The sequence below is a fragment of the Enterobacter sp. JBIWA003 genome (assembly GCF_019968825.1).
Taxonomy (GTDB): domain Bacteria; phylum Pseudomonadota; class Gammaproteobacteria; order Enterobacterales; family Enterobacteriaceae; genus Enterobacter; species Enterobacter quasiroggenkampii.
In genome coordinates this window covers 1889287-1946957 of the sequence record NZ_CP074170.1, presented here as the reverse complement: position 1 = coordinate 1946957, position 57671 = coordinate 1889287, and the positions used below count along the sequence as shown (strand labels likewise).

The window sequence follows — 57671 nt, the reverse complement described above, 5'->3', positions numbered from 1 at the left end:
GTTCCAACTCCTAACGTATCCGTTGTTGACCTGACCGTTCGTCTGGAAAAAGCTGCTTCTTATGAAGAAATTAAGAAAGCAATCAAAGCTGCTTCCGAAGGCGCAATGAAAGGCGTTCTGGGCTACACCGAAGACGACGTTGTTTCTACCGATTTCAACGGCGAAGTGTGCACTTCCGTGTTCGATGCTAAAGCAGGTATCGCACTGAACGACAACTTCGTTAAACTGGTATCCTGGTACGACAACGAAACCGGCTACTCTAACAAAGTACTGGACCTGATCGCTCACATCTCCAAATAAGTTGAGATGAGTGTTTGATCCAAAAAGGCGACTTCGGTCGCCTTTTTTATTTATAAGACAGAGGATTGCTTAATGATTAATAAAATTTTTGCACTTCCGGTAGTCGAACAACTTACCCCTGTGCTCTCCCGCCGCCAGATTGACGGTGCTGACGTTATCGTCGTTGACCATCCACGCGTTAAGGCCTCCGTGGCGCTGAACGGCGCCCACCTGCTCTCCTGGAAACCCGAAGGTGAAGCAGAGGGATTGTGGCTGAGCGATGCGACCTCTTTCAAAAAAGGGGCGGCGATTCGCGGCGGCGTACCGATCTGCTGGCCGTGGTTCGGCCCGTCCGCACAGCCAGGTTTGCCTTCTCACGGTTTTGCCCGTAACCAGCAGTGGACCCTGAAAGCGCATAACGAAGACGACAACGGCGCCGTGCTGACCTTTGAGCTGCAGGCTAATGACGAAACCCGCGCGCTCTGGCCGCACGATTTCACCCTGTACGCCCGCTTTAAGCTGGGTAAAACCTGTGAAATCGAACTGGAAGCCCATGGCGAGTTCGAAACCACCTCCGCCCTGCACACCTATTTCAACGTGGGTGACATCAGCGCAGTGAAGGTGAGCGGCCTTGGCGATACCTTTATCGACAAAGTCGATAACGCCAAAGAAGGGAAGCTGAGTGACGGCGTTCAGGCGTTTCCTGACCGTACCGACCGCGTCTATCTGCATCCGGAAGCATGCAGCATGATCCACGACGGTGCCCTGAACCGCGGCATCGAGGTGGTACATCACCACCATAGCAACGTGGTGGGCTGGAACCCGGGTCCGGCGCTGTCTGTCAGCATGGCCGACGTGCCTGACGACGGTTATAAAACGTTCGTCTGCGTGGAAACCGCCTGCGTGACCACCCCGCAGAAAGCGAGTGAAGAAAAGCCATCTCGTTTAGGGCAGACGATCCGCATTGTTAAGCGATAATCTCGCTGCACCACACTAAAGCAAACGGGGCGCATGCGCCCCGTTTTAATGCATCAATTGCACACTATGAGTGCACAATCAGAACTTGTAGGTCACACCGACAGAGAAGATGCCTGCCCAGGACTTGTCGACCATCGGGCTATCCTTCACTTCATCGCTCAGACGCTCATAACGGCCAGTACCGTACACGCTCCAGTCGCCGAGGAAGTTATAGCTCGCGGTCAGCTCCAGGTACGGATCCCAGCCGTCATCTGCGCTGTAACTCTTCAGACCGCTACGACGGGACTCGTTTTTAGAGACGCCATAATAGTAGTCGTTGTAGTTCTCGCTGTTGTACTGCACACCAATCCCCGGGGTCAAAGTCAAAGCACCGTTGGTATAGCGGTACAACCACGCCAGGTCCCAGATAAAACCGTTGCTGTTATCCAGCGTATCGCCTGCCAGGGCCGTACGCAGGAAGCCATACTGGGTGTTATGCACATAAGAGAGGCCAGCCATCATTGAGCTTTTACGCTTGTCGAGCTGGCGAAGCGCGTGGCTGTCGCTATCACCCGGCTTGAAGTGCGTCGGATCATAGTAAGCCATGATGGAGAGCTTATCGGCCGTATCGTTCCACAGATAGTAGCCGCCACCGAGCCCACGGAACCAGACGTTATCCCCTTCATAGGTGATAACGGGAACAGGGTAAACATCACGGTCATACTGTTTGTACGGGCTGTTAATGACGCCAACACCCGCGCCAACCGTCCACTGACTTTCCGCCTGTGCGGTGCTTACTGCGGTCGCGGCAAGGATGCCTAATGCCAGAAGTTTGAGTTTGGTCACAATCCATTCTTTCCTGTAGTCAAATAATCAGCGGGTGAAGTGTAACCGCCATTCCCATACATCCCAAAATTTTTTGCCTGCTAATCAGTCCGATTAACCCATTATTTTTAACTTATCAGATGACAACCGGCTTTCATTTACATGACCGCTGAATGAAAAATGTGCTTTTGCCTTATTACCAGAGTGGAAATTTTTGGATGAGTTATTGATATGTCATTGAAAGTAGATTTTATGGGCATGCAAGTTTTGCAAATGCCATCTACGCTTTAATTTAAGAAGAGTTTTCCTGAACACCCTGCGGTTCTTAGCGTCTGACCTGGCACACAGGTTGCTGCTCTGGCAGTGAGGTGCGAGAGATTCTCTTCCGGGAGCCTCCACTACTCATACGAACGGCTCTTATCCTGTGCTAAAAAACGAAAGGACGGCATGCCATGAATATATTCGATCACTATCGCCAGCGCTATGAAGCTGCCAAGGACGAAGAGTTCACACTGCAGGAGTTTCTTACCATCTGTCGGCAAGATCGCAGTGCCTATGCCAATGCGGCAGAACGGCTATTAATGGCTATTGGTGAGCCAAACATGGTTGACACTGCCCTGGAACCCCGGCTTTCCCGTCTCTTTTCGAATCGGGTGGTCGCCCGATACCCGGCGTTTGAAGAGTTCTATGGTATGGAAGATGCCATCGAACAGATTGTCTCCTACCTGAAGCATGCCGCTCAGGGTCTGGAAGAGAAGAAACAGATCCTCTATTTACTCGGCCCCGTGGGCGGCGGTAAATCCTCGCTGGCGGAACGCCTGAAGTCGCTGATGCAGCGCGTGCCTATCTATGTGCTGAGCGCCAACGGCGAGCGCAGCCCGGTGAATGACCATCCGCTGTGCTTGTTCAATCCGCAGGAAGATGCGCAGATTCTGGATAAAGAGTACGGCATCCCGCGTCGCTACCTCGGCACCATCATGTCCCCGTGGGCGGCCAAACGCCTGCACGAATTTGGTGGCGACATCACCAAATTCCGCGTGGTGAAAGTCTGGCCGTCGATCCTGGAACAGATCGCCATCGCCAAAACGGAACCCGGTGATGAGAACAACCAGGATATTTCGGCGCTGGTTGGTAAGGTCGACATCCGCAAGCTGGAAAACTTCGCGCAAAACGACCCGGATGCCTACGGCTACTCGGGCGCGCTGTGCCGGGCTAACCAGGGGATTATGGAATTCGTCGAGATGTTTAAAGCGCCCATCAAGGTGTTGCATCCGCTGCTGACGGCGACTCAGGAAGGAAACTACAACGGGACGGAAGGTATCTCTGCCCTGCCGTTTAACGGGATCATTCTTGCCCACTCGAACGAATCTGAATGGGTGACCTTCCGTAATAACAAAAACAATGAGGCCTTCCTTGACCGCGTGTACATCGTCAAGGTGCCTTACTGCCTGCGGATCTCCGAAGAGATCAAAATTTACGAGAAACTGCTTAACCACAGTGAGCTGGTGCATGCGCCGTGCGCACCGGGCACCCTGGAAACGCTGTCACGCTTCTCCATCCTTTCGCGCCTGAAAGAGCCGGAAAACTCCAGTATCTACTCGAAAATGCGCGTGTATGACGGTGAGAGCCTGAAGGATACCGATCCGAAAGCGAAATCGTATCAGGAATACCGCGACTACGCCGGGGTTGATGAAGGGATGAACGGTCTGTCCACGCGCTTCGCGTTTAAGATCCTCTCCCGCGTCTTTAACTTCGACCATGCGGAAGTGGCGGCCAACCCGGTTCATCTGTTCTATGTGCTGGAGCAGCAAATTGAACGCGAACAGTTCCCGCAGGAGCAGGCTGAACGCTACCTTGAGTTCCTGAAAGGTTACCTGATCCCGAAATACGCCGAGTTCATTGGCAAAGAGATCCAGACGGCCTACCTGGAATCCTATTCAGAGTACGGGCAGAACATTTTCGACCGTTATGTCACTTACGCTGACTTCTGGATTCAGGATCAGGAGTACCGCGACCCGGATACCGGCCAGCTGTTTGACCGTGAATCCCTGAACGCGGAGCTGGAAAAAATCGAGAAGCCTGCCGGGATCAGCAACCCGAAAGACTTCCGTAATGAGATTGTGAACTTCGTCCTGCGCGCCAGAGCGCATAACAACGGGCGCAATCCAAACTGGACCAGCTACGAGAAACTGCGCACGGTCATTGAGAAGAAAATGTTCTCCAATACCGAAGAGCTGCTGCCGGTGATCTCGTTTAACGCCAAAACCTCAACCGATGAACAGAAAAAACACGACGATTTTGTCGACCGTATGATGGAAAAAGGCTACACCCGCAAACAGGTCCGCCTGCTCTGCGAATGGTACCTGCGCGTGCGTAAATCGTCTTAAAACAAGTGCCCGGCGGCGGTTAGCGCCTGCCGGGCCTACAAAATGCAAGTTGGCAAATGCAGTACGGGGGGTATATGACCTGGTTTATTGACCGGCGTCTTAACGGCAAAAACAAGAGCACGGTAAACCGCCAGCGCTTCTTGCGTCGTTATAAAGCGCAAATTAAACAGTCTATCTCCGAGGCCATCAACAAACGCTCGGTGACCGACGTCGACAGCGGCGAGTCTGTCTCCATCCCCACCGATGACATCAGCGAACCGATGTTTCATCAGGGGCGAGGCGGCCTGCGCCATCGCGTACACCCAGGTAATGACCACTTCGTTCAGAACGACAGAATTGAGCGCCCTCAGGGCGGCGGCGGTGGTTCAGGAAGCGGTCAGGGACAGGCCAGCCAGGACGGTGAAGGCCAGGACGAATTTGTCTTCCAGATTTCGAAAGATGAATATCTCGACCTGCTGTTCGAAGACCTGGCGCTGCCGAATCTGAAAAAGAATCAGCATCGTCAACTTAATGAATATAAAACCCACCGCGCGGGCTATACCGCCAACGGCGTGCCCGCCAACATCAGCGTCGTGCGTTCGTTGCAGAATTCGCTGGCGCGACGTACGGCCATGACGGCAGGCAAACGTCGCGAACTGCGCGAGCTGGAGAGTAGCCTGAAGGTGGTGGAAAACACGGAACCGGCGCAACTGCTGGAAGAGGAGCGCCTGCGTAAAGAGATTGCAGAGCTGAGGGCGAAGATCGAACGGGTACCGTTTATCGACACCTTCGACCTGCGCTACAAGAACTACGAAAAACGCCCTGAGCCCTCCAGCCAGGCGGTGATGTTCTGTCTCATGGACGTGTCCGGCTCGATGGATCAGGCCACCAAAGATATGGCGAAGCGTTTTTATATCCTGCTCTATTTGTTCCTGAGCAGAACCTATAAGAACGTGGAGGTGGTCTATATCCGCCACCACACCCAGGCAAAAGAGGTGGATGAACATGAGTTCTTCTACTCGCAGGAGACCGGGGGCACCATCGTCTCGAGCGCGCTGAAGCTGATGGATGAAGTGGTCAAAGAGCGCTACGACCCGGCGCAGTGGAATATTTATGCCGCGCAGGCGTCGGATGGCGATAACTGGGCCGACGACTCGCCGCTGTGTCACGAGATCCTGGCGAAGAAAATTCTGCCGGTCGTGCGTTACTACAGCTATATCGAAATCACCCGTCGCGCGCACCAGACCCTGTGGCGGGAGTATGAGCATCTGCAGGCGATGTTCGATAATTTCGCCATGCAGCATATCCGTGACCAGGATGACATTTATCCGGTGTTCAGGGAGCTGTTCCACAAGCAGTCTGCTACCAGCAACGCATAAACCAACAGCCAGCGAACCCGCTGGCTGTTTTCTTTCGACCCTGTTCATCCCGTGCTAATGTAGAAGGCTGCATACTGGATTATCACCGGGAAAATCGTTATGACTGACGACGTTATAGGAACAGGAACCCACCAGCAGCTCATTACCTTACTTACCGAGCAGGGCGCGCGTTTTCGCGTCATGGAGCACGAGGCGGTCGGGAAATGTGAAGCGGTAAGTGAAATTCGCGGAACCGATCTGCGGCAAGGCGCCAAGGCCCTGGTCTGCAAGGTGAAGGGAAACGGCGTAAAAAAACACGTTCTGGCGATTCTGGCCGCCGACCTGCAGGCTGACCTGAGCCAGCTTGCCAGCCATTTTGGCGGGCTAAAGGCCTCCCTCGCCAGCCCGGCCGAAGTCGATGCCCTGACCGCTTGCGTTTTCGGCGCTATCCCGCCCTTTAGCTTTCATCCTGACCTGGCACTGGTTGCCGACCCGCTGCTGTTCGAGCGCTTTGACGAAATCGCGTTTAACGCCGGCCTGCTGGAGAAATCCGTGATTATGGATACCCAGGATTATCTGCGCATCGCCCGTCCTGAGCTCGTCACCTTCCATAAAGCGTAACTGCGATGGCTGACGCCCTGTCAGCCTTTTCGTTCCAGAAACAGCACGGAGGCAACGAGAATAACGGCAATAGCGAAAAACGATGAGGAGATAATCAGCGTTTCCACAAACATGTGATCGTTCATGATGGCGACCCCTTTTGCGATATCTGCTTTCGTTTTAATCCGCGTAAATGACAAGGTTATGACAACGACAAAATCTTTTTAACCCTGTTCTCTGCCGCGTTTGCGCGTACAGTAAACAGAACAATTTTTCTGGCAAGGATTCCCTATGTTTGACCCTACTCTGCTCATTCTTCTGGCACTCGCCGCGCTCGGCTTTATCAGCCATAACACTACCGTCGCCATCTCGATTCTGGTGCTGATTATTGTGCGCGTGACCCCGTTAAATACCTTTTTCCCGTGGATAGAAAAACAAGGCCTCACCATCGGGATTATCATCTTAACCATTGGGGTGATGGCGCCGATTGCCAGCGGTACCCTTCCCGCCTCAACGCTGCTGCACTCGTTTGTAAACTGGAAATCGCTGGTGGCGATCGCGGTGGGGATTTTTGTGTCGTGGCTGGGCGGTCGCGGCGTCACGCTGATGAGCAGCCAGCCCTCGCTGGTGGCGGGTCTGCTGGTGGGCACCGTGCTGGGCGTGGCGCTCTTTCGCGGCGTGCCGGTCGGCCCGCTGATTGCGGCTGGCCTTGTCTCGCTGTTTATTGGGAAGTCGTAGTCAGGCTGGCCATATAACGCGCCGGCGTCTGGCCCAGCCCCTTCCTGAACATGGTGATAAACGCGGTGGTCGAGTCATAGCCCAGTGACTGGGCCACCTGCTGTACCGATTTCCCGCCGATCAGGTGCTGTAATGCCACAATCAGCTGCAGCTGGTGGCGCCAGCGGCGAAAGCTTAAGCCGGTCTCTTTCACCACCAGCCGCGCCAGATTGCGCTCGCTCATGGCGAAGTGGCTCGCCCACTGCGTTAGCGTCTGCCAGGCGGCGGGCTCTTCCGCCATATTCTCGCTCATCAGCCTGATTTTGGGATGGGGCGACACGGGGAGCTGCAGATGCTCCTGACGCTGGAGCGGTAGCTCGTCAAACAGCACGTCCACCAGGCGCGACGTGGTCGCAAGAGAGAGCTGCTCACGCGATTTTTCCGCCAGCGATAAAATCAGCTCCCGCACCAGAGGGGAGATTTTCAGGGTACAGCAGCGCTCGGGCAGGCTGACGGCCCCCGGCTCAATAAACAAAAAGCAGAGCTGCGCGCCCGGCGTGGCCCTGTTGCTGTGCGGCATCTGGCCGGGGATCCAGACGGCATACTGAGGCGGCACCATCAGCATCGCATTTTCCACTTCGCAGGTAATTGCGCCGCCGAGAGCCAGAATCAGCTGCCCCTTACGGTGATGATGCCGGGGAATATACTGTTCCTCCGCCACCACCTGAATGCGAAATGCGACTGCCGCATCGTGCTGGCTATCTGGATCGTAGCCTTCCAGTCCCAGACCAATCATCAGTTTGTCCGATATTAGCGATAAACTATCATTTTAGCCTGATTTCAACCGCTGAGAAAATCGGTATTGTGTGCGCTGGCTTGAACGTATGAGAACATAATGACTACTGCTATTCGCACCTCAGGAAAACACGGCGCGCTGTTGATTGCAGGCATCCTGATGATTGCCACTACGCTTCGCGTCACCTTCACCGGCGCAGCGCCGCTGCTTGATACCATTCGTCTTGATTATGGCTTAAGCACGGCGCAAACCGGTCTGCTGACCACCCTGCCCCTGCTGGCTTTCGCCCTCGTCTCGCCGCTCGCCGCAGGCGTTGCCCGGCGTATCGGCATGGAGCGCAGCCTGTTTATCGCCCTGCTGCTGATTTGCGCCGGGATTGCCGTTCGCTCACTGCCCTCCGCCGCTTTGCTTTTCACCGGAACGGCGATCGTCGGCTGCGGTATTGCGCTCGGGAACGTGCTGTTACCCGGATTAATTAAGCGTGATTTTCCAGGCCAGGTGGCGAAGCTCACCGGCGCCTATTCCCTGACGATGGGCGTCTCGGCGGCGTTTGGCTCAGCGATGATCGTTCCCCTTGCACAGGGGAGTGCGGGCTGGCATGGCGCGCTGCTGATGCTGATGGCGTTTCCGCTGGTCGCATTGCTGCTCTGGCTGCCGCAGTGGCGACAGAAACACGTCGCAACGGTAACGGGCGCAGGCGCGCTGCATAACCGCGCGATCTGGCGCTCGGCCCTCGCCTGGCAGGTCACGCTCTTTTTGGGGATTAACTCGCTGATTTACTACGTCATCATCGGCTGGCTGCCGGCGATACTGCTGAGCCACGGCTACAGCGAAGCGCAGGCTGGCTCGGTGCACGGTCTGTTGCAGCTGGCCACGGCCGTGCCGGGACTTGCCGTTCCGCTGATCCTCCACCGTCTGAAAGACCAGCGGGCGATCGCAGGCGCGGTGGCGCTGATGTGCGCGATAAGCGCGGCGGGATTATGGTTTATGCCGGGCATGGCGGTGATGTGGACGCTGGTGTTTGGCTTTGGCACAGGGGCAACGATGATCCTCGGCCTGACGTTTATTGGTCTGCGCGCCAGCACTGCACACCAGGCGGCGGCGTTGTCCGGCATGGCGCAGTCGATTGGCTATCTGCTCGCCGCCTGCGGCCCTCCGCTAATGGGGAAAATACACGATAGCGCGGGAGACTGGCGGATCCCGCTTCTGGGCTGCGCGCTGGCCGCCGTGATAATGGCCCTCTGCGGCATCTTAGCCGGGCGAGACCGGGAGATCGCGCCCCGTTAAACAGTGTGGCAGACCCTCGGGTCTGCCTTTTTTATCCGCGCGCCGCGCGCAGCATCGCCTGTACCAGCACGACCGGACGTCCTTCCAGCGCAGCACGCTCGTGCTGGAATAAGGTGATCACGAAGAACGGGTGCGTGACCAGTTCCGCGGCACGGATTTCACCCTGATCGTCCCAGCCCGTCACATGCATATCTCCGTTTTCCAGCGCCTGTGCAAACGCTGGAGACACGCCATAGTTACAGTGATACCCCTCTTCAATTTCCGGCTTGCCGTACGCTTTGGCGATCAGCGTATTCCTGCGCAGTTCAATCGCATCGGTTTTTTCCACCAGCGAGCAGGTCAGCGGCGCTATCACCATGGTGCCTTCGGTATCCGTCTCAGCGTGTGCCGCATCAGCCCAGCCCAGCACGTTTCGGGCATACTCAATCAGCGCATGCTGGAACCCGCCGCAGGTGCCCAAGAACGGGATGCTGTTTTCACGGGCGTAGCGCGCGGCGATAAAAGCGGCCTCGGTGTTTTTGTAGGGGCTGGCAGGAACCAGCCAGATGGCATCGTAGCCCACCAGATCTTCAGAGCTTGTCAGCTCCGTCGTGGCCAGCCAGTCGTAATCGGCGGTGAGGTCAAGCACTGCGGCGGCGTCGTCAATGGCCAGCGGGATCGCCTGATGCGCAATAACATTGGGATTGTAATCGCCAACCAGCGCAATGCGCAGCGTCGTTTTAACCGGGAGGTGTTCCATGAAAGGTTCCTTATGCCAGAGTATTATTAGATAACATAAGGAACCTCAGACTACCGATCTTTTGCAATTATCACAATACCTTAAATTGGGAGGGTGAAATCATGATTCAGTGCAAACGGGTCTACGAACAGGCAGGCTCTGATGACGGCTATCGGATACTGGTGGACAGGCTGTGGCCGCGCGGCGTTAAGAAAACGGACCTCGTGTATGACGAATGGTGTAAAGCGCTCGCGCCCTCAACGGAACTACGCAAGGCCTTTCATAGCGAAACGATTGATTTCACCGCCTTCAGCCAGGCCTATCGGGAAGAGCTGGCGCAGCAGGCTGACGAGGGCGCGCGTCTGGCGACGCTGGCGCGCAGGCAGACCATCACCCTGCTCTTTGCTGCCAAAAACACGGAGCAAAATCACGCCCTGGTCTTAGCCGACTGGCTGCGCCATCTGTGATCAGCCGATCGTTAGTTCATCCAGAATTTGCGGCGCTTCATCCGGGGTGAGCGGCATCAGATGTTCGGCGCGGACAAACGCAAAGCCGTGCTGATTATCGAAGGCGTAGACATCACCCGTCACCAGCCAAAGCGCGCGATCTGCGGTGGTCGGTAATTGCGTCATCACGCCGTTGACCGGGTTAACGAAACGCAGGCCTGGCTGGCAAAGGCCAAACAGCTCAACAGATTTACCAATATTGCGACGGCCTGACGCCGTGCGGGCACCCACGATCATCGCCATGCTGCCCGGTTTTAGCTGAAACATACTTCTCTCGCGGAAACGAACGCCAGAAACTGGCTAAGATTAATCCTAAAGAGAAGTGTATCGCAGGCGGTATCCGTCTGTCACCTGGTGGGTTGCGGATGATCGCGACGATAGAGCGTCCATTCATCGATCACTTCCCCGCCCGGTAATTTGCACTCGGTGCGAACGCCCTGCGGGCTTTGAACCGGGATCTGTTCCCCACCTTTCTCCAGGCAGTAGACGGAGGCCGGGTTCGCCATACCGATAACGTGCGGCGGTTTCGGCGCATCGGGTGGCGTGGTTTTTGCGGTGCAGGCGGCCAGGGGAAGCGCCAGCGTCAGAAGCAGAAATCTCATCTCATTGATCCTTTTGACGTCATTACACCCTAAGGGTAACGGGTCATCGCCGCGTTCTCCATGATTTCTCCATTTTAACTGCACTTTTCAGCACTATAGTGTGGCATGTTCTCGATATGACCAGAGAACATCATTCCGTAATCAAGATGTCTTTGCCCCGGTCTCAACAACGGGGCTTTTTTTCTCGCCTGCTCCCCGCTTCCTGCATATATTAAATTTTCTGTATTCATGTTTTACTATGCCTGAAGCCTAAAAACTCAGCATAACATGCAGATGCAGACGTCTTCTGCCTGGGAGTCATTCTACGTCATGTCGGACCTTATCCTCGCTCGCGTTTCAGAAACCCTTGCCACCGAGCAATCCCTTGAAAGCCTCGTTCGCCAGCTGCTGGAGATGCTGGAAATTGTCACCGACATGGAGTCGACTTACCTGACGAAGGTGGATATCGAGGCGCGGCTGCAGCACATCCTCTACGCCCGCAACAGCAAACAGATGACGATCCCGGAGGGGCTGAGCGTCCCATGGGATGAGACGCTGTGCAAACGCGCGCTGGATAGTGACACGATGTTCAGCAATGACGTGCCCGAACGTTGGCCCGAGTGTGAAGCTGCAAAAGCGCTTGGCATTACCACCTACATGAGTATTCCTGTCCATCTTGCGGATGGTTCACTTTACGGAACGCTCTGCGCCACCAGCACGGCCAGAAAGCCGCTGAGCGAGCGCGCTGAACAGGTGCTGAAGCTCTTCGCCGGGCTGATTGCCCAGTCCATTCAGAAAGAGTCGCTGGTGACCCAGCTTCGCGAAGCCAATGCGGCCCTCATCGCGCACTCTTATACGGATGCCCTTACCGGTTTACCCAACCGTCGCGCCATTTTTGAAGATCTGACTACCCTCTTTTCTCTGGCCCGGCACCTGAAGCGTAACGCCATCATCGCGTTTATCGATCTGGATGATTTCAAGCTGATTAACGATCGTTACGGCCACGAGGCTGGCGACCAGTTCCTGATAGAAGTGGGCAAGCGTTTGACCGAAGAGAAACAGCAGGACGATATTATTGGTCGTCTGGGCGGGGATGAATTTCTGGTCGCGTCGCTGAGCCAACCCCACCAGGACGGGGATAACGCGCAGCTTACGCTGCTCAAAACGCGCCTCAGCGCCTGCATCGCCGGCGAATACTGGCTCGGCAGCGTTCATATTATTTATCCGGGCGCCAGCTTCGGTGTGATCGAAGTGGACCCTGCCGCAACCGATCCTGACAGCGCGTTACGCGCTGCGGATGTAGCGATGTATCAGGATAAGAAAGGAAAAAGCAAAACACGCTTTCTCACTATGGATTAACCCCGTACACTCTACGGCGTTACAGAAACCGAAACAGGTGATGGTATGAGAATAGGGATCCTCTTCCCGGTCGTTATATTTATAACGGCGGTGGTTTTTTTAGCGTGGTTTTTTGTTGGCGGCTACGCGGCGCCGGGGGCATAAATGCGGAAGACAACCGTCATTATGCTGATCGTTGCCATTGCAGCGTTTGCCGGCACGCAGCTTGGCTGGTGGTAAACCCAATACGTAAAAAGGCCGCCATCTGGCAGCCTTTTTCAACGCTTTCAGAACTTAGCTTTTGATCTTTCTGTAGATAAACAGCACAACCAGCGCACCGATCACCGCGACGGCGAAACTGCCGAAGTTAAAGCCATCGACCTTGCCAAACCCGAACAGCGTACTGATCCAGCCGCCGACTACCGCGCCGACAATACCCAGTATTACGGTGACGATAAACCCACCGCCATCTTTGCCCGGCATGATCCACTTCGCCAGAATACCCGCAATAAGCCCAAAGATAATCCAGGATAAAATTCCCATAACTTTCCTCTCTGTATGGTTTTTGTCATTAAATCAACGACACAAAAAAGAATAGCACAGGATTCCAGAAAGGAAATTTGTGATAAGCATCACAGTGAGAGAGTGCGTCATTCTTCATCAACAAAAAGAACGGGCCACATGAACTGTGGGGTTGCATCTTTTATTGAGAAAGATTATCTTTCTCAACACTGAATAGTTGAGAGAAACACTCAGGTATTCAGTACGACATTGCTCACATTGCTTCCAGTATTTTTTGCCCACTCCTGAGTGGGCTTTTTTTTTAGCTCATCCCCCAACAAACGCGTACCGGTTACGTCCCGCGCGTTTCGCCTGATAGAGGGCCTGGTCTGCGGCAATAATGATATTTTGCTGGCTGCCCGCGATGTCGACGGCACGGGCGGTAGAAATTCCGACGCTTACCGTCACCCGGCCGAAGGGGCTAAAGGCATGGGCGATTTGCAGCGAGAACACATTGCGAATAATCGTCTGGGCCAGACGAAGCGCCTCCTGAATATCCGTATCCGGCAATATCAGCGCAAACTCCTCTCCGCCGTATCGCGCCACAAGCTGATTATCACGGGTAAGGCTCTCCCTGAGGCTGTTTCCAAGCATAGCCAGACACCGATCCCCTTCCGGATGGCCGTAGTTATCGTTGTATTTTTTGAAGTAGTCCACGTCCACGATCAGTATCGAAATCGGGGCGTCATGCGCGGCACACAGAGCGATGTCCGAGAGGATTTTTTCATCAAAGACGCGGCGATTGTACAGCCCGGTCAACGCATCTTCTGAGGCAATAATCTTCAGCGCTTTGTTATCCCGTGTTTTACGGGACAGGTCGGAATAGAGGAAGTATGACGCGACGATGAGTATCGCCGTGAACACGAAAATGAGTACCGCCAGCTGAATCGCCTGCTTGCGCCAGGGGGCAAGAGCTTCATCAATGCTAACCGCCACGGTAGTGACCAGTCCGTAGCGTCTGTTTTTCTCATAGGCATAAATGCGCTCGATTTTATCAAACCGTGAGATGGAGCTGGCTATCCCCGTATTTTGTACCTTGAGATATTTCCTGAAGAGCGGTGAATCAGAAACAATCGTGCCGATATAGGTATTTTTAAAGGGATACCGGACCAGCAGCACGCCTGATTGCGTCGTTAAGCCGATGACGCCCGAGTGACCGATATTAATCTGCCCGTAGAGCGCCAGAAAATTTTCGATACCCAGCGTCACCACCACCACACCGTTAAATGCCCCGGTCTGGGTTTCAAGGCGCCGGCTGATGGTGATAACCCATTTGCCATTGGTTCTGCTTACCACCGGCTCCCCAATAAAAATCGCCTGATTTTTATTTTCTTTGTGATAGATAAAAAACTCTCTGTCCGAGCCTTTGCGTGGCCCCGTAAAACTTTCATGCAGCGCGGTAAAGATATCGCCCTGAGCATTGTAAACAACCACATTATTAATCTGGGTAAGAAGGTTATCCTGATTATTGATCATGTGCTGAATATTGGTCGCCTGCTGCGGGGTCATGCCATAAATTTCGATTATGTCGGAAACGGTAGTAATTAACATTTCACTCTGGCGCATGATCCCTTCAGTATAGACATCAAGGGTATGGCTCAGGTTAGCGACGCTGGTATTAATTTGCTGGATTGACTGCTGTCTGGACGTGGCAATTTGGACAGCAAGCGCCAGCGAGATGATCAATGAGACAATGATGACGGTAATGGTTGTTGTGTAAAAAGTATTTTTCACATGCACGAGCTTTTCCACCTTATCACGCCTGATATCCCTGGCTGACAACTCTTGTCACTGTAACAAAGCTCAGGATAAGAGGAAAATGAATTGCACTTAAGCATACAACAGAAGCTCGTCTTTATTTTGTTTTTCACCGCCTGGTAACCGGCGCTATTCCTGACGCTCAGCAACGCCCGCGTTTTACACCGTCACGGTCTCCCTGGGCTTAGATAAAATGACTTTAATAAAATCGATATAGGAGACGGGCTTACCAAAATAATAACCCTGCAGCAGGGTAATCTCATTACGGTTGAGATACTCCAGCTGCTCTTTCGTTTCTACGCCTTCGGCCACGATCCGCAATGAAAGTTTTTTCGCCAGGTCAATAACGCAGTCCAGCAGGATCGTTGAATCCTTCTCCTCTGATACCCGGTTAACAAAGCTTTTATCAATTTTAATATAATCTATGGCAAGCGCATTGAGACATGACAGCCCGGAATACCCTGTACCAAAATCATCCAGTGCTATGACAAAACCGGCGTTATGCAGCGCGTTGAGGTTTTCCACCAGATGAGGATTATCGATCAACGGTTCACGTTCGGTCACCTCAAGCACCAGCTTCACGGCTTTACCCTGAAACCCCTTGCCGAAGATTCGGCAGTCACCGATGAAAGAAGGGGCATTGATGTGTCTGGCGCTGATGTTCACCCCGATATGGAACCCGTCCGGCAGCTTAGGCAGGAGCGGCTTAAGCTGTGTGACCACTTTCGCCATCAAGCCTTTGGTCAGTGGAATAATCAACCCGCTACGTTCAGCTATCGGGATAAAGACGTCCGGCGGGATAAAGCCTGACTTAGGATGCTTCCACCTTGCCAGGACTTCAACACCGTATAACCCGCCGGTATCGCCGTTCACGATCGGCTGGTAATAAGGCACGATCTCTCCCTGCAAAATGGCCTTACGCAAATCGTCTTCGAAGGTAGTGCTTTTCCCCTTGTAGCGGCGGATCAAAATGCCCACCGCCATGGATAGCGCGAGAATCAGCAGAATCAGGCTCCATCCCTGTTGCAGTAGCCGCGTCAGGCTAAAAAAGGCAGGCGGTTGCCAGGCCAGACTGAAGGGGAAGTGCGAAGAGGTCGTCAGTGACCCCGCCCACGAGGCCGCTTTCCAGCCGGTCACCTCACCGTTGCGCGTAAACATCCTGTCGCCGACAACCAACCCCAGGTTAACGCTGTTTGATGCGTTCGCGATGACGTCCTGCAAATGCGCATCACTGACGCTGACGATGACGCGCCCTCCCGCAATGGGCATCTGGAAGACAAGCACCGGGATGCCGTTCACCAGTCGGTTACCGGGTAGCAGCATTAATTTTTGTTCAGGTAACGTCTCCGGATGCACAATCAAAACGCCATTCCCGGGAAGGGAAGTACAGATGATTTTTCCCTGCTGCTGGATCATGATGGCGCGCAGATGCGGTTTTAACGCGGCTTCTGTCCCCAGCGCCAGCTGTCCGCTGCTGCTACAGCCCTGCTCCGCAACGCGCTTCGCCGTGCTGGCCGCACTGACGGCTTCCGACAGAATGTTTTCTATTTTCTGAGTGCTTACCGTGGCGGTATGAACATTATTCATTTTCGCCATCTGCCATAACTGCCAGTTAATAATCAGTATGCCGATCAGAAAAAGAAACAAGGCACTGAGAACAGGGATCATCACGTTACGCACGATGTTTTCCTTAATAGAATAAACAAGCATGGAGGATCGGAAAGAAGAACCCGTGGTTTACCCGGCGTTGCTTATCACAATGAAAATAGCTTAGCTGAGAATTATCTTAAAAAACTGATGCTTTCGTATGAGTTCACCCGCCCAAATTTGCTCACCCGACGTGACTATCAGGCTTGTGCCTTGCCCTGGCTGTGTTAAGCTTTGTGAAATCAGGGAGCGGACAGGATAACTGGAAAATGAAAAAGCGCATTGCCGTTGCGATCGTTTCAACGCTTCTGGTCATCCTGTCTCTTTATGCGGTCAACGTGGTTATCATCGGTCAGCAAAAAACCAAACAGCTTGAAATATCCCAAACCCTTTTACATTATTCAGAAGATCTGTCCCAAAGCGTGGCGCTGGGCCTCAAAAGCATAACGACGCAGGGATGTGATAAAGCCAGCCTTGATAGCTACAGGCAAATAAAGCTTAATAACCTCTATTTCAGCGATATCGGTTTTATCGAAAAGGGAAAAATTGTCTGTACCGCTTTTTGGGGTAAACTCGCGACGCCCGTTCCACTTCCTGCGGAACTGCATAAAACGCCGAGAGGTTTTCTCCTGGCGCAGTTTTCCAGAAAAGACTTTTTCACCGGCAATGCGGCTATTTATAATAATATTATTATCTTCACCTCCCGCTATGCTTACGATAAATTTACCCCGGTAACCGCAAGCTATTCTCTGAGCGCCACCACGAAGGACTTTGGCCGGATCTTTTTTTCAGCCGCCCCTGAGCTGAAGCCGCGGAGCTGGCTGCATGCGACATTGTTCACCCTGACCATTACACAGTGCAGCGCCTTGTGGGATCTATGCGTGATAGTAAAACACCACGATGCGGGACTGGCCTCGCTCCCCCCGTTTATCTTTACGTTTCTCGCGGTCATACTCTTTTTTATCTGGGTCGCGATAACGTTATTTATCTTCCGTCTCTATGAAGACCGTTATTCGCTGGAACGCACGCTGATCAAAGCCGTAATAACGAATACCTTCAGCGTTAATTATCAGCCCATTATTCGTATTCGCGATCAAAAAATCGTGGGTGTCGAAGTTCTGTCGCGATGGCGCGATCAAAAGCACGGAGACGTCTCGCCGGAGCTGTTCATCCCATTAATTAAAAAAATCGGTCTGTATAAAAAATATTACAGCAATATTATCGCGAAGTCCCTTTCAGAAATTGCCCCGCTGGCGATTAAGCATCAGCTGATCGTTTCAATCAACGTTGGGCGAAAAGAAATTGAAGATGGACAGTTTATTAACATTTTGCGTCGCGAGTGCTTAGCCAATCGCCTCCCCCTTTCCCTGATGAAGGTCGAGCTTTCCGAGAAAGCCGTTTCCGCGGCGGGTATCCTCGAGGAGTTCTGTCAGGAACTGAAGTCGCTTGGCGTTAAAATTTCAATCGATGATTTTGGCGTGCAAAATTCAAATCTGGCTCGGCTGTCGCAGCTTGAATATGATGAAATTAAAATTGATAAGTCGCTGGTGGATGGCGTCAGCGAGCATTATAAGCAAAATATCTTTGTTATCTTCAGCGATGCCCTTGCGAAGTTAAATAAAACCCTTGTTTTCGAGGGCGTGGAAAATGAAATTCAGTATCGCTTCATTGCGGACAGATATCCCGATGCCTTGATCCAGGGATGGTATTTTTCAAAAGCACTCACCCGGAGCGAACTGGCGAAGCGACTCACCGGCGTCGCCCCGTAATCAGAAGCCTGCCATGCACGTTTTTTTACGCTCAGGCGTTTCCATTTTTTCCGCCAAAACATATAGTCGTCATATTCAGACGGTAGATTACCCTGAAGCACACTCTTATTTTGGTTAAAAACGTGAAATTATCCTTACTTTTTCCAGTGGTACTGTTCTTTCTGATCGTTATTTTCGCGCTGTTTATTGATAAACCCGCTTCGCCTATTCTGCGGAAAAAATGCATGTGGTCCGATAGCGTGATGCTGAGCTGTATCGCAAAGCATCAGCATAACGGTTTCTAAGGCAGGCTATTCATTTCCCCACTGATTGAGGAAGTTCGCAACATCATCAATGCGACCCGCACGGATCCCGGCTTCAGTGGCCATCTCCTGCTGGGCTTCCTCGCTGATCTCCTCATTATTCGCTAAGCGGGTGAGCAGCAGCTGGAAATAGTGTGCCAGCGCGTCGCGCTCTGACTCCGCAACTGGCTCTGCGGCTTCCGTCGCGTACTCGTCGGCAATGTCATAATATTTCAGTGGGATGTCGTTGTGCATAACAGTCTCGTCTCAGGTCAATAAAGGTAACGTCACGAGTATATCGGAGGCGTTATCTCAACCAAAGCATTGCTTCAGAGGAGTAACGCAAGCAGCGCTGCGAGCGCGGGTATGGCCTGCACATACAAAATTTTACGGCTGGCGGTGGCTGCGCCAAAAAGTCCGGCGATCAGTACACAGGTCAGGAAGAAGATGGCTACCTGAATCCCCTTTTCGCCGAGCCAGAGGCTCCAGAGCAGACCGGCTGCCAGAAAACCGTTATACAGCCCCTGATTCGCGGCCAGCACGCGGGTGTCGCGCGCAAAATCAGGACGCAGATTAAAGGCCTTGTGCCCTGTTTTGGTATTCCACAGGAACATTTCCAGCACAAGAATGTAGAGATGGATGAGTGCAACGACAGCGATAAGGACAGTGGCTAACATCGAGTTGTCTCCCGCAGGCAGGGGCAAAAAAAACGGGAACCCTCAGGCCCCCGCTCTTGTTTAACCCAGAATCTGGATTACATGTTCGCGATAATCGCGTCGCCAAACTCTGAACATTTCAGCAGCTTAGCGCCTTCCATCAGACGTTCGAAATCGTAAGTTACGGTTTTCGCGTTGATCGCGCCTTCCATACCTTTAACGATCAGGTCTGCGGCTTCGAACCATTCCATATGACGCAGCATCATCTCTGCGGACAGGATGATAGAGCCTGGGTTCACTTTGTCCTGACCTGCGTATTTAGGTGCAGTACCGTGGGTCGCTTCGAACAGGGCGCACTCGTCACCGATGTTCGCGCCAGGGGCGATACCGATACCGCCAACCTGCGCTGCCAGGGCGTCAGAGATGTAGTCACCGTTCAGGTTCATACAGGCAATCACGTCGTATTCTGCAGGACGCAGCAGGATCTGCTGCAGGAACGCATCGGCGATCACATCTTTAATGATGATCTCTTTGCCGGTGTTCGGGTTTTTGATCTTCTGCCATGGGCCGCCGTCGATCAGCTCACCGCCGAACTCTTCTTTCGCCAACTGGTAGCCCCAGTCTTTGAACGCGCCTTCGGTGAACTTCATGATGTTGCCTTTGTGAACCAGGGTCACAGAGTCGCGGTCGTTGGTGATCGCATATTCGATGGCCGCGCGCACCAGACGCTTGGTTCCTTCTTCGGAGCACGGCTTAATGCCGATACCGCAATGCTCAGGGAAGCGAATTTTCTTCACGCCCATCTCTTCGCGCAGGAATTTAATCACTTTTTCTGCGTCAGCAGAGTCCGCTTTCCATTCGATACCCGCGTAGATGTCTTCTGAGTTTTCGCGGAAGATAACCATGTCGGTCAGTTCCGGGTGCTTCACCGGGCTTGGGGTGCCCTGATAGTAACGAACCGGACGCAGACAGACGTACAGGTCCAGCTCCTGACGCAGAGCTACGTTCAGAGAACGGATACCGCCGCCGACTGGCGTCGTCAGTGGGCCTTTAATAGCAACACGGTAGTCGCGGATCAGGTCCAGCGTTTCTGCTGGCAGCCAGACGTCCTGGCCATAAACTTGCGTCGATTTCTCACCGGTGTAAATTTCCATCCAGGAAATTTTACGCTCGCCTTTGTAGGCTTTCTCAACAGCGGCATCAACCACTTTCAGCATTGCCGGGGTAACGTCTACACCGATACCGTCGCCTTCGATGAACGGAATAATCGGATTGTGAGGAACGTTAATCTTGCCGTTTTGCAGGGTGATCTTTTTACCTTCCGCCGGAACAACTACTTTGCTTTCCATTAACCTCTCCTTCGAGCGCTTCTGGTTGTTACTGATCTTATGTTAATAAATTGTAATGAGCCCTTCGATAGTACCTGATTGTCCGACGCCATGAAAGGTCTTCGTTATTAGGCTATAATGCGGCAATTGATAACGCCTGAAAATACCATGAAGAAAACTTCTTTTACAAAACACCGGGTTGAGCGATTCAGCTCCCGACAAGCCGCCAGACGACCGCAAGAAACCCAGCCAAAGCGGGTGATTCTGTTCAATAAACCTTACGATGTTTTGCCGCAGTTCACCGACGAAGCCGGACGCAGCACGCTAAAGGACTACATCCCTGTTCAGGGAGTCTACGCGGCCGGGCGTCTGGACCGGGACAGCGAAGGCCTGCTGGTCTTAACCAACGACGGCGCGCTGCAGGCGAAGCTCACGCAGCCGGGAAAACGCACCGGCAAAATTTACTTCGTCCAGGTCGAAGGCGAGCCGGACGAAGAAACGCTGGATAAATTGCGCAAAGGCGTCACGCTAAACGACGGTCCCACCCTGCCGGCAGGTATTGAACGCGTGAATGAACCGGAGTGGCTGTGGCCGCGCAATCCGCCGATCCGCGAACGCAAATCCATTCCGACCAGCTGGCTCAAAATCACCCTTTATGAAGGCCGCAACCGTCAGGTTCGACGGATGACCGCGCACGTCGGCTTCCCTACCCTGCGTCTGATTCGCTACGCTATGGGTAACTACACCCTGGAAACGCTGGCAAACGGTGAATGGCGAGACGTTACCTTTTAAGGAGTCACTATGTTTAAACCTCATGTCACGGTTGCCTGCGTGGTCCACGCCCGGGGTAAATTCCTGGTTGTCGAAGAGAGCATTAACGGCAAAGCACTGTGGAACCAGCCAGCCGGACACCTTGAAGCCAATGAGACCCTTCTTCAGGCCGCAAAACGCGAGCTATGGGAAGAGACCGGCATTCACGCTGACCCCCAGCACTTCATCCGTATGCACCAGTGGATTGCACCCGATAGCACCCCTTTCCTGCGTTTTTTATTTGCCGTTGAGCTTAGCGAAACGTGCGCCACTGAGCCGCAGGATGACGATATCGACCGCTGTCTGTGGGTCACCGCCGACGAGATCCTGAACGCGCGAAACCTGCGCTCGCCGCTGGTTGCGGAAAGCATTCGCTGCTGGCAGTCAGGCGCACGCCTGCCGCTGGATGTCATCGGCGCTTTTAACTGGCCGTTTACAGAGGGTGCCAATGGTGGGGGGGCGTGATAGAATACGCCGCCTTGAAGTTCAATGTCGTGAGTATTCCATGTCAGATAATAGCCAAAAAAAAGTGATCGTCGGCATGTCCGGCGGTGTCGATTCCTCCGTTTCCGCCTACCTGTTACAGCAACAGGGCTATAAGGTGGAGGGCCTGTTCATGAAGAACTGGGAGGAAGATGATGGCGAGGAATACTGCACTGCCGCTGCGGATCTCGCCGATGCGCAGGCCGTATGCGATAAGCTCGGCATTGAACTGCACACCGTTAACTTTGCCGCAGAATACTGGGACAACGTGTTTGAACTGTTCCTCGAAGAGTACAAAGCGGGCCGCACGCCGAACCCGGATATTCTGTGCAATAAAGAGATCAAATTTAAAGCCTTCCTGGAATTCGCCGCGGAAGATCTGGGCGCAGACTACATTGCGACCGGTCACTACGTGCGTCGCGCAGACGTGAATGGCAAAAGCCAGCTGCTGCGCGGTCTGGACGGCAATAAAGATCAAAGCTATTTCCTCTATACGCTGAGCCACGAGCAAATCGCCCAGAGCCTGTTCCCTGTCGGCGAGCTGGAAAAGCCGCAGGTGCGTAAAATCGCCGAAGAGCTGGACCTGATCACCGCGAAGAAAAAAGACTCTACCGGTATCTGCTTCATCGGCGAGCGCAAATTCCGCGATTTCCTCGGACGTTACCTGCCCGCACAGCCGGGAAAAATTGTCACCGTCGACGGGGAAGAGATTGGCCAGCATCAGGGGCTGATGTACCACACCTTAGGCCAGCGTAAAGGCCTGGGTATCGGCGGGACGAAAGAAGGTAGCGAAGATCCGTGGTACGTGGTCGACAAAGATGTCGAAAACAATATTCTGGTTGTTGCTCAGGGTCACGACCATCCGCGTCTGATGTCCGTTGGCCTGATCGCGCAACAGCTGCACTGGGTCGATCGTGAGCCGCTAAAAGGCACGCTGCGCTGCACGGTGAAAACACGCTACCGTCAGACCGATATTCCTTGCACCGTTACCGCGCTCGATGACGATCGCATTGACGTGCGCTTCGACGAGCCGGTCGCCGCCGTCACCCCGGGCCAGTCTGCTGTCTTCTACAGCGGCGAAATCTGCCTGGGCGGCGGGATCATTGAACAGCGCCTGCCGCTGCCCGCTGTTTAACAGCGATTGCACACATAAAGGAGACCGTGTGGCGAAGAACTACTATGACATCACCCTGGCGCTGGCGGGAATTTGCCAGTCAGCCCGTCTGGTGCAACAGCTGGCGCATCAGGGTCATTGCGACGCTGACGCCCTGCACGTTTCACTCAACAGCGTTATCGACCTCAACCCCGGTTCAACCCTGGGCGTGTTCGGTGGCAGTGAAACCAATCTTCGTCTCGGTCTTGAAACCCTGCTTGGCGTGCTTAACGCCAGCAGCCGTCAGGGGTTAAACGCAGAGCTGACCCGCTACACGTTGAGCCTGATGGTGCTGGAGCGTAAGCTGAGCGCAGCAAAAGGCGCGCTTAATACCCTGGGCGATCGCATTGCCGGGCTACAGCGTCAGCTCGATCATTTTGACCTGCAGTCCGACACACTGCTGAGCGCCATGGCCGGCATTTATGTTGACGTCATCAGCCCGCTGGGACCGCGTATACAGGTCACCGGCTCCCCTGCCGTGCTGCAAAGTCCGCAGGTACAGGCAAAAGTGCGCGCGTCCCTGCTGGCTGGGATCCGCGCTGCCGTGCTGTGGCACCAGGTTGGCGGTGGCCGCCTGCAGCTAATGTTTTCTCGTAATCGCCTGACCACTCAGGCAAAACAAATTCTTGCTCATTGTTAACCTCCCGGAGTTGCGAATTATGGAATTATCCTCACTGACCGCCGTATCCCCTGTCGATGGACGCTACGGCGATAAAGTCAGCGCGCTGCGCGGGATCTTCAGCGAATATGGTTTGCTGAAGTTCCGTGTTCAGGTTGAAGTACGCTGGCTGCAAAAGCTGGCCGCCCAGGCAGCAATCAAGGAAGTTCCTGCTTTTGATGAAAAGGCAAACGATTACCTTGATAAAATCGTTGCCGACTTCAATGAAGAAGATGCCGCGCGCATTAAAACCATTGAGCGCACCACCAACCACGACGTGAAGGCGGTCGAGTACTTCCTGAAGGAGAAAGTGGAAAGCGTTCCTGCGCTGCACGCCGTGTCTGAGTTCATCCACTTCGCCTGTACGTCTGAAGACATCAACAACCTGTCGCACGCCCTGATGCTTTCTACCGCGCGCAAAGAGGTGGTGCTGCCTTACTGGCGTAAAATCATCGACGCGGTGAAAGCGCTGTCCGTGGAATACCGCGACATTCCGCTGCTCTCCCGTACCCACGGCCAGCCAGCCACCCCATCCACGATGGGTAAAGAGATGGCGAACGTCGCGTACCGTATGGAGCGCCAGTATCGTCAGCTGGAACAGGTTGAAATTCTGGGCAAAATCAACGGCGCGGTCGGTAACTATAACGCCCACATCGCCGCGTATCCGGAAGTGGACTGGCACCAGTTCAGCGAAGAGTTCGTGACCTCTCTGGGCATTCAGTGGAACCCGTACACTACCCAGATTGAGCCGCACGACTATATCGCCGAACTGTTTGACTGCATCGCGCGCTTCAACACCATCCTGATCGACTTCGATCGTGACGTGTGGGGCTACATCGCCCTGAACCACTTCAAACAGAAAACCATCGCGGGTGAAATTGGCTCTTCCACCATGCCGCACAAAGTGAACCCGATCGACTTCGAAAACTCCGAAGGCAACCTGGGTCTGGCGAATGCCGTGCTGCAGCATATGGCAAGCAAACTGCCGGTATCCCGCTGGCAGCGCGACCTGACCGACTCCACCGTGCTGCGTAACCTGGGCGTGGGCATCGGCTACGCGCTGATTGCGTACCAGTCCACACTGAAAGGCGTGAGCAAGCTGGAAGTGAACCGCGATCGTCTGCTGGACGAACTGGATCACAACTGGGAAGTGCTGGCGGAGCCAATTCAGACCGTGATGCGTCGTTATGGCATCGAAAAACCGTACGAAAAACTGAAAGAGCTGACTCGCGGCAAACGCGTTGATGCCGAGGGTATGAAGCAGTTTATCGACGGCCTGGCGCTGCCGGAAGAAGAGAAAACCCGCCTGAAGGCGATGACTCCGGCGAATTACATTGGCCGCGCCATCACCATGGTTGACGAGCTGAAGTAATCTCCTCTCCCCCTTTCCGCCCGGAAAGGGGGTTGCTTTTCCCCGGTTTACTCAATGTTTATCCCCACAGCAACATAATCAGCGTTAAACTATTCATACTATTTATTCTGGGAGAAAAGATGATGCGCGTACTGGTTGTTGAGGATAACGCATTGCTACGTCATCACCTGAAGGTTCAGCTTCAGGAGATGGGACATCAGGTGGACGATGCTGAAGATGCAAAAGAAGCCGATTATTATCTCAATGAACACCTGCCGGATATCGCCATTGTCGATTTAGGGTTGCCTGATGAAGACGGTCTGTCGTTGATTCGTCGCTGGCGCAGCCACGATGTTTCTCTGCCGGTTCTGGTGCTGACCGCCCGTGAAGGCTGGCAGGATAAGGTCGAAGTGCTGAGCGCGGGTGCAGATGATTACGTCACCAAGCCATTCCATATTGAAGAGGTGGCGGCCCGCATGCAGGCGCTGCTTCGTCGCAACAGCGGGCTGGCGTCTCAGGTTATCTCCATCCCGCCTTTCCAGGTCGATCTCTCCCGCCGGGAATTATCCATCAATGATGAAGTGATCAAGCTCACCGCCTTCGAATACACCATCATGGAGACGCTGATCCGCAACAACGGTAAGGTCGTGAGCAAAGACTCCTTGATGCTCCAGCTCTATCCTGATGCTGAACTGCGTGAGAGCCATACCATTGACGTGCTGATGGGACGTTTACGTAAGAAAATTCAGGCGCAATATCCACAGGATGTGATTACCACCGTCCGTGGCCAGGGCTACCTGTTCGAATTACGCTAAATGAGACGGATCTTGCGCCATATTTTGCCCCTCTCGCTGCGGGTGCGCTTTTTACTGGCAACGGCAGCCGTCGTGCTGGTGCTGTCGCTCTCCTACGGCATGGTCGCCCTGGTGGGCTACAGCGTCAGCTTTGATAAAACCACCTTTCGCCTGCTGCGTGGCGAAAGCAATCTGTTTTATACCCTGGCGAAGTGGGAAGACAATAAAATCACCGTCGAAATGCCGGAAAACCTCAATCAGCAGAGTCCCACGCTGGCCCTGATTTATGACGAAAAGGGGAAGCTACTGTGGGCACAGCGGGACATTCCGTGGCTGGTCAAAAGCATTCGTCCGGACTGGCTTAAAACCAACGGGTTTCATGAAATTGAAGCCGATCTCAACACCACCAGCTCGCTGATCCGTGAAGATCGCTCCCTGCAGCAAAAGCTGAACGAGATCCGCGCCGACGATGCCGAAACGGAGATGACGCACTCCGTCGCAATTAACCTCTATCCGGCGACGCTAAACATGCCGCAGTTGACCATCGTGGTGATCGACACCATTCCGGTCGAGCTAAAGCGTTCTTATATGGTCTGGAGCTGGTTCATCTACGTTCTGGCGGCAAATCTGCTGCTGGTGATCCCGCTGCTGTGGGTGGCGGCATGGTGGAGCTTGCGCCCCATTGAATCACTGGCGAAAGAGGTTCGCGAGCTGGAAGAACATCATCGCGAAAAGCTTAATCCGGAAACCACCCGCGAGCTCACCAGCCTGGTGCGAAACCTTAACCGCCTGTTGAAAAGTGAACGCGAACGCTATGATAAATACCGTACGACGCTTACCGACCTGACCCACAGCCTGAAAACCCCGCTCGCGGTCATGCAAAGCACCCTGCGTTCCATGCGCAGTTCGAAGCTGAGCGTTGACGATGCCGAGCCGGTGATGCTGGAGCAGATCAGCCGTATTTCCCAGCAAATTGGCTATTACCTCCACCGCGCCAGCATGCGTTCCGGCAGCGCCCTGCTGAGCCGCGAGCTGCATCCGGTCGCCCCGCTTCTGGATAACCTCACGTCTGCCCTCAACAAGGTGTATCAGCGTAAAGGGGTGAACATCAGCCTTGATATCTCGCCAGAGATAAGCTTTGTGGGTGAAAAAAATGACTTCATGGAAGTGATGGGTAACCTGCTGGATAACGCCTGCAAATACTGTCTGGAGTTCGTGGAAGTGTCGGCGCGGCAGACGGATAACGAACTGCATATCATCGTTGAGGATGATGGCCCGGGGATCCCGCGCAATAAACGTGATGTGGTGTTCGATCGCGGTCAACGCGCCGATACGCTACGTCCTGGCCAGGGCGTTGGATTAGCCGTCGCGCGTGAGATTGTCGATCAGTACGACGGGAAAATCGAAACCAGTGAAAGTTTGCTGGGCGGCGCGCGAATGGAGGTCATTTTTGGTCGCCAACAGCCCACATCGAACGATAGTTAACCCGTTATGTGAAAATTGCGAGGATCTCGCAGCCGGGGGGCTGAGCTTCCGTTATAATCCGAGTCAGTAAGAGCCTGCGGAATAAAAAAATATGGATTATCACTTAACGCTTAACTGGCCCGAGTTTATTGAACGTTACTGGCAAAAACGCCCGGTCGTTCTGAAACGCGGGTTCAGCAATTTTGTCGACCCCATCTCGCCTGACGAGCTGGCCGGTCTGGCCATGGAAAACGAAGTCGACAGCCGTCTGGTCAGCCACCAGGACGGGAAATGGCAGGTTAGCCACGGTCCTTTCGAAAGCTACGATCACCTTGGTGAAAACAACTGGTCGCTGCTGGTGCAGGCGGTCAACCACTGGCACGAGCCAACGGCCGCCTTAATGCGTCCGTTCCGCGCCCTGCCCGACTGGCGCATGGACGATCTGATGATCTCCTTCTCCGTTCCTGGCGGTGGCGTCGGTCCGCATCTGGACCAGTACGACGTGTTTATTATTCAGGGTACGGGCCGCCGCCGCTGGCGCGTGGGCGAAAAAGTCCCCATGAAGCAGCACTGCCCGCATCCGGACCTGCTTCAGGTTGACCCGTTTGACGGGATTATCGACGAAGAGCTGGAGCCGGGTGACATTCTCTACATTCCACCGGGATTCCCGCACGAAGGTTACTCCCTGGAGAATTCCCTCAACTACTCCGTCGGGTTCCGCGCGCCAAGCGGCCGCGAGATGATCAGCGGATTTGCCGACTATGTTCTGCAGCGCGAGCTGGGCAGCTATCGTTACAGCGACCCTGATGTGCCTGCACGCGAGCATCCGGCCGATATCCTGCCCGCAGAGCTGGATAAGCTGCGCGGCATGATGCTGGATCTGATTAACGAGCCGGAGCACTTCAAACAGTGGTTTGGCGAGTTTATCAGCCAGTCCCGCCACGAGCTGGACGTTGCACCACCGGAGCCGCCTTATCAAGCTGACGAGATTTATGATGCACTTCAGCAGGGCGACAAGCTGACGCGCCTGGGCGGACTACGCGTGCTGCGTATTGGTGAGGACGTGTTCGTCAACGGCGAGAAGCTGGACTCTCCACACCGTCCGGCGCTGGAAGCGATTGCCAGCCATCTGGTGCTGACTGCCGATACCTTTGGCGATGCGCTGGAAGACCCATCCTTCCTCGCGATGCTGGCCGCACTGGTCAACAGCGGGTACTGGTTCTTTGAGGACTGAGTCGTGATATTTGCCGGGTGGCGGCTTCGCCTTACCCGGCCTACATTCGGATCGTAGGCCCGGTAAGCGTAGCGCCACCGGGCGTTTTTATCGCCGCTCACCCGCCGCAAAATCCTCGATCTCGCCGGCCCAATCCACCGGATACAATCCCTCCTGCACGTCCCGATGAAACGTTGAAAACGGCCAGTCGCTGACTTTACCCACAAAGCCGTGCTTCAGCGGATTGACGTAAATGTAATCCACATGCCGCCGGTAGTCCTCTTCGTTGCGGATAGTGTGTTCCCAGAATCGTGGTTGCCAGATATGACGCATGTCGACGTTGCGGCTGAACGTCTTTTTGATATCCCGCCAGCGAGCAGAAAAATCACTGTCTCCTTCCGGTAGGGTCCAGATACAGTGCATGTGTTCAGGCAGAATAACCCACGCGTTGATGGTGAAGGGCTTCGCACGCTTAACCGTTGAGACGGCGGAACGCAGGCTATCGATATGACGGGTAAGCAAATCGCTCTGACGATTTTGCAGGTTGACGGTGAAGAACCAGGTTCCACCGGGGACGTAATGGCGGCGATAGTTTGACATGGGCACTCCTTGCCTCAATGCCGGGTGGCGGCTTCGCCTTACCCAGCCTACATTCGGATCGTAGGCCCGGTAAGCGAAGCGCCACCGGGCGTTTTTTTAGCGTTTAGCGGTCAACTCCGCGATCCGCACAATCACCTGCACCGCCTTTTCCATTCCTTCAAGCGTCACAAACTCATGTTTGCCATGGTAGTTATAGCCACCGGTAAACAGATTCGGGCACGGTAGCCCCATGAATGACAGCTGAGAACCATCGGTGCCGCCGCGAATCGGCTTCAGCTGCGGTTCAATATCGCAGTCGCGCATCGCCTGCTGGGCGATATCGAGAATATGCGGATGCGCCATCACCTTCTCGCGCATATTGTAATAGCTGTCTTCGATGATGAGCTCGATATAGCAGTCAGGATGCAGGCCCTTGCCCACCTTCTTGGCGATCTCCATCATCTTACGCTTGCGCGCCTCAAAGGCTTTACGGTCGAAATCGCGGATGATGTAGTGCATCTGCGCGCTGTCCACGGTGCCTTTGATGCTGGTCAGGTGATAGAACCCTTCATACCCTTCGGTCTGTTCGGGGCTCTCTTCCGCCGGGACTTCCGCATGAATTCGCGACGCCAGCGACAGCGCGTTCACCATGACGCCTTTCGCCGAACCGGGGTGAACGTTGTTGCCGACAATTTTGATCGTCACCGAGGCAGCGTTGAAGTTTTCATACTCCAGCTCACCGACGCCGCCACCGTCAACGGTATAGGCCCACTGCGCGTTAAAGGCGTCCACGTCGAAGTGCTTCGCGCCCTTGCCGACCTCTTCATCCGGCGTAAAGGCCACGCGGATATCGCCGTGCGGGATATCTTTGCCCTTCAACACCGCCAGCGCCGTCATGATCTCCGCGATCCCCGCTTTATCATCCGCCCCCAGTAGCGTTTTTCCGTCGGTGGTGATCAGCGTCTGGCCCAGCAGCTGGTGCAGCACCGGGAACATGACGGGCGAGAGCACTTCGTCGCCTATGCCCAGCGCAATGTCGCCGCCGCGGTAGTTTTCAACAATCTGCGGGTTCACATGTTTACCGCTAAAATCCGGAGAGGTGTCGACATGGGAGATAAAGCCAATCGCCGGAATGTCACCCGGGACATTCGCCGGCAGCGTTCCCATCACAGTGCCTTTCTCGCTTAACGTGACGTTGACCAGCCCCATGGCGTCAAGCTGCTCTTTAAGCAGGTTTAATAACTTCCACTGGCCTTCGGTGCTCGGCACCTGGCGAACACCCGGTTTAGATTGGGTATCCAGCGAAACGTACTGTAAAAAACGCTCAAGTAATTTATCCATGCAGTCACCCTCACTTTTTGTGACAACATTATCAATAAGCATCAAAACGCAAATATTGCGTCAGGTCACTTTTATCCCGCAAACGAGAATATTTTCCGTTTATATCGTTATGCGTTAGTAAATGTAGCTTATGAATCAGTGACAAGGATTGGCGATTGCAGGGGATTGCCGTAGAATGTCCGCCCTCATTACGAGTCACCAAGGTGGTTACACACAAACCCCGCTTCAGTCTGCTGCCTGAGGCGTCTATATGGGACAGCGCAAAAATTGAATACACAAACCCGTTCACCGCTGGTGAAACTGGAACGAATTCGTAAAAGTTTTGATGGCAAGGACGTCATTTCCGACCTCACTCTCACCATCAATGACGGTGAGTTTCTGACGCTGCTTGGCCCCTCCGGCTGCGGCAAAACAACCGTACTGCGCCTTATCGCCGGGCTGGAAAGCGTCGATAACGGCCATATCCATCTTGAAAACCAGGACATCACCCAGGTTCCCGCCGAAGACCGCCACGTCAATACTGTCTTTCAGAGCTATGCCCTCTTCCCGCACATGACCGTGTTTGAAAACGTGGCGTTTGGCCTGCGGATGCAAAAAACCCCGGCGAATGAAATCGAACCGCGCGTCACCGAAGCCCTGCGCATGGTGCAGCTTGAGACGTTCGCCCAGCGAAAACCGCATCAGCTTTCCGGCGGCCAGCAGCAGCGCGTGGCCATCGCCCGCGCCGTAGTCAACAAGCCGCGTCTGCTCCTGCTGGATGAATCCCTCTCCGCGCTGGACTACAAGCTGCGCAAGCAGATGCAGAACGAACTCAAGGCTCTGCAGCGCAAGCTCGGCATTACCTTTGTCTTCGTCACCCACGACCAGGAAGAGGCCCTGACCATGTCCGACCGCATCGTGGTGATGCGTGACGGTAAAATCGAGCAGGACGGCACGCCGCGTGAAATCTACGAAGAGCCGAAGAACCTGTTTGTCGCCAGCTTCATTGGTGAAATCAATATCTTTGACGCCACGGTGATCGAACGTCTGGACGACCAGCGCGTCCGGGCCCGCGTCGAAGGACGGGAGTGCGCCATCACGGTGAATTTCCCCGTCGAAAAGGGACAAAAGCTCAACGTTCTGCTGCGCCCGGAAGATCTGCGCGTCGATGAAATCCACGGCAATGCCGAGGCCGAAGGGTTAATCGGCTATATCCGCGAGCGCAACTACAAAGGGATGACGCTGGAGTCTGTCGTCGAGCTGGAGAACGGCAAAATGGTGATGGTCAGCGAGTTCTTTAACGAGGACGACCCTGACTTCGACCACTCTCTCGACCAGAAAATGGTTATCAACTGGGTAGAAAGCTGGGAGGTTGTACTGGCTGATGAAGAACACAAGTAAGTTCCAGAATGTGGTGATTGCCACGATCGTCGGTTGGCTTGTGTTGTTTGTCTTTCTACCCAACCTGATGATTATCGCCACCAGCTTCCTGACCCGCGATGATACCCATTTCGTTTCGCTTGTCTTTACGCTGGACAACTACGCGCGCCTGCTCGATCCGCTCTATTTTGACGTGCTGCTGCACTCGCTGAATATGGCGCTGATTGCCACGATTGCCTGTCTGGTGCTGGGATATCCCTTCGCGTGGTTCCTCGCGGGCCTGCCGCAAAAGGTGCGGCCCTTGCTGCTGTTTTTACTGATTGTGCCGTTCTGGACCAACTCGCTGATTCGCATCTACGGGCTGAAAATCTTCCTCAGCACCAAAGGCTACCTCAATGAATTTCTGCTGTGGCTAGGAGTGATCGATACGCCGATCCGCATCATGTTCACCCCGAGCGCGGTGATTATCGGTCTGGTCTATATCCTGCTGCCGTTTATGGTGATGCCGCTCTACTCCAGCATTGAGAAGCTGGATAAACCGCTGCTGGAAGCGGCAAAAGATCTGGGTGCCAACAGGTTCCAGACCTTTATCCACATTATCATCCCGCTGACCATGCCCGGCATTATCGCGGGCTGTCTGCTGGTGATGCTCCCGGCGATGGGCTTGTTCTACGTTTCTGACCTGATGGGCGGGGCGAAAAACCTGCTGATTGGGAATGTGATCAAGAGCCAGTTCCTCAACATCCGCGACTGGCCGTTCGGGTCCGCCACCAGCATTACGCTGACGGTGGTGATGGGTCTGATGCTGCTGGTCTACTGGCGTGCCTCACGGCTGCTGAACAAGAAGGTGGAACTCGAATGATCGGTCGACTGCTTCGCGGCGGTTTTATGACCGCCATTTACGCTTACCTGTATATCCCGATCATTATTTTGATCGTGAACTCGTTTAACAGCTCGCGCTTTGGGATTAACTGGCAGGGCTTTACCACCGACTGGTACAGCCTGCTGATGAACAATGACAGCCTGCTGCAGGCCGCTCAGCACTCGCTGACGATGGCGATCTTCTCCGCCACCTTCGCCACGCTGATTGGCTCCCTGACCGCCGTGGCGCTCTATCGCTATCGCTTTCGCGGTAAGCCGTTTGTCAGCGGCATGCTGTTTGTGGTGATGATGTCGCCGGACATCGTGATGGCGATTTCGCTGCTGGTGCTGTTTATGCTGCTGGGCGTTCAGCTTGGCTTCTGGTCGCTGCTGTTTTCCCATATCACCTTCTGCCTGCCGTTTGTGGTGGTGACCGTCTTTGCGCGCCTGAAAGGGTTCGACGTGCGCATGCTGGAGGCGGCGAAAGATCTGGGCGCCAGCGAGATGACCATCCTGCGCAAAATCATCCTGCCGCTGGCGATGCCCGCCGTGGCGGCAGGATGGCTGCTGAGCTTTACCCTGTCGATGGATGACGTGGTGGTCTCCTCCTTCGTGACCGGGCCGAGCTATGAAATTCTGCCGTTGAAAATCTATTCGATGGTGAAAGTCGGCGTTTCACCTGAGGTGAACGCGCTGGCGACCATTCTGCTGGTGTTTTCGCTGGTTCTGGTGATCGCCAGCCAGGTTATTGCTCGTGATAAAACAAAATCTCAGGGGACAATGAAATGAAAAAAATGCTCGCCGCTGCGGCGCTGGTGCTTGGCATGGGTGCCGCGCACGCTGATGACAGCAAAACGCTCTACTTCTACAACTGGACCGAGTATGTGCCGCCGGGACTGCTGGAACAGTTCACCAAAGAGACGGGCATCAAGGTGATCTACTCGACCTACGAGTCGAATGAAACCATGTATGCCAAGCTCAAAACCTACAAAGACGGCGCATACGATCTGGTGGTTCCTTCCACCTACTTTGTCGACAAAATGCGCAAAGAGGGCATGATCCAGAAGATCGATAAAACGAAGCTAACCCATTTTTCAAACCTCGATCCGGAGATGCTCAACAAGCCGTTTGACCCGAATAACGACTACTCCATTCCGTATATCTGGGGGGCAACCGCGATTGGCGTTAACAGCGAGGCCGTCGATCCGAAATCGGTGACAAGCTGGGCCGACCTGTGGAAACCGGAGTACAAAGGCAGCCTGTTATTGACCGACGACGCGCGTGAAGTGTTCCAGATCGCGCTGCGCAAGCTGGGCTACTCGGGCAATACGACGGATCCAAAAGAGATAGAAGCGGCGTATACCGAGTTGAAAAAGCTGATGCCTAACGTGGCGGCATTCAACTCCGATAACCCGGCAAACCCGTATATGGAAGGTGAAGTGAACCTGGGGATGGTGTGGAACGGCTCCGCGTATGTCGCCCGCCAGGCCGGTACGCCGCTTGAGGTTGTCTGGCCAAAAGAGGGTGGAATTTTCTGGATGGACAGTCTTTCAATCCCGGCCAACGCGAAAAACGTGGACGGGGCGCATAAGCTGATTGACTTCCTGTTGCGCCCTGACGTGGCGAAACAGGTTGCCGAGACGATTGGCTACCCGACGCCCAACCTGGCCGCACGCAAGCTGCTGAAGCCAGACGTGGCTAACGATAAGTCGCTCTACCCGGACGCCGAAACCATCAGCAAAGGTGAATGGCAGAACGATGTCGGCGACGCCAGCCGCCTCTACGAAGAGTATTACCAGAAGTTAAAAGCGGGCCGCTAACCGGTATCGCGTTCTTCCTCACGCCGCCTGCGAGGCGTGAGGGGGAATTAACTGACCGCATTCTCTCCTGCCCAGATCGTCGCCTTTCGCATCGCCTCCACCACCTCCTCATCAGACAGACCCAGCGCCTGACGAACCCGGGTTGCCTCGTCCCAGCGCTGCTGTTCATAATAACGACAGAGGTTGATCATGTCGGCTAACTGCCCCTCCTGATGGCACAGCGCGTTGCTCACGCTCTGCGGTACCGCAATTTGCTTCATCAACTCGGCCATCGGCAACTCAAGAAGGGTATCGAGCAAAGAAAACAGGCCGCACATGAACGCATTTTCAGCCAGAATCGGGTCTTTCATCGTCTCTGCAATCAGTTCGCAGAACTTGCCGCGCATCATGCTTAGCGGGTAAAGCTCGCTGACGGTGTCATTACCCGCACTGGCGAGGACCACGACGGCAACAAACCGTCGGAGCTGATTTTCGCCAAGATACCTGAGCACCTCGCTCAGGGTTAACTTGCTGAAATTACAGGCGCCGACATGTTTAAACGCCGTATGCTTCATATAGCGCATGATTTTATAAGAGAGCGTCAGATCCGTTTTTATCAACGACTCGATGATTCGAAAATCAGGTTTATTGCGTCCGACCTCCATTTGCAGCCGGAAAATCGCCAGCTGATTTTGCGACAGCCGTTTATATTTAATGACCTCCGGGCGGCAGAAAAAATAGCCCTGAAACAGCGAGAACCCCTCGTCCCTGTATTGGTTGAATTCCTCTTTAGTCTCAACTTTTTCAGCGAGATATTTAATATGACCGGTCAGATGTTTACGTGCTTTCAGATACGCTTTAATTTGCGCTAAAGTATAATTTCTGACGTCGAATTTCAGGATCGAAATATAGGGTAAAAAAGCATCCCATTCTGGCGCAAGGGTGAAATCATCAAGCGCAAACTGGTAGCCATGCGCATTCATCTCCCTGACAGCCTGCAGCAGTTCGGCCCCCGGCACAGCATCTTCAAGGATCTCAATCACCACGCTCTCTTTATCAAGCGCTTCGCCACTGCGGTCAATGACCATCCTTGAAGGGAAATTAATAAACGACGTATGTGCCCCGGCGATGCGCTGGGACGGCACACATAAAAACTGATCGGATATCATTCTGGACGTAGCATATTCCGCCGACACATCCGGAAAACGATTTGTCATCCCGTCTCTGAAAAGCAGCTCATAGGCCACGGTATTCATCTCTGGGTTAAAAATGGGTTGTCGCGCGATAAATCCGTACATATCCCATCCTCCTCTACCACTTAATATTTATTAGCATCCTCTTTCTACACGATGATAACGAGCATTATCGAGCGCTATTTTGATTGAATGCACAAAATAAAAGCATCCACACTAATTAACGGGATTTAATATTCTGGAATTTAAATTAAATATATCCGGCGCTCTACAGAAAGAGAACGAAATATCCGATAAGTACTGTGTGCCTGCCCGACATGCACGACATTACGGGAGATGAGAATGAAAGACGCCATGGTCCGAAAACAAAAAATAAGAGTCAAGACGTTGATGCTATTGTCCATTTTCCTCACCGTGACGGTGGGCTTTACGGCAACGATCGGGTTTATGATGTGGCAGTGGATGGCTCAGCAAGAAGTGCTGGCCAAAAAACATATCCGCCAGATAGCCGAGGTACAGGCTTTACAGGTCAGCAAACAGCTGGATTCCGCCCTGACTGCCGCCCGGGATATGGGCAACAGCGCTCTGGCGCTGCGTGAGGCGGGCGTATCCGATCGCCAGAGCCTGAACCAGCTGCTCATCCACTACCTCTCGGCTCACCCATCGTTTCTCTCCATGTCGATGGCCTTTGAGCCCAACGCGTTTGACGATAAAGATGCCGCCTTTGCCGGTCAGAGCGGTGAAGATCCTGCCGGGCGCTACGCCCGCTACGTCGACCGCGATGCCACCGGCAAACCGGCGTTGCACCTGCTGACGGACATCGAAACGCCCGGCAGCGGTGATTATTATCTGCTGCCGAAACAGCGGCATAAAGATGTGATCATCGAACCCTATATTTACCCCTACAACGGCGTGGACGTGATGCTCACCTCGATTGCCGCCCCCATCATGCGTGACGGTCAGTTTCTGGGCTCGGTTACCTCTGACTTCTCGCTCGCCACGCTGCAGTCCACGATCGGCGCAATTAAACCGTGGAACGGCACAGGCTACGCCCTCCTCCTGTCTGCAGGCAATAACGTGGTGTCCAGCCCGGACAAACGGGCTGCAGGCAAGCCTTACGCGGGTCAGATTGCCGGTCATGACGTCACCCGAGTAAACGATCCGCTGCTGAAGGAAGAGGTGTTTATCACCTGGCAGGACATCGCCGTCGGCAACAGCCAGACGCCGTGGAAACTGGCTATTATCACCCCGGTCAGCGAAGTGATGGCCGAAGCGCGCGCATTTTTACTGAAAGCCATCGTCCTGATGGTGTTAAGCATCGTTGCGGTCAGCCTGGTGATGGCCCAGATCTTTACCCGCAAGGTTGACCGTCCGGTGGGGGGAGAACCTTCCGAGGCCGCCGGTATTGCCTTGGCCGTCGCCCGGGGAGATCTGAACAACACCATCCCGGTGCGTTCCGGGGATACCCACAGCATTTTTTATGCTCTGCACACCATGCAGACGCAGCTCAAGCGCATCGTCGGCAACATCAGCGAAGCCAGCCATTCGGTGCACGGCGGGACCAGCGAAATTTCGGCGGGCAACCTTGACCTCGCCTCGCGTACCGAAGAACAGGCGGCGGCGATTGTTGAAACGGCTGCCAGCATGGAAGAGATTTCGGTCACGGTGAAGAATAACGCCGACAACGCCCACAAGGCCACCACGCTGACCGATCGCGCCGCGAGTCTCGCCGGGCATGGCGAAACGCTGGTAAACGACGTGGTAATGGTGATCGGGGAGATTTACGAGAGCGCACGTAAGATCGGTGAGATTAACAGCATCGTCGACGGCATCGCCTTCCAGACCAATATTCTGGCGCTGAATGCGGCCGTTGAAGCGGCGCGCGCAGGCGAACAGGGACGCGGTTTCGCAGTTGTCGCAGGTGAAGTGCGCAATCTTGCCCAGCGAAGCGCTAACGCGGCTAAAGAAATTTCCCAGCTGATTGCCGAGTCCTCAGGCCGCGTCAGCAAAGGCGTTGAGCTGGTCAATGAGACCGGCGTAATGATGAAACAGGTGATTGAGGCGGTGTCGCACGTGCATCTGGTCATCAACGACATTGTTCAGGCGCTGGACGAACAGAATCGGGGGATTAGCCAGGTCAGTACCGCCGTTAACCAGATGGACAGCACCACCCAGCAGAATGCTTCACTGGTTCAGCAGATCTCAGCGGCGGCGCTCTCGCTGGACGAGCAGGCTAAATCGCTGGAGAAGACGCTGGCGTTCTTTCATTCTTAAATAAAAAGGCACCCGTCCAGCGGGTGCCTTTTCACGCGATTCGCGTTACAGCCCTTTCAGCAGCTTGTCGACAAATTCCGGAACAACCGTGCTTGCCAGACCGTAGTGTTTCTCTTCAAACTCGCTGCCCACCTGGCTTGGCTCAAGATTGAGTTCAACCGTATGTGCGCCGTGCAGTCGCGCTTCGTGGACAAACCCCGCCGCCGGATAAACATGGCCGGATGTGCCGATGGCGATAAACACGTCGGCCATCGCCAGCGCGCTGTAGATCTCATCCATTCCCAGCGGCATTTCGCCGAACCAGACCACGTGCGGACGCAGGCGCGACGGGAACTGGCAGCAGTGGCACTTATCCTCCGGCAGCACGTCCTCTTTCCAGTCCAGCACCTGACCGCTCCAGGCGCAGCGAACCTTGAGCAGCTCGCCGTGCATATGGATGATATTCTTGTTACCGGCCCGCTCGTGAAGGTTGTCGATATTCTGCGTTACCAGCAGAAAACGATCGCCCAGCGCCTCTTCCAGCTTCGCCAGCGCCAGATGCGCGGCATTCGGCGCGACGTCAGGCTGCTGAAGCTGACGACGGCGGGCGTTGTAAAACGCCTGCACGAGATCCGGGTCGCGGGCAAAGCCTTCCGGCGTGGCGACATCCTCCACGCGGTGCTCTTCCCACAACCCGTCCGCCGCGCGGAAGGTTCGAATTCCTGACTCGGCGGAGATCCCCGCCCCGGTCAGCACCACCACTCTGGGTTTATCCATCGCTTCTGGCATCATTCTGTCTCTGAAAAAGATCCGCTGGCGCAGACGCTCACGCAAGCGGCGTTTGTTTTTGCGAAAACGGCTGAGTCGACCCTGGCGACGCGACAGCATAGTAACCTCGTAAACTAATCGGTGAGATGAAGGAATGCGGCTCCGCGCATGCCTCCTGCGTCCCCGTGTCGCGCGCGTTCAATACGCGGCACGCGGGCAACCGGCAATAAGTGTCGGGGCAAACGCCCGGACAACCGTTCCGTAATCGCGGTAAAGTTTGAGAGCCCTCCCCCGATCACCAGCAGATCCGGGTCGACGATAGTGAGAATATTGCCCAGACATACCGCCAGCAGATCCAGATAGCGCTCGACGTGCTCACGCGCCTGCGCATCCCCTTGCTCCCACAGGGTAATGATTTGAGGGGCCTCAAGTTTCTGATGATAGAAGTGTTCGTAAAGCCATGCAAACCCGCGGCCGGAAAGGTAGTTCTCAATACAGCCGTGCTGGCCACAGCCGCAGCGGGTTAGCGGAAAATCACGTCCCACCACCTCGAGGGCATCCACCGGCAGGCGAATATGACCAAACTCGCCGGTGATGTAGCTGCGGCCGGTGATGGGCTTACCGTTGATGACGATTCCGCCGCCGACGCCGGTACCGAGGATCAGCCCCATCACCAGCGGGTAGCGACGGAATTCATCATCCCAGGCTTCAGAGAGCGCGAAGCAGTTGGCATCGTTATCTAAACGCACGTCGCGTTCAAGGAGAGCAGAGAGATCGGCGCGCAGCGGTTTACCGCTGGCGGCAGGCACGTTGGCCGCGTAAAGCGTACCGTCGTCGGTTTCCGGCATGCCCGGAATACCAATGCCGACGCTGCCTTTCACGCCAAAGCGTTCATCGGCCTGTGCCACCAGCGCGGCAATGGCGTTTAAAAATTCGTCGTAGCTGTCGCGCGGCGTGGGAACGCGGGTTTCCCACTGCAGTTTGAGGTCTTTATCAAATACGCCGAGCGCAATCTTGGTGCCGCCAATATCAAATCCATAATACATAACGCATTCCTCTTTCGATCTGGCGACCCGAAAGCCGCTAGATCATGACGTAATTACTGGCCACTTAATACCCTCGCCGGATCAATTCGGCTTGCGCGACGCGCCGGATACCAGCTTGCCAGCAGACTCAGTAAAAGTGCTGTAAGCAGCACATAAAAAACATCCAGCCAGTGCAGTTCAGACGGCAGGAAGTCAATAAAATAGATATCACCCGACAGGAACTGGTGACCAATAAGCTTTTCAATCCCGTTGATAATCGGCGTCAGCTGCAGGGAAACCACCACGCCAATCACCACGCCGCACAGGCTGCCGAACAGACCCGCCAGCAAACCGTACCAGACGAAGATGGCGCGAATAAGACCGTCTTTTGCGCCGAGGGTACGCAGCACGGCGATGTCGCCGCTCTTGTCCTTGACCGCCATGACCAGCGTCGAGACGATATTAAAGCACGCGACGCCAATCACCAGCACCATCGCCAGATACATAATGGCGCGGATCATCTGGATATCACGGTACATATACCCGTAAGTGCCGATCCAGCTTTTGATGTAGACATAGTTATTAGTCACGCTGCCCGCGTCGCGCACCAGTTTGTTGGCGTTAAAGACGTCGTTCACCTTAATCGCAATGCCCGTCACGCTGTCGCCCATGTCGAGATACTGGCGCGCATCCTCCATCGGCACCATCGCAAAGCTGTGGTCAAGCTGGCCGCTCAGCTGAAGAATACCGGTAACGTGCAGGCGCACGCGTTTTGGCTGCTGCAGTTTGTGATCGGCGCTGGCGTTGGGGATCATGATTGACACCCAGTCGCCCTGCTTCACCTTCAGGGCATCAGCAACGCCTTTACCCATGATGATCTGCTGCTCGCCCGCCCTGAAGTTGGCCCACGCGCCGTTTTGCACATAGTTCGGCAGCGCGCTGAGACGCGCTTCCTGCGCCGGGTTCACCCCTTTCACCTGAATGGCGCGCAGGTTTACCCCGCTCTCCACCAGCCCGGTAAAGTTAATGTAGGGCGCGGCCGCGGCGATGCCCGGCACTTTTTCAACTTTGGTGAGCGCATCGCTCCAGTTCGTCCACGGCTGGTTAACCGGTTCGATCTCCCCGTGCGGCACCACCGCCAGAATGCGGTTATTCAGCTCGCGCTCGAAACCGTTCATGGCGCTCAGGCCGACAATCAGCACCGCCACACCCAGCGCAATACCGATGGTCGAGATGACGGAGATCAGCGACACCATGCCGCCGCGACGGCGGCCGCGGCTAAAACGTAAACCGATGAGTAACGATAACGGTGACGCCATTACTCTGCTCCCATCAGGGTCAGTTCCGCGTTCAGATGACCGTCGCGCATCTCAAGCTGGCGCCCCATGCGTTTTGCCAGCTGCAGATCGTGGGTCACCACCAGAAACGCGGTACCCTGTGAGGCGTTCAGCTCGCCCAGAAGCTGGAAAATACTGTCCGCATTGCGGGCGTCCAGGTTACCGGTGGGCTCATCCGCCAGCACCAGACGCGGGTTGTTGACCAGCGCACGGGCAATCGCCACGCGCTGGCGTTCGCCGCCGGACAGCTCCGACGGACGGTGGTTACCGCGATGGCCCAGCCCTACCGCTTTCAGCATGTCGCTGGCCCGGGCGTTAATTTCTGCGGGTTTCTTTTTGCCAATCAGCAGCGGCATCGCCACGTTTTCCAGCGCCGTGAAATCCGGCAGCAGGTGGTGGAACTGGTAGATAAAGCCCAGCTCGCGGTTGCGCAGCTCGGCCTTCGCCGCCGAGGACATTTTGCTCATCGGCTGGCCGGAGAAAATCACGTCGCCGTTGGTTGGGGTATCCAGCCCGCCCAGCAGATGTAATAAGGTACTTTTACCGGAGCCGGAGCTGCCGACAATCGCCATCATCTCGCCTTCGCCCACGCTAAAGCTCACATTGTGCAGCACGTCGGTTTGCACAGTGCCTTCCTGATAGCGTTTGGACAGGTTGTCGCATTGCAACAGGATCTTATTCATAACGTAAAGCCTCAGCGGGTTGAGTGGCGGCGGCGCGCCAGGAAGGATAAAGCGTTGAAAGCAGCGCAATGGCCATCGCGGCCAGCGCAATACCGACCACCTGCAGCGGCTCGATAGCCACCGGCAGCGCCGCGCCGTCGAGCAGCGCGCCGATAATCGGCATTAAGTTGTTGAGCTGGCTGGCAAGCAGTGCCCCCAGCACGGCACCGAGCAACGCACCGATGATACCAGCGCTAGCGCCCTGCACCATAAACACGGCCATGATCTGGCGCGGCGTCAGCCCCTGGGTTTGCAGGATAGCGACCTCGCCCTGCTTCTCCATCACCATCAGCCCCAGCGAGGTGATGATGTTAAATGCCGCCACGGCGACGATCAGGCTCAGCAGCAGCCCCATCATGTTTTTCTCCATCCGCACGGCCTGGAACAGCTCGCCTTTGCGCTCGCGCCAGTCCTGCCATTTGGTGCCGTCCGGCAGTTTTTGCTGGCTGAGGGTATCCACCTTCAGCGGCGCGTCAAGCCACAGGCGCCAGCCGGTGATATTTCCGGCCGGGTAGCGCATCAGGCGTGACGCGTCCTGGATGTTAACCAGCATCTGGTAGCCATCGACTTCACTGTTGGCGGCAAAGGTACCAATTACGTTGAACAGGCGCTGGCTTGGCAGGCGCCCCATCGGCGTAAACTGGCTGGCGGAAGGCACCATCACGCGCAGCTGGTCGCCACGGTTGACGCCAAGCTGGCCGGCAAGCTGCTCACCCAGAATCACGTTGTATTTCCCGGCTTCCAGGTCGGTCTGCTTCACGTTAACGAGATACGGCGTCAGCGGATCTTTTTGCGCCGGGTCGATACCCAGCATCACGCCGACCGCCACGCTGCGGGCGCTCTGCAGCACCACGTCACCGGTGGTCAACGGCGCAACGCGCGTGACGCCCTGTAACTTCGCCGCGCTTTCCGGCAGCTGCTGTGGGTTAACCGAGCCGTTAGTCGATGAGAGAACGGCCTGCGGCATCAGCCCCAGGATATTGTTTTGCAGCTCGCGCTCAAAGCCATTCATGACGGAAAGCACCGTCACCAGAGCCATCACGCCAAGCGTGATGCCAATAGTCGAAAGCCAGGAGACAAAGCGACCGAAGCGGTCCGCGGCGCGCCCACGCATGTAGCGTAAGCCTATGAAGAGTGCGACAGGTTGATACATGAAGTCCGTCTGTTTGCTGATAGCAGACCCACGAGTATATAAGCGAATCCGTTAAGCGTAAATGACTGAAACCGTAAGGTTTGGTAATCATTTTTCCGAAAAATTCAGATAAATCAGGGTACTAATGTCTGAAACCGCCCCTCGCAACCTCCACTTTTTCCGAAAAACCTCCTGATACAGACTGTTACCCATTACAGCCCGGTTTCGTTTAACAACAATTGTTCGTTCGTCTATGGCAATAAGGTAGTTGCGAACAATGAAGCAAAAAGCATTATGGATTAACCAGATAAAAGGGCTGTGTATCTGCCTGGTGGTTATCTATCATTCGGTTATCACGTTTTATCCGCACCTGATCGGGCTGCAACACCCGCTCTCCGGCCTTCTCGCCAAATGCTGGGTCTATTTTAATCTCTATCTTGCCCCCTTCCGTATGCCGGTCTTTTTCTTTATCTCCGGCTATCTGATCCGTCGTTATATTGATGAGGTGGACTGGCGAACCAGTCTCGACAAACGGATCTGGAGCATTGTCTGGGTCCTGGCGCTGTGGGGGATTCTACAATGGCAGGCGCTGACCCACCTGAATGCCTGGCTGGCGCCCGATCGCGAGCTTGCCACCTCGTCGAACGCGGCCTACGCCGACTCGCTCCCGGGATTTGTGCGAGGCATGCTCACCGCCAGCACCAGTCTGTGGTATCTGTATGCCCTGGTTGTGTACTTCACGCTGTGTAAACTGCTGAGCCGCTGGAAGCTGCCGATGCTGGGGCTGCTGGCGCTGGCAAGCATCGCGATCAACTTCCTGCCGCTGCCGTGGTGGGGAATGAACAGCGTGGTACGCAACATGATCTACTACAGCCTCGGGGCGTGGTATGGCGCAGCGCTGATGACGTGGATGAAAAACCTCAGCCTGCGCCGCAGCTGGCTGACAACCGGCGCTTTCGCCGCCGTCTCCGTGGTGCTGTGGTTTGCTAACGTTCCGCTGCTGCTCTCATTGCTGTCGATTGTGCTGATCATGAAGCTGTTCTACAGCTTTGAGCAGCGCTATGCCGTTCACCCTGACAACCTGCTGAACGTGATTGGCTCCAATACCATTGCGATTTATACCACTCACCGCATCCTCATTGAGGCCTTCAGCCTGTTCCTGATTGGCGAGATGAATGCCGCTTACTGGCCGGTCTGGGCTGAACTCACCTTAATTCTGGTCTACCCGTTTGCCAGCCTGCTGATCTGTACCCTTGCCGGACTCGGGGTGCGTAAGATCTCCACCGCGCTGTTTGGGGACATTTTCTTCTCTCCGCCTTCACCGCTCACGCTGTCACCCACCACCCGTTAATGCCCTCACCGCCCCCTTTCGGGGGCGTATAATCCCGCCGTGCGGTTACGATTTGCTTATGTAAAACGATCGAGGATAATAAAGACATTGCGTATCAGTGATATGCCCCAATACTGTTGGTATATCCATAAGAGACTCTGACATAGCCATGCCTGAACACTATCGTTATTCCTTGCCTGTCAAAGCGGGCGACCAGCGCCAGCTGGGTGAACTCACGGGCGCAGCGTGCGCCACGCTGGTAGCGGAAATCGCCGAGCGTCATCCTGGCCCGGTGATCCTGGTTGCCCCGGACATGCAAAACGCCCTGCGCCTGCACGATGAAATTCGCCAGTTCACCGATAATCTGGTGTTCAGCCTGGCCGACTGGGAAACGCTGCCCTATGACAGCTTCTCTCCACACCAGGAGATCATCTCCTCGCGCCTGTCGACGCTCTATCAACTCCCGACCATGCAGCGCGGCGTGCTGATTGTGCCGGTGAATACCCTGATGCAGCGCGTCTGTCCTCACAGCTACCTGCACGGTCACGCGCTGGTGATGAAAAAAGGCCAGCGCCTGTCCCGTGATGCCCTGCGGGCGCAGCTTGACGGTGCCGGCTATCGCCACGTCGACCAGGTCATGGAGCACGGGGAATACGCGACCCGCGGCGCGCTGCTCGACCTTTACCCGATGGGCAGCGACCAGCCGTATCGTCTGGACTTTTTCGATGATGAAATCGACAGCCTGCGCGTCTTTGACGCCGACACGCAGCGCACGCTGGAGGAAGTGGAGTCCATCAATTTACTGCCCGCACATGAGTTCCCGACGGACAAAACCGCTATCGAACTGTTCCGCAGCCAGTGGCGCGATAAGTTCGAGGTGAAGCGCGACGCGGAACATATTTATCAGCAGGTCAGCAAAGGCACGCTGCCTGCCGGGATCGAATACTGGCAGCCGCTGTTCTTCAGCGAGCCGCTCCCTGCCCTGTTCAGCTACTTCCCGGCGAATACCCTGATTGTTAACACCGGGGATATCGACGCCAGCGCCAGCCGCTTTGAAAGCGAAACCCGCGCTCGCTTCGAAAACCGGGGCGTTGACCCGATGCGTCCGCTGCTGCCGCCGGAAGCGCTGTGGCTGCGTACCGACGAGCTCAACGCCGAGCTGAAGCGCTGGCCGCGCATGCAGCTGAAAACCGATTCGCTTGCCGATAAGGCCGCCAACACCAACCTCGCCTTCCGGACGCTGCCGGACCTGGCCGTCCAGGCGCAGCAGAAATTCCCGCTGGATAATCTGCGCAAGTTCCTGGTGTCGTTTACCGGCCCGGTGGTGTTCTCCGTTGAGAGTGAAGGCCGCCGCGAAGCGTTAGGTGAGCTGCTGGGACGCATTAAGGTGGCGCCGAAGCGCATCCTGCGCCTGAGCGAAGCGACCGGAAACGGTCGTTACCTGATGATTGGCGCCGCCGAGCATGGGTTCATCGACACGCTCAACAACCTGGCGCTGATTTGCGAAAGCGACCTGCTGGGTGAGCGCGTCGCGCGCCGTCGTCAGGACAGCCGTCGAACCATCAACCCGGACACGCTGATCCGCAACCTGGCCGAGCTGCATCCGGGCCAGCCGATTGTTCATCTGGAGCATGGCGTTGGACGCTATCAGGGGATGACCACGCTGGAGGCGGGCGGCATTAAAGGTGAATACCTGATGCTGACCTACGCCAACGACGCCAAACTGTATGTCCCGGTGTCGTCCCTGCATCTGATCAGCCGCTACGCGGGCGGGGCCGAAGAGAACGCGCCGCTGCACAAGCTGGGCGGCGATGCCTGGGCGCGCGCGCGCCAGAAGGCCGCGGAAAAAGTGCGCGACGTGGCCGCCGAGCTGCTGGATATCTACGCCCAGCGCGCGGCCAAAGAGGGCTTCGCCTTTAAGCATGATAAGGAACAGTATCAGCTGTTCTGCGACAGCTTCCCGTTTGAAACCACGCCGGATCAGGCTCAGGCTATTAACGCCGTGCTGAGCGACATGTGCCAGCCGCTGGCAATGGACCGCTTAGTCTGCGGCGACGTTGGCTTCGGTAAAACCGAAGTGGCGATGCGCGCCGCCTTCCTTGCGGTGGAAAACAACAAGCAGGTGGCGGTACTGGTGCCGACCACCCTGCTCGCTCAGCAGCACTTCGACAACTTCCGCGACCGCTTCGCCAACTGGCCGGTACGCATCGAGATGTTGTCACGTTTTCGCAGCACCAAAGAGCAGACGCAAATCCTGGAGCAGGCCAGCGAAGGCAAGATCGATATTCTGATCGGCACCCATAAGCTGCTGCAAAGCGACGTGAAGTGGAAAGATTTGGGGCTGCTGATCGTCGACGAAGAGCACCGCTTCGGGGTGCGTCATAAAGAGCGCATCAAAGCGATGCGTGCCGACGTCGATATCCTGACCCTGACCGCAACGCCGATACCGCGAACCCTGAACATGGCGATGAGCGGCATGCGCGATCTGTCGATTATCGCCACGCCGCCGGCGCGCCGTCTGGCGGTGAAAACCTTCGTCCGCGAGTACGATAATCTGGTGGTGCGTGAGGCCATTCTGCGTGAAGTGCTGCGCGGGGGTCAGGTCTATTACCTGTACAACGACGTGGAAAACATCCAGAAAGCGGCCGACAGGCTGGCGGAGCTGGTGCCGGAAGCGCGCATCGCTATCGGTCACGGGCAGATGCGCGAGCGCGAGCTGGAACGGGTGATGAACGACTTCCACCACCAGCGCTTTAACGTGCTGGTGTGCACCACCATCATCGAAACCGGGATCGACATTCCGACCGCGAACACCATCATCATTGAACGTGCGGATCACTTTGGCCTGGCGCAGCTTCACCAACTGCGCGGCCGCGTCGGGCGTTCGCACCATCAGGCTTACGCCTGGCTACTGACGCCGCATCCAAAAGCGATGACCACCGACGCGCAAAAGCGTCTGGAAGCCATCGCCTCTCTGGAAGACCTCGGTGCAGGCTTCGCACTGGCCACGCACGATCTCGAGATCCGCGGTGCCGGTGAACTGCTGGGTGAGGACCAGAGCGGCTCGATGGAGACCATCGGCTTCTCGCTCTATATGGAACTGCTGGAAAACGCGGTTGATGCCCTGAAGGCCGGGCGCGAGCCGTCGCTGGAAGATCTCACCAGCCAGCAGACCGAGGTCGAGTTGCGTATGCCTTCTCTGCTGCCGGACGATTTTATTCCGGACGTGAATACCCGACTCTCGTTCTACAAGCGCATCGCCAGTGCGAAGACGGAAAACGAGCTGGAAGAGATTAAGGTTGAGCTGATCGACCGCTTTGGTCTGCTGCCCGATGCGGCGCGAAATCTGCTGGATATCGCTCGCCTGCGCCAGCAGGCGCAGAAGCTGGGCATTCGCAAGCTTGAAGGCAACGAAAAAGGCGGCGTGATTGAGTTCGCGGAGAAAAACAACGTCAACCCGATGTGGCTCATCGGCCTGCTGCAAAAACAGCCGCAGCATTTCCGTCTGGATGGCCCAACGCGTCTGAAATTTACCCAAGAGCTGACGGAGCGCAAAACCCGCATGGACTGGGTGCGTAACTTTATGCGCCAGCTGGAAGAGAACGCGATCGCCTGACCTCCCTTTCCCCCCGTTAGCCCAGCGCTAACGGGGGACAATTTACAAACTCTTTGCACTTCACCCGATCTTCCCGACACACCCATTCGCCATAATTATCATTAACGCCTTATAAAACAATAACCTTATAATTTGCATGGATTATGGTGATGATGACCTTTTCGCGTTTTACTCGCTGGTTAACCCTGTTTGCGCTGGCAGCCACCGTCGCGGTGGCGCTTCCTGCTCGCGCAAATACCTGGCCCCTTCCTCCGCCCGGCAGCAAGGTGGTGGGTGAAAACCGCTTTCATGTGGTTGAAAATAATGGCGGTTCGCTGGAAGCCATTGCCAAAAAATATAACGTCGGTTTTCTGGCTCTGCTGCAGGCGAACCCCGGCGTCGACCCGTACGTTCCGCGCGCGGGCAGCGTGTTGACTATCCCGTTACAGACGATCCTGCCGGACGCCCCGCGCGAGGGGATCGTGATAAACCTGGCGGAGCTACGTCTGTACTATTACCCGCCGGGTAAAAATGAGGTGACCGTCTACCCGATTGGTATTGGTCAGCTGGGCGGCGACACCCTGACGCCGACGATGGTCACCACCGTCTCGGATAAACGCGCGAATCCAACCTGGACCCCGACGGCCAATATTCGTGCCCGTTATAAAGCTCAGGGCATCGATCTTCCGGCCGTGGTGCCGGCAGGCCCGGATAACCCGATGGGTCACCACGCGATCCGCCTGGCGGCCTACGGTGGCGTTTACCTGCTGCACGGAACGAACGCGGACTTTGGCATCGGCATGCGAGTCAGCTCCGGCTGTATTCGTCTTCGCGATGACGATATCAAAACGCTGTTTAACGTTGTTACGCCGGGTACCAAAGTGAATATCATCAATACGCCGATTAAGGTTTCTGAGGAGCCGGGCGGCGTACGGCTGGTCGAAATTCACCAGCCGCTATCGAAAAACATTGGCGACGATCCGCAGACGCTGCCCATTAACCTGAATGCCGCAATGGTAAGCTTCAAAACGAATGCGAATACCAACAGCGTGGTGATGGAGCGCGCAATGGAGGCCCGCTCAGGCATGCCGACCGATGTCACCCGGCATCATGATGTAATCCAGCTAATCGATGTAAATCATAAATAAAAAAACGCCCTGCTCAGCAGGGCGTTTTTTATTGCAGTGGCATAAATGAGGGTTTATGCCCGGCTTATTTGTAGATGACGGCGGTGCCGTGCAGGGTGTTAGGACCGGTCACAGAGGTGATACGGTAAGATTTAGCACCCATCTCTTCCGCTTTTTGTGCCAGCTGATCTTCCAGTGAACCCAGGTTAGTACCGGCAGACGCAGAGATCGTCCCGACTTTATGCTGATCGACCGGGGTGGACTGTACTTGTACAGCCGCAAAGCTTGCGAAAGAGAGTGAACTCAGAACAGCAGCAGCGATGAGGGTTTTTACGTTTTTCATGATGTTTACCTTTAGCAGATGAATTTGGAGGTCGTTATCTATTTAGTTAACGATCGATAGGTAAATCATAAATGTGATCCAGGTCACGCGTCAACATAATTTTATAACGACCATTAACTTAATTTTAAAGTCGTTATTTTTCATATAGATATGATTAATATATTTTTAAGCATTCAGCACTGGTGGTGGGTTGCGTTTATTTTTATAATGGTTATTCACCAAACCAACAGAGGACCAACGGCACATGACAACCGACGTCACGAGTTGTGCGAAGAAAAGCCGTGGCCGACCAAAAGTGTTTGACAGGGATGCAGCGCTTGATAAGGCCATGACTCTCTTCTGGCAACATGGGTATGAAGCAACCTCGCTTTCCGATCTGGTAGAAGCTACCGGAGCCAAAGCGCCGACGCTGTATGCCGAATTTACCAATAAAGAGGGGCTGTTCAGGGCGGTGCTGGACAGATACATTTCGCGTTTTGCAGCGAAACATGAAGCCCAGCTATTTTGTGAAGAGAAAAGCGTCGAACAGGCGCTTCGGGATTACTTCACCGCCGTCGCGACCTGCTTCACCAGTAAAGATACGCCTGCGGGCTGCTTTATGATTAACACCTCTGCCACCCTGGCGGCGTCCTCGAAAGAGATTGCCAATACGGTGAAATCGCGTCATGCGATGCAGGAGGAGACGCTGAGCGCCTTTCTGGCACAGCGCCAGCAGCGCGGTGAAATCCCTGCGCAGTGCAACCCCCAACTGCTGGCACAATACCTGAGCTGTATTTTGCAGGGGATGTCGATCAGCGCCCGTGAAGGGGCAACGCTGGAAAAACTGCAGAATATTAGCGAAACCACGCTGCGGCTGTGGCCTGAGCTCCTCAAAATCTAAAACAAAAAAAAGCTCCTCAGCCTGAGCGCATGAGGAGCTAAATTCAGAGAACATCTTTTTTACACTTTGTTATTCAGAACCAGCTGACCATTTCCATCCAGTGGAATTTGCGTGCCAGGGTCTTTGTCCATGCGGATTTTGCCCTGCTGATCGCCAATTTTGTACGTCACGTCATAGCCCAGCATTTTTTCCGACTTGTCATAGACGGTTTTGCAGCGTTGCTGAGTCGTGGTGTAGGTATCGTTATCCTGCATCGCGCCCTGCACCTGGTTACCGGCATAGCCGCCACCCAGCGCGCCGACCACGGTCGCCACATCTTTACCCCGGCCGCCGCCGAACTGGTGACCAATCACGCCACCCGCTACCGCGCCCAGAACAGAACCGGCGATACGGTTTTCATCCTGCACCGGACGACGATGCGTCACGGAGACGTTACGGCACTCCTGACGAGGCGTTTTTACCGTTTCTTTAATCGGTGTAGCAGAAACCACCTGCGCATACTGCGGGCCGCGATCTAATACGTTGAGACTGGCAACGGCAGCCACACCTAACGCAGCCGCGACGCCAATCCCTATACCCGCCAACATTGATTTATTCACGGGACTTCCTCCTTTGTTGCTATTGGTAACAATTTTGCAATGGAGGCACGGCTTCGCCAATCAGATAAAGGATCAAAAAAGGGACGTTCAGAGGAGATATATTGTATTTAGGAGAACTCTTAAGCACTCAATCTGTGATCTACAGCATGAAATGCTAAAAACTCCCTCCGGAGAGCCCGGAGGGAGTGAAAGATTAGTGCAGCTTCAGACGCGGACGGATCACGCGGTTGATTCTGCCCACCAGCATCATCAGCCCGGTTTTGAAGTAGCCGTGCAGCGCAATCTGGTGCATACGGTAGAGGGAGATATACACGAAGCGGGCAATGCGCCCTTCTACCATCATCGAGCCGCGCATCAGGTTACCCATCAGGCTGCCGACAGTAGAGAAGTTTGACAGAGACACCAGAGAACCATGGTCTTTGTAGACATAGGCCTTCATTGGCTTGCCTTTGTACTGCGCCAGAATGTTGTGCAGGACCAGGCTTGCCATCTGGTGTGCGGCCTGCGCACGCGGCGGCACGAATCCACCTTCAGGACGGGCGCAGGAGGCGCAGTCACCGATAGCAAAGATTTCAGGGTCACGCGTGGTTTGCAGCGTTGGCTCCGTGACCAGCTGGTTAATGCGGTTGGTTTCCAGGCCGCCGATATCTTTCATAAAGTCAGGCGCTTTGATACCGGCCGCCCAGACCATCAGATCCGCTTTGATATACTCGCCGTCTTTGGTGTGCAGGCCGCCTTCGTCGGCGCTGGTCACCATGGTCTGCGTCAGCACCCGCACGCCCAGCTTGGTGAGTTCATTGTGCGCCGCACCGGAAATACGCGGAGGCAGCGCAGGCAGAATGCGTTCACCGGCTTCGACCAGCGTGACGTTCAGCGCTTCATTCGTTAACCCTTTGTAACCGTAGCTGTGCAGCTGTTTCACCGCATTGTGCAGCTCCGCAGACAGCTCAACGCCCGTCGCACCGCCGCCGACAATGGCGATATTTACCTTACCGTTCGCACCCATATTGCTGGTGTACTTCAGGAACAGGTTCAGCATTTCCTGATGGAAACGACGCGCCTGGTGCGGGTTATCGAGGAAGATACAGTGCTCTTTCACGCCCGGCGTGTTGAAGTCGTTGGAGGTACTGCCGAGCGCCATGACCAGCGTGTCATACGGCAGCTTGCGCTCAGGAACCAACAGCTCCCCTTTTTCATCACGCAGTTCTGCCAGAGTGATGGTTTTGCTTTCACGGTTGATGTCCACCACCGAGCCCAGCTGAAACTGGAAATGGTGGTTGCGCGCGTGTGCCAGATAGCTGAGCGCGTCCACGCCCTCGTCCAGAGAGCCGGTCGCCACTTCATGCAGCAGCGGTTTCCACAGGTGGCTGTGGTTACGATCCACCAGCGTGATTTTGGCTTTTTTACCGCGGCCCAGCTTCTTACCCAACTGTGTCGCCAGCTCCAGCCCGCCAGCACCACCGCCTACAATCACTATCTTTTTCAATGGCGTAGTCAACGTGACCCCCTCAAATTATTAACCAATTGTTAATTAAAAGTTATAAAAATAACCCTTAATTAACAACAGGTTACAGCACTGAAACCATTCAGGTGCATTGAGAATACCACGTCAGGCGCATTGGTCATACCAAAATTGATATGCATCAAGTTTTGATGGCTTAAAAGTAGACAATTCTGGTCAAAAAGAAAGCCCGGCACGCTTTCGCGGCCGGGCTTCGACGCCTGCAGGCAAGGAATTAACCCAGCGTTTTAAACGCTTTGATACGCTGCAGGTGTGGGGAGATGTTTTTGAACTTGTGGGTCTGTTCTTCGTCCCAGACGATTTCATAGTAATGATGCAGAAGTTCTGCAGCCCGGTGGCTGTTGAGCGCCTCATCGTTACGCGACAGGATCACCAGACAGCGGTCACGGTTTTTCTCACGAAAATTGCTGACGCACTTGGTCGCAATATCGACATACTCTTCCGGGCGGTCGATTTTGCCTTCCATGTTTTCGTTCGGGAAAAGGTTGGGATTGAATACCACCTGACGGATGTCACACAGGAAGCCAATCCGCTCTGCCCAGTAGCCGCCCAACCCCACGCCGCAAATCAATGGGCGATCGTCGACGTTGAGCTGCAACATCTTGTCCATCTCTTTGAGCAGATGCTGCATATCATGCTTCGGATGGCGCGTGCTGTAGCTGATCAACCGTACATCCGGATCGATAAACTGCAGTTGCAGCACCTTCTCATGATTACCAGGACTGTTTGAGTCAAAACCGTGTAAATAGATGATCATCGTCTTCTCACCACGCTACGCCTTCCGGGAGGGTTTACAGGCTGGCTTTATGTGCCTGCCAGCGCTCATTCAGGTCTTCAAGCCGGGCGTTGACCGTCTTCCAGCGCGCCGAATCCATCAGCTCCTGACGGCTAAATGAACCTTTATGATACAATTGTGTAACACGCTCTGCATTGATCGGCGACAGGTTATCCAGCACGCTCACGGCACCTTTACGATTATTGCAGACCAGGATCATATCGCAACCTGCATCCAGCGACGCCTGACCGCGTTCAGCGTAGCTGCCCATAATCGCCGCCCCTTCCATCGACAGATCGTCAGAGAAGATCACGCCATTGAAGCCCAGTTCCTGACGCAGAACGGTTTTCAGCCAGTGCGGAGAGCCGCTGGCAGGGCGCGGGTCAACGTCGCTGTAAATCACGTGCGCAGGCATGATGGCATCCAGCTTGTTGTCAGTGATAAGCGACCTGAACACCGACATATCTTTGGCGCGAATTTCCGCTTCCGGGCGCGGATCGCGCGGGGTCTCTTTGTGTGAGTCCGCCGTCACCGCCCCGTGGCCCGGGAAGTGTTTGCCGGTGGTTTTCATCCCGGCATCGTGCATGCCGTCAATGAACCGGGTCGCCATGGCCAGCGCAATGCGCGGATCGTCATGGTACGAGCGCTCGCCAATGGCGGCGCTGATATGCCCCACGTCCAGAACCGGGGCAAAACTGATGTCGATATCCATGGCAATCATTTCGCTGGCCATCAGCCAGCCGGCCTCCTGCGCCAGTTTCCCGCCCTCTTCCGTGCCGAGCAGCGCGGCAAAAGACTGGGCCGCCGGCAGGCGGGTAAACCCTTCGCGAAAACGCTGCACGCGGCCGCCTTCCTGATCGACGGCGACCACCAGATGATTGCGCGACGCGGCGCGGATCTGACGCACCAGCTCACGCAGCTGCGCCGGATCGTGATAGTTGCGGGTAAACAGGATCAGACCCCCCACCAGCGGGTGCGCCAGAATTTCACGCTCCTCCGCATCCAGTTCAAACCCTTCTACATCCAACATGACTGGACCCACATCCACCTCTCTTATCCTTTCGTTTGTAACTGACGCCAGGCATCGTCTGCCAGCGCAATAAAGTGTTTGTCTCTGGACTGCTGATAGCGCATTTCAAACCAGCCAGCCATTAACATGACGACCCAGGGCCGCCAGCGTTTAACCTGACGCCTCAGCGCGTCGGCGTTGATATGTGCCGCCTCGGCGTAGTCCCTGATCAGCGCCTGCCGCGCAGCGTCACTCTCCGTCCAGACTGCCGTCAGCTCCAGCGCTACATCGCCATCTCCGGCATATTCCCAGTCGATGAGCCTGATGCCCGCTGACGTATGCACAATATTTCCGGCATGAACATCCATGTGCAGCGGCGAGAGCCGAATCGGCTGCGGCTCGCCCGTTTTACGCAACCGCTTGAGATGCGCCAGCCACACTGGGGTGCGTCTGTCAGGCGCGGCCTGCTGCCAGTAGCGTTCCAGCAGCGGGTATAACGTGATTCGCCATCCCAGACGTGGCTGCCGGTGCAGATGATACAGCATCGCCGCGAGCGCCGGCGTGTCCGGCAGCGCGCTTTTCACGTCACCGTCCAGATAGTCGACGGCCATCCAGCTCTCTCTGAAAAAACGGGGGGCAGGCACGAGATCTGACGGAAGACGCCTCAGGGCGCGAAACTGACGACGGAAATGGGAGGCAGGCGCATAGGGGTCGTGATGTTGCCGCAAGACCAGACGTCGTTCGCCCTGCGCTATAATGCAACTCGCGCCGCCAAGCCCGGAGTGGGCCTGCGGCGCGATAAGGCGGTACTGAGGAAAATAGCGCGTCAGAATCTCTTCACGCGTGCTGTCATTGTTGCGTAACCGCACCTTTACCTGACCAGATAATTTCGCCTGTCTGAACCAGCATCAGCTGCATCTGCAGGGCCGGTGTATTCACGTTACCGGTGGCGCTAGAGTACAGCACATACTGTGCGCCAACGTTACGGGCAATGCCGATCGCCTTGCTGCGTGTGCCGAGGCTATCCTGCGGCGACAGGCCCAGCTGCTGTTTGGCTACCGCGAGCTGCTGAGCCGAGACCAGCGTAAACTTACCGTTGTTTGCCAGGGCGTTGCGCAGCGTTTCAGTCGCTTCGCCCGCGTTCAGTGAACCGTTGGTACGGTTGTTCACGCTATCAACCAGCAACACGCTACCTGCCGTCACGCCCTGTGCCTGCAGCATTTTGCCGACCATGGGCTGCATTGCGCCGTTCCAGTCGTAATGGCGCACGCGCGGCGTGGGCTGCGACGTCTGGTCCGGATGCTCGATCGGACCTGGCTGTGCCGGTATAGACGGTACGGACGGCACGGTTGGCTGCGGCTGCGTTGGCTGTGTCGGCTGTTCAGTGCCCGGTTTCGCCTCTTCCACAGGCGCTGGCTGTTCAGTTCGGGTCACACACCCCGCCAGGAACAGCGCGAAAGCTGTCACGAGCGCATAGCGGCTCAAGTTTTTAATCAAGGTTCACCCCTTAGAGATAAAGATAAAGTCTCACCTTATGCGCACCCAGATAGTTGGCGCTGCCATAGAGCGTTACCGACGATCTGGCCGGAATGGTGACGCTGCGCGGCGCCTCCAGCGGATGCATTTCGAGACCTCTTACGTCATACCAGAAAAAACGGTAGTGGACCGTCACGGGTTCGTGTCTTTCATTAAAGAGCGTAGAGGAGGCAGATGAATTGATTTCACTGATGGTCAGCGCGGGTTGTTGCGCCGTGATGCCCGCGGCAAGCACGGAGGATTCCATCACCAGCGTCTGTTCATCGTTCACGGGGATCGCCGGGCGCGAACTGCACCCCACAATCATCATCGTCATTACCAGCGCTGCAATACGCCCTTTACGCATGTCAAAGACCTTTATGTGCCAGCATCGGCCCCAGAGGACGTCCACCCAGCAGATGCATGTGAATATGATAAACTTCCTGGCCGCCATGACGGTTGCAGTTCATGATCAGACGGTAACCGTCTTCTGCAATCCCTTCCTGTTCGGCGATTTTCGCGGCCACCGTCAGCATACGACCTAATGCCACTTCATGCTCGGTTTTTACGTCGTTTACGGTCGGAATCAGAATATTGGGAATGATAAGGACGTGCGTCGGAGCCTGAGGTGAAATGTCCCGAAAAGCCGTTACCAGTTCATCCTGATAGACGATATCCGACGGAATTTCGCGACGGATAATTTTACTGAAAATCGTTTCTTCAGCCATGACCTATTCCTTTTTTGATTAATCAGGCGCGATGCGTCCGCTGTTAACACACGCTCTGGATGAGGGTGTGACACAATTCAAGAGTATGAGCGAGTTTCTCCTGTCCTTTCAACCTCCTCCCTCGATTTCTTTCCCGAATGTTCATCAGCTGAGTGAAGAGTGACCGCTCGCGGGCCTTAATGGGCTGAAACATTATTTCAGTTCCGGTCGACACATCTGTTTACAGCATTAATAGCAATGCGTATATTTCGCATTTGCATTTTCATGCGCATTTTTAACATAGAAAACGACGCCAGCCCGCGTCCGCGGGACTGACGCATACCCTCTTCATCGTTCATAAGGGTTTAATCATGTCTTTCATTCATCACACCAGGGATGGGCAACGTCAGGCTGTCGCAACGCCTTCGTTGCTGGCAGTCTGCATTGCTGTGGCACTGACGCCAGCCGCCGCTTTCGCTGCATCAACAGCCGAAGATACCGTTATTGTTGACGGCGGATTTGACCAAACGCAGGATCCTTCCGCAAGTCAGGAGCGGGATTACAGCGTCAAAACCACCACCACCGGCACGAAGCTGTTGCTGGTTCCCCGCGATATCCCGCAGTCCGTCAGCGTGATTAGCCAGCAGCGCATGGCCGATCAGAACCTGCAGTCCATTGGCCAGGTGTTAACCAACACCACGGGCGTAACGGCGCAGGTGCAGGACAGCGACCGTACCGTGTTTTACTCGCGCGGATTTTTCGTCAGTAATTACGCCTATGACGACCTGCCAACCTCCATCAGCGAAGTGTGGAACTTTGGCGATACTGCCGCCGATACGGCGATTTATGACCGCATAGAAGTGGTCCGCGGTGCAACCGGCCTGATGTCCGGTACGGGCAACCCGGCAGCGTACGTCAACATGGTGCGTAAGCATGCGGACAGCAATGAATTCAAAGGCAATGTTTCGGCGAGCTACGGCAGCTGGGATAAACAGCGCTACGTGCTGGATCTGCAGGCGCCGCTGGTGGAGTCAGGTAAGCTACGGGGCCGGATGATCGCAGGTTATCAGGACAACGACAGCTTCGTGGATAACTATCACTACCGAAAGAAATTCCTCTATGGCGTGATGGATGCGGACGTCACCGACAGCACCACCCTCTCGGTGGGATACGAATATCAGGAAAGCCATACCGCCGACCCAACCTGGGGCGGACTCCCGACCTGGTACAGTGACGGGAGTAAAACCCATTACGATCGCAGCCAGACCGTCGCGCCTGACTGGGCCAGGTCTGATAAAGACAGCACCCGCATCTTCGCTAATCTGACGCAGCGTTTCGATAATGGCTGGGAAGCACACATTAACGGCATGCATGCTGAAACCAACTTCGACTCTAAGCTGATGTATATTTCCGGCTATCCGGATAAAGAGACCGGTGCAGGCATGGTTGGCTACGGCGGCTGGAACCGTGGCGAACGGAAACAGGATGCCGTGGACGCTTTCCTGCGCGGCGATTTCGATCTCTTCGGCCGTCAGCACGAGATGATGTTCGGCGGCAGCTTCAGTCGTCAGCGTAACCATTACGACAACTCAATGCCTGACGCGGTTTACGGCATGGTTGATGTGGGTAACTTTAAGAACTGGAAC

58 protein-coding genes (2 of these 58 only partly in view) are annotated in these 57671 nt (G+C 55.2%); 29 read left to right on the top strand and 29 right to left on the bottom strand.

The window, feature by feature from the left end; all coding sequences use genetic code 11:
* Positions 1-300: the 3' portion of a glyceraldehyde-3-phosphate dehydrogenase gene (gene gapA, locus KGP25_RS09260; RefSeq protein WP_014831506.1), read on the top strand. It extends 696 nt beyond the left edge of the window; 300 of the gene's 996 nt are visible here — the last part of the coding sequence; its start codon lies off the left edge, out of view; it ends in the stop codon at positions 298-300.
* 72 nt (positions 301-372) lie between these two features.
* Positions 373-1257 (top strand): D-hexose-6-phosphate mutarotase, encoded by an 885-nt coding sequence (locus KGP25_RS09255; RefSeq protein WP_048027505.1) that lies wholly within the window; start codon positions 373-375, stop codon positions 1255-1257.
* Between the two features lie 78 nt (positions 1258-1335).
* On the opposite strand, the gene KGP25_RS09250 is transcribed toward KGP25_RS09255, so the two are convergent.
* The gene (locus KGP25_RS09250; RefSeq protein ID WP_045910236.1) at positions 1336-2082 is read right to left on the bottom strand and encodes a MipA/OmpV family protein; all 747 of its coding nucleotides are present in this window, start codon (positions 2080-2082) and stop codon (positions 1336-1338) included.
* Positions 2083-2513: 431 nt separating this feature from the next.
* On the opposite strand from KGP25_RS09250, the gene yeaG reads away from it, so the two are divergent.
* The 3 genes from yeaG to KGP25_RS09235 all read left to right on the top strand — a co-directional run bounded on the left by yeaG (position 2514) and on the right by KGP25_RS09235 (position 6406).
* Positions 2514-4448 (top strand): protein kinase YeaG, encoded by a 1935-nt coding sequence (yeaG, locus tag KGP25_RS09245; RefSeq protein ID WP_008500713.1) that lies wholly within the window; start codon positions 2514-2516, stop codon positions 4446-4448.
* 74 nt (positions 4449-4522) lie between these two features.
* Positions 4523-5806 (top strand): YeaH/YhbH family protein, encoded by a 1284-nt coding sequence (locus KGP25_RS09240; protein ID WP_032651499.1) that lies wholly within the window; start codon positions 4523-4525, stop codon positions 5804-5806.
* 99 nt (positions 5807-5905) lie between these two features.
* Entirely contained in the window at positions 5906-6406 is a 501-nt protein-coding gene (locus KGP25_RS09235; RefSeq protein WP_008500735.1) for a YbaK/prolyl-tRNA synthetase associated domain-containing protein, read from the top strand.
* A gap of 20 nt (positions 6407-6426) precedes the next feature.
* On the opposite strand, the gene yoaI is transcribed toward KGP25_RS09235, so the two are convergent.
* A complete protein-coding gene (gene yoaI / locus KGP25_RS09230) occupies positions 6427-6531 on the bottom strand; it encodes a small membrane protein YoaI (protein WP_010430055.1) in 105 nt (34 codons plus the stop codon).
* A gap of 145 nt (positions 6532-6676) precedes the next feature.
* Between yoaI and KGP25_RS09225 the strand changes: the two genes are divergently transcribed.
* Positions 6677-7123 carry a DUF441 domain-containing protein gene (locus tag KGP25_RS09225; RefSeq protein ID WP_008500737.1) on the top strand — a complete coding sequence of 149 codons (447 nt, stop codon included), beginning with the start codon at positions 6677-6679 and terminating at the stop codon, positions 7121-7123.
* On the opposite strand, the gene KGP25_RS09220 is transcribed toward KGP25_RS09225, so the two are convergent.
* The gene (locus KGP25_RS09220; RefSeq protein ID WP_282441167.1) at positions 7107-7898 is read right to left on the bottom strand and encodes a helix-turn-helix transcriptional regulator; all 792 of its coding nucleotides are present in this window, start codon (positions 7896-7898) and stop codon (positions 7107-7109) included. The two genes, KGP25_RS09225 and KGP25_RS09220, sit on opposite strands and share 17 nt — an antisense overlap.
* Before the next feature lie 99 nt (positions 7899-7997).
* Between KGP25_RS09220 and KGP25_RS09215 the strand changes: the two genes are divergently transcribed.
* Positions 7998-9185, top strand: a complete 1188-nt coding sequence (locus KGP25_RS09215) for a CynX/NimT family MFS transporter (RefSeq protein ID WP_048027504.1) — start codon at positions 7998-8000, stop codon at positions 9183-9185.
* A 31-nt stretch (positions 9186-9216) separates the two neighbouring features.
* On the opposite strand, the gene KGP25_RS09210 is transcribed toward KGP25_RS09215, so the two are convergent.
* Positions 9217-9924, bottom strand: coding sequence for a CTP synthase (locus tag KGP25_RS09210; RefSeq protein WP_048222585.1), 708 nt, complete (start codon positions 9922-9924; stop codon positions 9217-9219).
* Positions 9925-10025: 101 nt separating this feature from the next.
* On the opposite strand from KGP25_RS09210, the gene KGP25_RS09205 reads away from it, so the two are divergent.
* Complete coding sequence (locus tag KGP25_RS09205; RefSeq protein ID WP_223540294.1) at positions 10026-10370, top strand: DUF488 domain-containing protein; 345 nt, start codon at positions 10026-10028, stop codon at positions 10368-10370.
* Here the strand turns inward: KGP25_RS09205 and KGP25_RS09200 are convergent, their stop codons facing one another.
* Both KGP25_RS09200 and KGP25_RS09195 read right to left on the bottom strand, forming a co-directional pair.
* Positions 10371-10676 carry a periplasmic protein gene (locus KGP25_RS09200; RefSeq protein ID WP_045910231.1) on the bottom strand — a complete coding sequence of 102 codons (306 nt, stop codon included), beginning with the start codon at positions 10674-10676 and terminating at the stop codon, positions 10371-10373.
* 80 nt (positions 10677-10756) lie between these two features.
* Complete coding sequence (locus KGP25_RS09195; protein WP_045910230.1) at positions 10757-11011, bottom strand: DUF333 domain-containing protein; 255 nt, start codon at positions 11009-11011, stop codon at positions 10757-10759.
* 309 nt (positions 11012-11320) lie between these two features.
* Between KGP25_RS09195 and KGP25_RS09190 the strand changes: the two genes are divergently transcribed.
* Positions 11321-12349 (top strand): sensor domain-containing diguanylate cyclase, encoded by a 1029-nt coding sequence (locus tag KGP25_RS09190; RefSeq protein ID WP_032664129.1) that lies wholly within the window; start codon positions 11321-11323, stop codon positions 12347-12349.
* A 45-nt stretch (positions 12350-12394) separates the two neighbouring features.
* On the top strand, positions 12395-12493 hold the full coding sequence (locus KGP25_RS09185) for a YoaK family small membrane protein (RefSeq protein WP_014883431.1): 99 nt from the start codon (positions 12395-12397) through the stop codon (positions 12491-12493).
* 129 nt (positions 12494-12622) lie between these two features.
* On the opposite strand, the gene KGP25_RS09180 is transcribed toward KGP25_RS09185, so the two are convergent.
* From KGP25_RS09180 to KGP25_RS09170, 3 genes are all read right to left on the bottom strand, one after another.
* Positions 12623-12871, bottom strand: a complete 249-nt coding sequence (locus KGP25_RS09180; protein ID WP_008500746.1) for a GlsB/YeaQ/YmgE family stress response membrane protein — start codon at positions 12869-12871, stop codon at positions 12623-12625.
* A 285-nt stretch (positions 12872-13156) separates the two neighbouring features.
* On the bottom strand, positions 13157-14629 hold the full coding sequence (locus KGP25_RS09175) for a sensor domain-containing diguanylate cyclase (RefSeq protein WP_223540546.1): 1473 nt from the start codon (positions 14627-14629) through the stop codon (positions 13157-13159).
* 177 nt (positions 14630-14806) lie between these two features.
* Entirely contained in the window at positions 14807-16327 is a 1521-nt protein-coding gene (locus KGP25_RS09170) for an EAL domain-containing protein (RefSeq protein ID WP_223540293.1), read from the bottom strand.
* A gap of 236 nt (positions 16328-16563) precedes the next feature.
* Between KGP25_RS09170 and KGP25_RS09165 the strand changes: the two genes are divergently transcribed.
* Positions 16564-18063 carry a cyclic diguanylate phosphodiesterase gene (locus KGP25_RS09165; RefSeq protein WP_223540292.1) on the top strand — a complete coding sequence of 500 codons (1500 nt, stop codon included), beginning with the start codon at positions 16564-16566 and terminating at the stop codon, positions 18061-18063.
* Positions 18064-18353: 290 nt separating this feature from the next.
* On the opposite strand, the gene KGP25_RS09160 is transcribed toward KGP25_RS09165, so the two are convergent.
* The 3 genes from KGP25_RS09160 to icd form a co-directional block, all read right to left on the bottom strand.
* Entirely contained in the window at positions 18354-18599 is a 246-nt protein-coding gene (locus KGP25_RS09160) for a YmjA family protein (protein ID WP_223540291.1), read from the bottom strand.
* 74 nt (positions 18600-18673) lie between these two features.
* Positions 18674-19021 (bottom strand): DUF1304 domain-containing protein, encoded by a 348-nt coding sequence (locus KGP25_RS09155; protein WP_126534335.1) that lies wholly within the window; start codon positions 19019-19021, stop codon positions 18674-18676.
* A gap of 77 nt (positions 19022-19098) precedes the next feature.
* Positions 19099-20349 carry an NADP-dependent isocitrate dehydrogenase gene (gene icd, locus KGP25_RS09150; RefSeq protein WP_008500752.1) on the bottom strand — a complete coding sequence of 417 codons (1251 nt, stop codon included), beginning with the start codon at positions 20347-20349 and terminating at the stop codon, positions 19099-19101.
* A gap of 117 nt (positions 20350-20466) precedes the next feature.
* On the opposite strand from icd, the gene rluE reads away from it, so the two are divergent.
* The 8 genes from rluE (at position 20467) to KGP25_RS09110 (ending at position 28275) form a co-directional block, all read left to right on the top strand.
* Entirely contained in the window at positions 20467-21120 is a 654-nt protein-coding gene (gene rluE, locus KGP25_RS09145) for a 23S rRNA pseudouridine(2457) synthase RluE (protein WP_045910226.1), read from the top strand.
* 9 nt (positions 21121-21129) lie between these two features.
* Positions 21130-21603: an NUDIX hydrolase gene (locus tag KGP25_RS09140; protein WP_045910225.1), complete on the top strand. Its 474-nt coding sequence runs from the start codon at positions 21130-21132 to the stop codon at positions 21601-21603.
* Positions 21604-21643: 40 nt separating this feature from the next.
* Complete coding sequence (mnmA, locus tag KGP25_RS09135) at positions 21644-22756, top strand: tRNA 2-thiouridine(34) synthase MnmA (RefSeq protein ID WP_021241033.1); 1113 nt, start codon at positions 21644-21646, stop codon at positions 22754-22756.
* A 28-nt stretch (positions 22757-22784) separates the two neighbouring features.
* A complete protein-coding gene (gene hflD, locus KGP25_RS09130) occupies positions 22785-23414 on the top strand; it encodes a high frequency lysogenization protein HflD (RefSeq protein ID WP_008500756.1) in 630 nt (209 codons plus the stop codon).
* Between the two features lie 19 nt (positions 23415-23433).
* Positions 23434-24804, top strand: a complete 1371-nt coding sequence (gene purB, locus KGP25_RS09125; RefSeq protein ID WP_045910223.1) for an adenylosuccinate lyase — start codon at positions 23434-23436, stop codon at positions 24802-24804.
* Positions 24805-24926: 122 nt separating this feature from the next.
* Positions 24927-25598, top strand: a complete 672-nt coding sequence (gene phoP / locus KGP25_RS09120) for a two-component system response regulator PhoP (RefSeq protein ID WP_024908594.1) — start codon at positions 24927-24929, stop codon at positions 25596-25598.
* Complete coding sequence (phoQ, locus tag KGP25_RS09115) at positions 25599-27062, top strand: two-component system sensor histidine kinase PhoQ (RefSeq protein ID WP_045417076.1); 1464 nt, start codon at positions 25599-25601, stop codon at positions 27060-27062.
* Positions 27063-27153: 91 nt separating this feature from the next.
* A complete protein-coding gene (locus KGP25_RS09110) occupies positions 27154-28275 on the top strand; it encodes a cupin domain-containing protein (RefSeq protein ID WP_021241031.1) in 1122 nt (373 codons plus the stop codon).
* Positions 28276-28362: 87 nt separating this feature from the next.
* Here KGP25_RS09110 and KGP25_RS09105 read toward each other — a convergent pair whose 3' ends face one another.
* Positions 28363-28854: a transposase gene (locus KGP25_RS09105; protein WP_223540290.1), complete on the bottom strand. Its 492-nt coding sequence runs from the start codon at positions 28852-28854 to the stop codon at positions 28363-28365.
* A gap of 96 nt (positions 28855-28950) precedes the next feature.
* Positions 28951-30174, bottom strand: a complete 1224-nt coding sequence (gene pepT, locus KGP25_RS09100) for a peptidase T (RefSeq protein WP_044596805.1) — start codon at positions 30172-30174, stop codon at positions 28951-28953.
* A 237-nt stretch (positions 30175-30411) separates the two neighbouring features.
* On the opposite strand from pepT, the gene potA reads away from it, so the two are divergent.
* Genes potA through potD form a run of 4 tightly spaced genes read left to right on the top strand, consistent with a single transcriptional unit; the run spans position 30412 to position 34214 of the window.
* Entirely contained in the window at positions 30412-31554 is a 1143-nt protein-coding gene (potA, locus tag KGP25_RS09095; RefSeq protein ID WP_167213168.1) for a spermidine/putrescine ABC transporter ATP-binding protein PotA, read from the top strand.
* Complete coding sequence (gene potB / locus KGP25_RS09090) at positions 31538-32395, top strand: spermidine/putrescine ABC transporter permease PotB (RefSeq protein ID WP_223540289.1); 858 nt, start codon at positions 31538-31540, stop codon at positions 32393-32395. The genes potA and potB overlap by 17 nt, the downstream gene beginning before the upstream one ends.
* A complete protein-coding gene (gene potC / locus KGP25_RS09085) occupies positions 32392-33183 on the top strand; it encodes a spermidine/putrescine ABC transporter permease PotC (protein ID WP_008500765.1) in 792 nt (263 codons plus the stop codon). The genes potB and potC overlap by 4 nt, the downstream gene beginning before the upstream one ends.
* Positions 33180-34214, top strand: a complete 1035-nt coding sequence (potD, locus tag KGP25_RS09080) for a spermidine/putrescine ABC transporter substrate-binding protein PotD (protein WP_045910216.1) — start codon at positions 33180-33182, stop codon at positions 34212-34214. Before potC ends, potD begins: the two co-directional genes overlap by 4 nt.
* A gap of 47 nt (positions 34215-34261) precedes the next feature.
* On the opposite strand, the gene KGP25_RS09075 is transcribed toward potD, so the two are convergent.
* Positions 34262-35491: an HDOD domain-containing protein gene (locus KGP25_RS09075; RefSeq protein ID WP_045910215.1), complete on the bottom strand. Its 1230-nt coding sequence runs from the start codon at positions 35489-35491 to the stop codon at positions 34262-34264.
* Positions 35492-35728: 237 nt separating this feature from the next.
* Between KGP25_RS09075 and KGP25_RS09070 the strand changes: the two genes are divergently transcribed.
* Complete coding sequence (locus KGP25_RS09070) at positions 35729-37660, top strand: methyl-accepting chemotaxis protein (RefSeq protein ID WP_223540288.1); 1932 nt, start codon at positions 35729-35731, stop codon at positions 37658-37660.
* A 45-nt stretch (positions 37661-37705) separates the two neighbouring features.
* Here the strand turns inward: KGP25_RS09070 and cobB are convergent, their stop codons facing one another.
* The 5 genes from cobB to lolC are packed head-to-tail and all read right to left on the bottom strand — an operon-like array spanning position 37706 to position 42644.
* Positions 37706-38527, bottom strand: a complete 822-nt coding sequence (cobB, locus tag KGP25_RS09065; protein ID WP_021240739.1) for a Sir2 family NAD+-dependent deacetylase — start codon at positions 38525-38527, stop codon at positions 37706-37708.
* 14 nt (positions 38528-38541) lie between these two features.
* Entirely contained in the window at positions 38542-39453 is a 912-nt protein-coding gene (gene nagK, locus KGP25_RS09060; protein ID WP_063452688.1) for an N-acetylglucosamine kinase, read from the bottom strand.
* A gap of 53 nt (positions 39454-39506) precedes the next feature.
* Complete coding sequence (lolE, locus tag KGP25_RS09055) at positions 39507-40751, bottom strand: lipoprotein-releasing ABC transporter permease subunit LolE (protein ID WP_045352893.1); 1245 nt, start codon at positions 40749-40751, stop codon at positions 39507-39509.
* Positions 40751-41452 (bottom strand): lipoprotein-releasing ABC transporter ATP-binding protein LolD, encoded by a 702-nt coding sequence (gene lolD / locus KGP25_RS09050; protein ID WP_008500772.1) that lies wholly within the window; start codon positions 41450-41452, stop codon positions 40751-40753. Before lolD ends, lolE begins: the two co-directional genes overlap by 1 nt.
* Positions 41445-42644: a lipoprotein-releasing ABC transporter permease subunit LolC gene (gene lolC / locus KGP25_RS09045; protein WP_045372942.1), complete on the bottom strand. Its 1200-nt coding sequence runs from the start codon at positions 42642-42644 to the stop codon at positions 41445-41447. The genes lolD and lolC overlap by 8 nt, the downstream gene beginning before the upstream one ends.
* 256 nt (positions 42645-42900) lie before the next feature.
* Between lolC and KGP25_RS09040 the strand changes: the two genes are divergently transcribed.
* From KGP25_RS09040 to KGP25_RS09030, 3 genes are all read left to right on the top strand, one after another.
* Entirely contained in the window at positions 42901-43974 is a 1074-nt protein-coding gene (locus KGP25_RS09040) for an acyltransferase family protein (protein ID WP_196364747.1), read from the top strand.
* Positions 43975-44122: 148 nt separating this feature from the next.
* Entirely contained in the window at positions 44123-47569 is a 3447-nt protein-coding gene (gene mfd / locus KGP25_RS09035) for a transcription-repair coupling factor (RefSeq protein ID WP_223540287.1), read from the top strand.
* A 149-nt stretch (positions 47570-47718) separates the two neighbouring features.
* Positions 47719-48696: a L,D-transpeptidase family protein gene (locus KGP25_RS09030; RefSeq protein WP_223540286.1), complete on the top strand. Its 978-nt coding sequence runs from the start codon at positions 47719-47721 to the stop codon at positions 48694-48696.
* 64 nt (positions 48697-48760) lie between these two features.
* Here the strand turns inward: KGP25_RS09030 and bhsA are convergent, their stop codons facing one another.
* Entirely contained in the window at positions 48761-49018 is a 258-nt protein-coding gene (bhsA, locus tag KGP25_RS09025; RefSeq protein WP_045910210.1) for a multiple stress resistance protein BhsA, read from the bottom strand.
* A gap of 244 nt (positions 49019-49262) precedes the next feature.
* Here bhsA and comR point away from each other — a divergent pair, with 244 nt between their 5' ends.
* On the top strand, positions 49263-49898 hold the full coding sequence (comR, locus tag KGP25_RS09020; RefSeq protein WP_028015740.1) for a TetR family copper-responsive transcriptional repressor ComR: 636 nt from the start codon (positions 49263-49265) through the stop codon (positions 49896-49898).
* A 59-nt stretch (positions 49899-49957) separates the two neighbouring features.
* On the opposite strand, the gene KGP25_RS09015 is transcribed toward comR, so the two are convergent.
* The 8 genes from KGP25_RS09015 to hinT all read right to left on the bottom strand — a co-directional run bounded on the left by KGP25_RS09015 (position 49958) and on the right by hinT (position 56046).
* Positions 49958-50497: a glycine zipper 2TM domain-containing protein gene (locus KGP25_RS09015; protein ID WP_008500779.1), complete on the bottom strand. Its 540-nt coding sequence runs from the start codon at positions 50495-50497 to the stop codon at positions 49958-49960.
* Positions 50498-50690: 193 nt separating this feature from the next.
* Complete coding sequence (locus KGP25_RS09010) at positions 50691-51995, bottom strand: NAD(P)/FAD-dependent oxidoreductase (RefSeq protein WP_008500780.1); 1305 nt, start codon at positions 51993-51995, stop codon at positions 50691-50693.
* Between the two features lie 238 nt (positions 51996-52233).
* The gene (ycfP, locus tag KGP25_RS09005; RefSeq protein WP_129344000.1) at positions 52234-52776 is read right to left on the bottom strand and encodes an alpha/beta hydrolase YcfP; all 543 of its coding nucleotides are present in this window, start codon (positions 52774-52776) and stop codon (positions 52234-52236) included.
* 34 nt (positions 52777-52810) lie between these two features.
* Positions 52811-53836 carry a beta-N-acetylhexosaminidase gene (gene nagZ, locus KGP25_RS09000; RefSeq protein ID WP_032655375.1) on the bottom strand — a complete coding sequence of 342 codons (1026 nt, stop codon included), beginning with the start codon at positions 53834-53836 and terminating at the stop codon, positions 52811-52813.
* 11 nt (positions 53837-53847) lie between these two features.
* Entirely contained in the window at positions 53848-54672 is an 825-nt protein-coding gene (gene thiK / locus KGP25_RS08995; protein ID WP_223540285.1) for a thiamine kinase, read from the bottom strand.
* Positions 54653-55300 (bottom strand): penicillin-binding protein activator LpoB, encoded by a 648-nt coding sequence (gene lpoB / locus KGP25_RS08990; RefSeq protein WP_223540284.1) that lies wholly within the window; start codon positions 55298-55300, stop codon positions 54653-54655. The genes thiK and lpoB overlap by 20 nt, the downstream gene beginning before the upstream one ends.
* Before the next feature lie 10 nt (positions 55301-55310).
* The gene (locus tag KGP25_RS08985) at positions 55311-55685 is read right to left on the bottom strand and encodes a YcfL family protein (protein WP_045910208.1); all 375 of its coding nucleotides are present in this window, start codon (positions 55683-55685) and stop codon (positions 55311-55313) included.
* Between the two features lies 1 nt (position 55686).
* Positions 55687-56046, bottom strand: coding sequence for a purine nucleoside phosphoramidase (hinT, locus tag KGP25_RS08980; RefSeq protein ID WP_008500786.1), 360 nt, complete (start codon positions 56044-56046; stop codon positions 55687-55689).
* Positions 56047-56396: 350 nt separating this feature from the next.
* On the opposite strand from hinT, the gene fhuE reads away from it, so the two are divergent.
* Positions 56397-57671 carry the 5' portion of a ferric-rhodotorulic acid/ferric-coprogen receptor FhuE gene (gene fhuE, locus KGP25_RS08975; RefSeq protein ID WP_223540283.1) on the top strand. 915 nt of this gene lie beyond the right edge of the window, so 1275 of the gene's 2190 nt are visible here — the first part of the coding sequence; its start codon is at positions 56397-56399; its stop codon lies off the right edge, out of view.

Bases quoted from the DNA above. Each gene is read 5' to 3' on its own strand.
- phoP (WP_024908594.1), top strand. From the start codon at position 24,927: ATGCGCGTACTGGTTGTTGAGGATAACGCATTGCTACGTCATCACCTG.
- rluE (WP_045910226.1), top strand. From the start codon at position 20,467: ATGCGGCAATTGATAACGCCTGAAAATACCATGAAGAAAACTTCTTTT.
- KGP25_RS09070 (WP_223540288.1), top strand. From the start codon at position 35,729: ATGAAAGACGCCATGGTCCGAAAACAAAAAATAAGAGTCAAGACGTTG.
- KGP25_RS09110 (WP_021241031.1), top strand. From the start codon at position 27,154: ATGGATTATCACTTAACGCTTAACTGGCCCGAGTTTATTGAACGTTAC.
- KGP25_RS09210 (WP_048222585.1), bottom strand. From the start codon at position 9,924: ATGGAACACCTCCCGGTTAAAACGACGCTGCGCATTGCGCTGGTTGGC.
- potB (WP_223540289.1), top strand. From the start codon at position 31,538: ATGAAGAACACAAGTAAGTTCCAGAATGTGGTGATTGCCACGATCGTC.
- cobB (WP_021240739.1), bottom strand. From the start codon at position 38,527: ATGCTGTCGCGTCGCCAGGGTCGACTCAGCCGTTTTCGCAAAAACAAA.
- yoaI (WP_010430055.1), bottom strand. From the start codon at position 6,531: ATGAACGATCACATGTTTGTGGAAACGCTGATTATCTCCTCATCGTTT.
- lolD (WP_008500772.1), bottom strand. From the start codon at position 41,452: ATGAATAAGATCCTGTTGCAATGCGACAACCTGTCCAAACGCTATCAG.
- yeaG (WP_008500713.1), top strand. From the start codon at position 2,514: ATGAATATATTCGATCACTATCGCCAGCGCTATGAAGCTGCCAAGGAC.
- KGP25_RS09220 (WP_282441167.1), bottom strand. From the start codon at position 7,898: ATGATTGGTCTGGGACTGGAAGGCTACGATCCAGATAGCCAGCACGAT.
- potC (WP_008500765.1), top strand. From the start codon at position 32,392: ATGATCGGTCGACTGCTTCGCGGCGGTTTTATGACCGCCATTTACGCT.
- KGP25_RS09105 (WP_223540290.1), bottom strand. From the start codon at position 28,854: ATGTCAAACTATCGCCGCCATTACGTCCCCGGTGGAACCTGGTTCTTC.
- phoQ (WP_045417076.1), top strand. From the start codon at position 25,599: ATGAGACGGATCTTGCGCCATATTTTGCCCCTCTCGCTGCGGGTGCGC.
- hinT (WP_008500786.1), bottom strand. From the start codon at position 56,046: ATGGCTGAAGAAACGATTTTCAGTAAAATTATCCGTCGCGAAATTCCG.
- KGP25_RS09190 (WP_032664129.1), top strand. From the start codon at position 11,321: ATGTCGGACCTTATCCTCGCTCGCGTTTCAGAAACCCTTGCCACCGAG.
- KGP25_RS09240 (WP_032651499.1), top strand. From the start codon at position 4,523: ATGACCTGGTTTATTGACCGGCGTCTTAACGGCAAAAACAAGAGCACG.
- KGP25_RS09160 (WP_223540291.1), bottom strand. From the start codon at position 18,599: ATGCACAACGACATCCCACTGAAATATTATGACATTGCCGACGAGTAC.
- KGP25_RS09030 (WP_223540286.1), top strand. From the start codon at position 47,719: ATGATGACCTTTTCGCGTTTTACTCGCTGGTTAACCCTGTTTGCGCTG.
- nagK (WP_063452688.1), bottom strand. From the start codon at position 39,453: ATGTATTATGGATTTGATATTGGCGGCACCAAGATTGCGCTCGGCGTA.
- KGP25_RS09215 (WP_048027504.1), top strand. From the start codon at position 7,998: ATGACTACTGCTATTCGCACCTCAGGAAAACACGGCGCGCTGTTGATT.
- KGP25_RS09140 (WP_045910225.1), top strand. From the start codon at position 21,130: ATGTTTAAACCTCATGTCACGGTTGCCTGCGTGGTCCACGCCCGGGGT.
- KGP25_RS09180 (WP_008500746.1), bottom strand. From the start codon at position 12,871: ATGGGAATTTTATCCTGGATTATCTTTGGGCTTATTGCGGGTATTCTG.
- KGP25_RS09225 (WP_008500737.1), top strand. From the start codon at position 6,677: ATGTTTGACCCTACTCTGCTCATTCTTCTGGCACTCGCCGCGCTCGGC.
- purB (WP_045910223.1), top strand. From the start codon at position 23,434: ATGGAATTATCCTCACTGACCGCCGTATCCCCTGTCGATGGACGCTAC.
- KGP25_RS09075 (WP_045910215.1), bottom strand. From the start codon at position 35,491: ATGTACGGATTTATCGCGCGACAACCCATTTTTAACCCAGAGATGAAT.
- KGP25_RS09205 (WP_223540294.1), top strand. From the start codon at position 10,026: ATGATTCAGTGCAAACGGGTCTACGAACAGGCAGGCTCTGATGACGGC.
- KGP25_RS09195 (WP_045910230.1), bottom strand. From the start codon at position 11,011: ATGAGATTTCTGCTTCTGACGCTGGCGCTTCCCCTGGCCGCCTGCACC.
- KGP25_RS09155 (WP_126534335.1), bottom strand. From the start codon at position 19,021: ATGTTAGCCACTGTCCTTATCGCTGTCGTTGCACTCATCCATCTCTAC.
- comR (WP_028015740.1), top strand. From the start codon at position 49,263: ATGACAACCGACGTCACGAGTTGTGCGAAGAAAAGCCGTGGCCGACCA.
- KGP25_RS09185 (WP_014883431.1), top strand. From the start codon at position 12,395: ATGAGAATAGGGATCCTCTTCCCGGTCGTTATATTTATAACGGCGGTG.
- KGP25_RS08985 (WP_045910208.1), bottom strand. From the start codon at position 55,685: ATGCGTAAAGGGCGTATTGCAGCGCTGGTAATGACGATGATGATTGTG.
- bhsA (WP_045910210.1), bottom strand. From the start codon at position 49,018: ATGAAAAACGTAAAAACCCTCATCGCTGCTGCTGTTCTGAGTTCACTC.
- KGP25_RS09165 (WP_223540292.1), top strand. From the start codon at position 16,564: ATGAAAAAGCGCATTGCCGTTGCGATCGTTTCAACGCTTCTGGTCATC.
- lolE (WP_045352893.1), bottom strand. From the start codon at position 40,751: ATGGCGTCACCGTTATCGTTACTCATCGGTTTACGTTTTAGCCGCGGC.
- potD (WP_045910216.1), top strand. From the start codon at position 33,180: ATGAAAAAAATGCTCGCCGCTGCGGCGCTGGTGCTTGGCATGGGTGCC.
- KGP25_RS09235 (WP_008500735.1), top strand. From the start codon at position 5,906: ATGACTGACGACGTTATAGGAACAGGAACCCACCAGCAGCTCATTACC.
- mnmA (WP_021241033.1), top strand. From the start codon at position 21,644: ATGTCAGATAATAGCCAAAAAAAAGTGATCGTCGGCATGTCCGGCGGT.
- KGP25_RS09040 (WP_196364747.1), top strand. From the start codon at position 42,901: ATGAAGCAAAAAGCATTATGGATTAACCAGATAAAAGGGCTGTGTATC.
- KGP25_RS09200 (WP_045910231.1), bottom strand. From the start codon at position 10,676: ATGTTTCAGCTAAAACCGGGCAGCATGGCGATGATCGTGGGTGCCCGC.
- pepT (WP_044596805.1), bottom strand. From the start codon at position 30,174: ATGGATAAATTACTTGAGCGTTTTTTACAGTACGTTTCGCTGGATACC.
- icd (WP_008500752.1), bottom strand. From the start codon at position 20,349: ATGGAAAGCAAAGTAGTTGTTCCGGCGGAAGGTAAAAAGATCACCCTG.
- lolC (WP_045372942.1), bottom strand. From the start codon at position 42,644: ATGTATCAACCTGTCGCACTCTTCATAGGCTTACGCTACATGCGTGGG.
- KGP25_RS09255 (WP_048027505.1), top strand. From the start codon at position 373: ATGATTAATAAAATTTTTGCACTTCCGGTAGTCGAACAACTTACCCCT.
- ycfP (WP_129344000.1), bottom strand. From the start codon at position 52,776: ATGATCATCTATTTACACGGTTTTGACTCAAACAGTCCTGGTAATCAT.
- mfd (WP_223540287.1), top strand. From the start codon at position 44,123: ATGCCTGAACACTATCGTTATTCCTTGCCTGTCAAAGCGGGCGACCAG.